At 41.3% G+C, this 42,093-nt stretch carries 42 protein-coding genes; 41 read left to right on the forward strand and 1 reads right to left on the reverse strand.

Annotated features, from left to right (window positions below; translation table 11 throughout):
- Positions 1-220 precede the first annotated feature (220 nt).
- From BABA_RS05630 to spoVT, 18 genes are all read left to right on the forward strand, one after another.
- Positions 221-988 carry a TatD family hydrolase gene (locus BABA_RS05630; RefSeq protein ID WP_007084173.1) on the forward strand — a complete coding sequence of 256 codons (768 nt, stop codon included), beginning with the start codon at positions 221-223 and terminating at the stop codon, positions 986-988.
- A 236-nt stretch (positions 989-1,224) separates the two neighbouring features.
- A complete protein-coding gene (locus BABA_RS05635; protein WP_007084174.1) occupies positions 1,225-2,406 on the forward strand; it encodes a G5 and 3D domain-containing protein in 1,182 nt (393 codons plus the stop codon).
- 210 nt (positions 2,407-2,616) lie between these two features.
- A complete protein-coding gene (gene rnmV / locus BABA_RS05640) occupies positions 2,617-3,177 on the forward strand; it encodes a ribonuclease M5 (protein ID WP_007084175.1) in 561 nt (186 codons plus the stop codon).
- Positions 3,170-4,048, forward strand: a complete 879-nt coding sequence (rsmA, locus tag BABA_RS05645) for a 16S rRNA (adenine(1518)-N(6)/adenine(1519)-N(6))-dimethyltransferase RsmA (RefSeq protein WP_007084176.1) — start codon at positions 3,170-3,172, stop codon at positions 4,046-4,048. Before rnmV ends, rsmA begins: the two co-directional genes overlap by 8 nt.
- Positions 4,049-4,280: 232 nt before the next feature.
- A complete protein-coding gene (gene yabG / locus BABA_RS05650) occupies positions 4,281-5,165 on the forward strand; it encodes a sporulation peptidase YabG (RefSeq protein WP_040345416.1) in 885 nt (294 codons plus the stop codon).
- Positions 5,166-5,367: 202 nt separating this feature from the next.
- Positions 5,368-5,631 (forward strand): biofilm formation stimulator Veg, encoded by a 264-nt coding sequence (veg, locus tag BABA_RS05655; protein WP_007084178.1) that lies wholly within the window; start codon positions 5,368-5,370, stop codon positions 5,629-5,631.
- A 127-nt stretch (positions 5,632-5,758) separates the two neighbouring features.
- The gene (locus tag BABA_RS05660; protein ID WP_007084179.1) at positions 5,759-5,944 is read left to right on the forward strand and encodes a small, acid-soluble spore protein, alpha/beta type; all 186 of its coding nucleotides are present in this window, start codon (positions 5,759-5,761) and stop codon (positions 5,942-5,944) included.
- A 225-nt stretch (positions 5,945-6,169) separates the two neighbouring features.
- On the forward strand, positions 6,170-7,039 hold the full coding sequence (gene ispE, locus BABA_RS05665; protein WP_007084180.1) for a 4-(cytidine 5'-diphospho)-2-C-methyl-D-erythritol kinase: 870 nt from the start codon (positions 6,170-6,172) through the stop codon (positions 7,037-7,039).
- 55 nt (positions 7,040-7,094) lie between these two features.
- Entirely contained in the window at positions 7,095-7,928 is an 834-nt protein-coding gene (purR, locus tag BABA_RS05670) for a pur operon repressor (RefSeq protein ID WP_007084181.1), read from the forward strand.
- The gene (gene ridA, locus BABA_RS05675; RefSeq protein ID WP_007084182.1) at positions 7,925-8,299 is read left to right on the forward strand and encodes a 2-iminobutanoate/2-iminopropanoate deaminase; all 375 of its coding nucleotides are present in this window, start codon (positions 7,925-7,927) and stop codon (positions 8,297-8,299) included. Before purR ends, ridA begins: the two co-directional genes overlap by 4 nt.
- Before the next feature lie 178 nt (positions 8,300-8,477).
- Complete coding sequence (spoVG, locus tag BABA_RS05680) at positions 8,478-8,768, forward strand: septation regulator SpoVG (protein ID WP_007084183.1); 291 nt, start codon at positions 8,478-8,480, stop codon at positions 8,766-8,768.
- Between the two features lie 227 nt (positions 8,769-8,995).
- Entirely contained in the window at positions 8,996-10,369 is a 1,374-nt protein-coding gene (gene glmU / locus BABA_RS05685; protein WP_007084184.1) for a bifunctional UDP-N-acetylglucosamine diphosphorylase/glucosamine-1-phosphate N-acetyltransferase GlmU, read from the forward strand.
- A gap of 22 nt (positions 10,370-10,391) precedes the next feature.
- Entirely contained in the window at positions 10,392-11,348 is a 957-nt protein-coding gene (locus tag BABA_RS05690) for a ribose-phosphate diphosphokinase (protein ID WP_007084185.1), read from the forward strand.
- A gap of 69 nt (positions 11,349-11,417) precedes the next feature.
- Entirely contained in the window at positions 11,418-12,053 is a 636-nt protein-coding gene (locus BABA_RS05695; RefSeq protein WP_007084186.1) for a 50S ribosomal protein L25/general stress protein Ctc, read from the forward strand.
- Positions 12,054-12,186: 133 nt separating this feature from the next.
- A complete protein-coding gene (gene pth, locus BABA_RS05700) occupies positions 12,187-12,747 on the forward strand; it encodes an aminoacyl-tRNA hydrolase (protein ID WP_007084187.1) in 561 nt (186 codons plus the stop codon).
- Positions 12,748-12,895: 148 nt separating this feature from the next.
- Entirely contained in the window at positions 12,896-13,126 is a 231-nt protein-coding gene (locus BABA_RS05705) for an anti-sigma-F factor Fin (protein ID WP_007084188.1), read from the forward strand.
- A gap of 89 nt (positions 13,127-13,215) precedes the next feature.
- A complete protein-coding gene (gene mfd, locus BABA_RS05710) occupies positions 13,216-16,752 on the forward strand; it encodes a transcription-repair coupling factor (protein ID WP_007084189.1) in 3,537 nt (1,178 codons plus the stop codon).
- Positions 16,753-17,012: 260 nt separating this feature from the next.
- Entirely contained in the window at positions 17,013-17,549 is a 537-nt protein-coding gene (gene spoVT / locus BABA_RS05715) for a stage V sporulation protein T (protein ID WP_007084190.1), read from the forward strand.
- Positions 17,550-17,592: 43 nt separating this feature from the next.
- Here spoVT and BABA_RS05720 read toward each other — a convergent pair whose 3' ends face one another.
- Positions 17,593-18,750, reverse strand: coding sequence for a pyridoxal-phosphate-dependent aminotransferase family protein (locus BABA_RS05720; protein ID WP_007084191.1), 1,158 nt, complete (start codon positions 18,748-18,750; stop codon positions 17,593-17,595).
- Positions 18,751-18,903: 153 nt separating this feature from the next.
- Here BABA_RS05720 and BABA_RS05725 point away from each other — a divergent pair, with 153 nt between their 5' ends.
- The 23 genes from BABA_RS05725 to lysS all read left to right on the forward strand — a co-directional run bounded on the left by BABA_RS05725 (position 18,904) and on the right by lysS (position 41,769).
- Positions 18,904-20,517 carry a putative polysaccharide biosynthesis protein gene (locus BABA_RS05725; RefSeq protein WP_007084192.1) on the forward strand — a complete coding sequence of 538 codons (1,614 nt, stop codon included), beginning with the start codon at positions 18,904-18,906 and terminating at the stop codon, positions 20,515-20,517.
- 4 nt (positions 20,518-20,521) lie between these two features.
- Positions 20,522-21,997 (forward strand): bifunctional methyltransferase/pyrophosphohydrolase YabN, encoded by a 1,476-nt coding sequence (gene yabN, locus BABA_RS05730; RefSeq protein WP_007084193.1) that lies wholly within the window; start codon positions 20,522-20,524, stop codon positions 21,995-21,997.
- 19 nt (positions 21,998-22,016) lie between these two features.
- Positions 22,017-22,283 (forward strand): RNA-binding S4 domain-containing protein, encoded by a 267-nt coding sequence (locus BABA_RS05735; RefSeq protein ID WP_007084194.1) that lies wholly within the window; start codon positions 22,017-22,019, stop codon positions 22,281-22,283.
- Between the two features lie 133 nt (positions 22,284-22,416).
- Positions 22,417-22,659, forward strand: a complete 243-nt coding sequence (gene yabP / locus BABA_RS05740; RefSeq protein WP_207627661.1) for a sporulation protein YabP — start codon at positions 22,417-22,419, stop codon at positions 22,657-22,659.
- Positions 22,656-23,288, forward strand: a complete 633-nt coding sequence (gene yabQ / locus BABA_RS05745) for a spore cortex biosynthesis protein YabQ (RefSeq protein ID WP_007084196.1) — start codon at positions 22,656-22,658, stop codon at positions 23,286-23,288. The genes yabP and yabQ overlap by 4 nt, the downstream gene beginning before the upstream one ends.
- A gap of 13 nt (positions 23,289-23,301) precedes the next feature.
- The gene (locus tag BABA_RS05750; protein WP_007084197.1) at positions 23,302-23,685 is read left to right on the forward strand and encodes an FtsB family cell division protein; all 384 of its coding nucleotides are present in this window, start codon (positions 23,302-23,304) and stop codon (positions 23,683-23,685) included.
- A gap of 96 nt (positions 23,686-23,781) precedes the next feature.
- Positions 23,782-24,219 (forward strand): S1 domain-containing RNA-binding protein, encoded by a 438-nt coding sequence (locus BABA_RS05755; RefSeq protein WP_007084198.1) that lies wholly within the window; start codon positions 23,782-23,784, stop codon positions 24,217-24,219.
- 254 nt (positions 24,220-24,473) lie between these two features.
- A complete protein-coding gene (gene spoIIE / locus BABA_RS05760) occupies positions 24,474-26,942 on the forward strand; it encodes a stage II sporulation protein E (protein ID WP_007084199.1) in 2,469 nt (822 codons plus the stop codon).
- 138 nt (positions 26,943-27,080) lie between these two features.
- Entirely contained in the window at positions 27,081-27,818 is a 738-nt protein-coding gene (locus tag BABA_RS05765; protein WP_007084200.1) for a vWA domain-containing protein, read from the forward strand.
- Entirely contained in the window at positions 27,787-28,800 is a 1,014-nt protein-coding gene (locus BABA_RS05770; protein WP_007084201.1) for a protein kinase domain-containing protein, read from the forward strand. Before BABA_RS05765 ends, BABA_RS05770 begins: the two co-directional genes overlap by 32 nt.
- 193 nt (positions 28,801-28,993) lie before the next feature.
- Positions 28,994-30,376, forward strand: coding sequence for a tRNA lysidine(34) synthetase TilS (tilS, locus tag BABA_RS05775; protein ID WP_007084202.1), 1,383 nt, complete (start codon positions 28,994-28,996; stop codon positions 30,374-30,376).
- A gap of 29 nt (positions 30,377-30,405) precedes the next feature.
- Positions 30,406-30,951, forward strand: coding sequence for a hypoxanthine phosphoribosyltransferase (hpt, locus tag BABA_RS05780; protein WP_235749596.1), 546 nt, complete (start codon positions 30,406-30,408; stop codon positions 30,949-30,951).
- A 128-nt stretch (positions 30,952-31,079) separates the two neighbouring features.
- The gene (gene ftsH, locus BABA_RS05785) at positions 31,080-33,041 is read left to right on the forward strand and encodes an ATP-dependent zinc metalloprotease FtsH (protein ID WP_007084204.1); all 1,962 of its coding nucleotides are present in this window, start codon (positions 31,080-31,082) and stop codon (positions 33,039-33,041) included.
- A 107-nt stretch (positions 33,042-33,148) separates the two neighbouring features.
- A complete protein-coding gene (locus BABA_RS05790; RefSeq protein WP_007084205.1) occupies positions 33,149-33,916 on the forward strand; it encodes a type III pantothenate kinase in 768 nt (255 codons plus the stop codon).
- A gap of 71 nt (positions 33,917-33,987) precedes the next feature.
- The gene (gene hslO, locus BABA_RS05795) at positions 33,988-34,866 is read left to right on the forward strand and encodes an Hsp33 family molecular chaperone HslO (RefSeq protein ID WP_040345420.1); all 879 of its coding nucleotides are present in this window, start codon (positions 33,988-33,990) and stop codon (positions 34,864-34,866) included.
- Between the two features lie 22 nt (positions 34,867-34,888).
- The gene (locus BABA_RS05800; protein ID WP_007084207.1) at positions 34,889-35,779 is read left to right on the forward strand and encodes a peptidyl-prolyl cis-trans isomerase; all 891 of its coding nucleotides are present in this window, start codon (positions 34,889-34,891) and stop codon (positions 35,777-35,779) included.
- Between the two features lie 142 nt (positions 35,780-35,921).
- Positions 35,922-36,851 (forward strand): cysteine synthase A, encoded by a 930-nt coding sequence (cysK, locus tag BABA_RS05805; RefSeq protein ID WP_007084208.1) that lies wholly within the window; start codon positions 35,922-35,924, stop codon positions 36,849-36,851.
- A gap of 108 nt (positions 36,852-36,959) precedes the next feature.
- Complete coding sequence (folP, locus tag BABA_RS05810; RefSeq protein ID WP_007084209.1) at positions 36,960-37,802, forward strand: dihydropteroate synthase; 843 nt, start codon at positions 36,960-36,962, stop codon at positions 37,800-37,802.
- Positions 37,795-38,154 (forward strand): dihydroneopterin aldolase, encoded by a 360-nt coding sequence (gene folB, locus BABA_RS05815; RefSeq protein ID WP_007084210.1) that lies wholly within the window; start codon positions 37,795-37,797, stop codon positions 38,152-38,154. The genes folP and folB overlap by 8 nt, the downstream gene beginning before the upstream one ends.
- 2 nt (positions 38,155-38,156) lie before the next feature.
- Entirely contained in the window at positions 38,157-38,684 is a 528-nt protein-coding gene (gene folK, locus BABA_RS05820) for a 2-amino-4-hydroxy-6-hydroxymethyldihydropteridine diphosphokinase (RefSeq protein ID WP_007084211.1), read from the forward strand.
- On the forward strand, positions 38,636-38,842 hold the full coding sequence (locus BABA_RS05825) for a helix-turn-helix domain-containing protein (RefSeq protein ID WP_007084212.1): 207 nt from the start codon (positions 38,636-38,638) through the stop codon (positions 38,840-38,842). The genes folK and BABA_RS05825 overlap by 49 nt, the downstream gene beginning before the upstream one ends.
- A 92-nt stretch (positions 38,843-38,934) precedes the next feature.
- On the forward strand, positions 38,935-39,936 hold the full coding sequence (dusB, locus tag BABA_RS05830) for a tRNA dihydrouridine synthase DusB (RefSeq protein ID WP_007084213.1): 1,002 nt from the start codon (positions 38,935-38,937) through the stop codon (positions 39,934-39,936).
- A gap of 348 nt (positions 39,937-40,284) precedes the next feature.
- Positions 40,285-41,769: a lysine--tRNA ligase gene (gene lysS / locus BABA_RS05835; protein ID WP_007084214.1), complete on the forward strand. Its 1,485-nt coding sequence runs from the start codon at positions 40,285-40,287 to the stop codon at positions 41,767-41,769.
- Positions 41,770-42,093: the final 324 nt, after the last annotated feature.

Consider the following 42,093-nt stretch of genomic DNA (forward strand, 5'->3'; position numbering starts at 1 on the left):
AACACGAAGAGCCGAAGGCGCATTCGTGCTTGACTTATCGTATGGCGGAGAGCGAAGGACACTAGCCGCTAGGGCGCTAAAGCTAGACCAATCATAAAAAGGGAATGTTCCACGTGAAACAATTTTCGTGGAAATTCCCTTTTTTTCATGTTTTTTGACATTGGAAAGTGGTCCGTGCACAATTTAAAGAAAAAAATAGAAATGAGGGTTTGAAAATCTTATGCTATTCGACACACATGTCCATTTAAACGCTGAACAATATAACGAAGATTTAGAAGAGGTCATTTTAAGGGCGCAAAATGAAGGTGTCACCAATATGGTTGTCGTCGGATTTGATCGCCCCACCATTCAAAGGGCGATGGAGCTTACAGAAAGATATGAGTTTATTTATGCCTGCGTTGGCTGGCATCCTGTTGATGCTATTGACATGACCGATGAGGATTTAGTGTGGATTGAGGAACTGGCTTCACACCCAAAGGTAGTGGCCATCGGTGAAATGGGTCTGGATTATCATTGGGACAAGTCTCCAAAAGAGATCCAAAAAGAGGTTTTTCGTAAACAAATCAGACTAGCAAAAAAAGTGAAGCTTCCAATTGTCATTCACAACCGTGAAGCAACAGCCGATATCGTGGAAATATTAGCGGAAGAGAGGGCAGAGGAGGTAGGAGGCATTATGCATTGCTTTAGCGGCAGCCCTGAAGTAGCAAGGAAATGCGTGGAAATGAATTTTTATATTTCCCTTGGCGGCCCCGTTACTTTCAAAAATGCAAGGAAGCCAAAGGAAGTGGCAGCAGAAATCCCATTAGATAAACTGTTAATTGAAACGGATTGCCCGTATTTAGCTCCACACCCCTACCGTGGAAAACGAAATGAACCCGGATATGTAAAGTTGGTTGCTGAGGAAATTGCCGAAATTAAAGGATTGACATTTGCAGAAGTTGCAGAGGCGACGACACGAAATGCTAAAAAATGTTTCGCCATAAACTGATAAAGGATTTTGTCGAAGATACAAGAAGCTTGTCCAAATGTTTTCAGATAACAAAAAGTTCTACACGTCTCCTTTTCAACATAGGATAACCGTGTCGATAAGTTTTTCTTTGCAAAGTTTCCAGGTTTGTGCATAATTAGAAATACCTTTACAGGGTATGCAAGGATTGACAGCCGGCAGCATGGTACTATAATCTCTCTCTAGAAAAGGAGGCGTTTTTCATCGTATTCAAACACATGAAAAACCTGGTTTCCGAATCTTTGAGTGGAAGGGCATTGATCATTGCTTTTGCTAGTTTCGTAGTTTTGCTAACAACTCTAGGCGTTCTTTTTTTTGAAGGTTCAAAGAACACGGTAGCAATGACACTTAATGGCAAGCCACAGGTCATAAAAACGCATGCAGATACCATCAAGGAACTATTAGATGATCTGGATGTGCCCGTTCGCTCACAAGATCACTTGTCTCCAAAAGCAGACACGAAGGTGAAGGATCACCTTAAAGTTGTTTGGAAGCAGGCAAACAAGGTTCACATTGTCAAGGACAACGAGAAAAAAACGATCTGGACTACAGCCGGAACAGTGGCTGAGCTTTTAAAAGAGCAGAAAATTGTATTGAAGGAACAGGATGAAATTTCACCAAGGCCACAAACGGCAATCAAAAATAAGATGAAGATTGAAATAGACCCTGCAATTCATCTTACATATGTGGACGGAGGCAAGGAGCAACAAGTTTGGACCACTTCGGCTACGGTCGCTGACTTTTTAACACAACAGGGCATCACACTAAATGAATTAGACCGAGTTGAACCGTCATTAACAGAAACCATCCCAGAGAATGGTGTTGTTAACGTCATTCGCGTAGAAAAAGTCACCGATGTAGTGGAAGAACCAGTTCAATTTGCCGTGGTAACAAAAAAGGATGAAAGTTTAGAAAAAGGGAAAGAGAAAATCGTCACGCCCGGCAAGCATGGCAGGATATCTAAACAATATGAGGTCGTGCTTGAAAATGGCAAGGAAGTTTCAAGAAAACTGACCAATGAACAGAGGCTTACAGCGAAACAGGATCAAGTAGTTGCTGTCGGAACGAAGGAATTAACTATGCAGGTTTCACGTGGTGCAGAAGAAACAGGAACTGAATTTTACGTCACGGCAACCGCTTATACAGCATATTGCAACGGCTGTTCCGGCCGTACAGCTACAGGCCTTGATCTCCGCGCAAATCCGAATATGAAAGTCATTGCTGTTGACCCAAGAGTGATTCCACTTGGAACCAAAGTGTATGTGGAAGGCTATGGCTATGCTGTTGCTGCCGACACAGGCGGAGCGATTAAAGGGTACATCATTGATTTATTGATGCCATCCAATGCGGAAGCATACCGATGGGGGCGGAAGAAGGTAAAGATAAAGATCTTGCAGTAAGTCATGTAAGTGCAGAGGGATACTTCCTCTGCATTTTGCTTTTTCAAAGATTTTCTTTATACTTACTATCGATACATCATTTAATATTTTTTATCTTTCTTACTTTCATTGTATGAATTCATTTAATAATATAGACGATGGACATTACAAAAATGTTTCAATTATTTTTCATTTTTTATTAATAATATTACGGAGGAATTTTGTTTCAATATGAAAATAAAAGAGATAATCGTCGTAGAGGGGAAAGACGATACGACAGCGATAAAACGATCAGTTGACGCAGATACGATTGAAACGAACGGCTCTGCAGTAAATCAGACAACCATTGAAAGAGTAAGGCGTGCCCAAGAAACACGAGGCGTCATTATTTTTACCGATCCCGATTTTCCGGGTGAAAAGATCAGGAAAACCATTGCAGCGGCTGTCCCTGGCTGTAAGCACGCTTTTTTAACAAAAGAAGCAGCGATTGCAAAGAGCGGCAAGGGCCTTGGCGTAGAACATGCCAGCCCCGAGGCGATTAGAGAAGCCCTGAAGGATGCTCAGATCATGCATGAAACCATTTCAGAGGAAATCACACAGGAGGATTTACTCACAGCCGGTCTCATCGGCGGTGTGGGGGCAAAAGAGCGAAGAATCGCCCTGGGGCAATTTTTGAAAATTGGCTATACGAATGGAAAACAATTACATAAGCGTTTAATGATGTTTCAAATTAGTAAACAGGAATTTGCAGAAGCACTAGGCGTTGTACGACAGGAGGAACACAATGAATAAGGATATCGCTACCCCTTTGAGAACAAGGGCCATTCTCGAAAAATATGGGTTTTCTTTTAAGAAAAGCCTTGGTCAAAACTTCTTAATTGATACGAATATATTAAAAAAAATCGTCAGCTTTGCTAATCTTCATGAGAATTCCGGGGCAATTGAAATTGGCCCGGGGATTGGCGCCCTGACCGAGCAGCTTGCCCGCTCTAGTAAAAAGGTTGTAGCTTTTGAAATTGACCAAAGATTATTACCAATTTTGCAGGATACGCTGTCACCATATGAAAATGTGGAAATTATTCATAAGGATGTATTAGAGGCGGATGTGCAAACGGTAATGGAGGAAGAATTTAAGGACATAGACGATATCATGGTTGTGGCGAATCTCCCTTATTATGTGACAACCCCCATCATCATGAAGCTGCTTGAGGATCATCTGCCAATTCGCGGGATTGTTTGTATGCTGCAAAAAGAGGTGGCTGACCGGATTTCAGCCAAGCCTGGAACAAAGGACTATGGCTCGCTTTCGATTGCGATTCAATATTACACAGAAGCTGAAACCGTAATGATTGTTCCAAAAACCGTTTTTGTCCCGCAGCCGAATGTCGATTCAGCTGTTATTAGATTGACCAAACGGGAGAAGCCGGCTGTATCTGTAAAAGATGAAGCATTCTTTTTCCAAGTGACAAGATCCTCCTTTGCCCAAAGAAGAAAAACTTTACTCAATAACTTAACAAGTCAGCTTCCTGACGGAAAACAAAAGAAAGAGGAAATCCTCGCTGCCTTAGATGCAAGTGGAGTCGAACCTTCCAGAAGAGGCGAGACCCTTTCCTTAGAAGAGTTTGGCCGGTTAGCTGATGAACTATATCCCCATTTCCATTAGACCTTTTAAAGGGTCTTTTTTTTGTCTAGCTCCAGGCGCCATCGGCTCGAGGTCACAAGCCAATCCGTCCAAAAGGTTAAAGAACAACCTTTCGGCCGGCTCGTCTTGTGCTTGTCGCCGATATACGGGCGCCTTCCGCTTTTCTATTCACGTGGACATCACTGTTTGCATAGCCTATGAAAGAAACCCTAAACGAAAGGCCTCATTTGCTGGTCTTATTGGAGTGACGGCAGTGGATATAAAAATAAATGATATTGTCGGAAGAAAATCATATAATTGTGATCTTCTCTTTCGCGTAATGGATTTGCGTCAAATCAATGACAAGAAATTCGCCATCCTTTATGGTGAGGATTTTCGTCTTGTTGCCGATGCACCTTACACTGATTTGGTGGTAGTGAACCAACATGAAAGGGTAAAACTAAGCCAAGAGTATAGAACACTTGAAGAACAGTCGTTGCGGCTTTTTACACAGGATGTTGAGCTGTTAAAGTCCAGGCAGGAATACGCAGCGACTGGCGGATATGTAAAACCGAGCAATTATTTTCAAATTCCCGGAAGGGTACTCCATTTAGATGGTGACCCAACCTATTTGAAAAAGTGTATGACGTTATATGAGAAAATTGGGATACCAGTTTTAGGGATTCATTGCAATGAAAAGGAGATGCCTGATAAAATTGCTGGACTGATTGATCATTATCGTCCGGATATTCTTGTTATCACCGGGCATGATGCCTATTCAAAGGCAAAGGGGAAGATGACGGATATTAATGCCTATCGTCATTCAAAGCATTTCGTTCTAACTGTTAGGGAGGCACGAAAGAAAATTCCTCATCTGGATCAACTGGTCATCTTTGCAGGTGCCTGCCAATCCCATTTTGAATCACTCATCCATGCAGGGGCAAACTTTGCCAGTTCCCCTTCAAGGATCAATATTCATGCTCTCGACCCCGTCTATATTGTCGCAAAAATAAGCTTCACCCCGTTTATGGAAAGAATTAACGTTTGGGATGTATTAAGAAATACATTAACAGGGGAAAAGGGACTTGGGGGTATTGAAACAAAAGGTGTGTTACGAACCGGAATGCCTTACAAACCAGTACAAGATGTAGAAGAATAAGCCTGCGCATTTCGGTCGGCTTATTTTTTTTGAAATGATACATATTCCGCCATTAACAAGGTAAGGCTAAGAAATGTTGAAAATTAGAAGAAAAAGTAGAATAAAAAATATTGACAAAGTTTTTGTCGGACTGATATAATTTATATTTTTGTTTGACAATACTATGTCAGTGTGTTACACTTTACACAGTGAGGTGGATTGAATGCCGAAAACCTTAGCCGATATCAAAAAGGCTCTTGACACAAATTTAGGGAAAAGATTGCTGCTAAAAGCAAACGGGGGACGCAGGAAAACAATTGAACGTTCCGGTGTTTTAGCTGAAACTTACCCATCTGTTTTTGTTATTGAATTAGATCAAGATGAAAACTCATTCGAGCGTGTTTCATACAGCTATGCGGATGTGCTAACAGAAACAGTACAAATTACTTTCTACGATGATGCAGCAGGACATGTAGCTTTAAGCTAGTATATAAGCAATGTATGGCAGTAAACCAAGGTTTACTGCTTTTTGCTGTTTACAGAATTATTTTGTTTCATGAAAATCCTAGATTACCCCATACTAAGAATACTGTGGTACGAAAGGGGTTGTTTAGATGGGCAGAAGAAGAGGGATTATGTCCGAAGGCTTTAAAGAGGAACTTGCAAAAGAACTTGGTTTTTATGATGTCGTTCAAAAAGAGGGATGGGGCGGCATTAAGGCAAGGGATGCTGGGAACATGGTGAAACGTGCCGTTGAGCTTGCGCAAGAACAGCTGATCCATCGGGGGCCGAAATCTTAACTCTATAAACAAATCTTAACCACAGCAAGGCTGGTGCTGGGAACAAAAAGTTCCTTGTACCGGCCTTTTTTTCTTATCTCGTGGCTGTTTTCTATAAAAAAATCATGTTAAAATATTTTATTTGACAGGATTTATCATATCTCACGTCTTACATTTATCATTTTGTGGTAAAATAGGACAAAATGTGGATTTCGGATTGGATTATACAGAAGTAGGTGGACGAAAGTGAAGCTGTTAGTCAAAGCACCGGCTAAAATAAACTTAGCATTAGATGTGTTACATAAACGCTCCGATGGTTATCATGAGGTTGAAATGATTATGACCACCATTGATTTAGCTGATCGAGTGGAGCTAACTTTATTAAATCAAGATAAAATACATATTCTTTCCCATAATCGATACGTTCCAGATGACCAGCGTAACCTTGCCTTTCAAGCGGCACAGCTGCTTAAGGATCGATTTAATGTGAAAAAAGGTGTGCTAATCTCAATTGAAAAAACCATCCCCGTGGCTGCCGGATTAGCCGGGGGCAGCAGTGATGCAGCTGCAACCTTAAGAGGCCTGAATAAACTTTGGGGTCTTGGTTTAACCCTCGATGAATTAGCCGAGCTAGGGAGTGAAATTGGCTCTGATGTTTCCTTTTGTGTTTATGGAGGAACGGCTTTAGCAACGGGAAGAGGAGAGCTGATCACAGAGCTGCCTGCGCCGCCCACCTGCTGGGTGATCCTTGCAAAGCCCTTCATAGGTGTATCAACAGCGGAGGTTTATCGAAGGCTTGATGTCAATCAAACGAATCACCCTGATATAGGCGGCATGATTGAGGCTATTCACAATCATGACTATTCATTGGTATGCAGCAACGTAGGGAACGTTCTTGAGGATGTAACCTTACATCTGCACCCAGAGGTTGCTCAAATAAAAGAACAAATGAGGCGTTTTGGCGCAGATGCTGTTTTAATGAGCGGCAGCGGCCCAACTGTATTTGGTATTGTCCAGCATGATTCAAGAATGCATCGCATCTATAACGGGCTAAGAGGATTCTGTGATCAGGTATTTGCTGTACGCATGCTTGGAGAACGACACTCGCTTGATTAAAGACGTACAATAATGATATTCTTATATTAGAATATTCGGCTTCTGGGGGTTAATTATGAAATTTCGCCGCAGTGAACGTTTAATTGATATGACAAATTATTTACTTGATCATCCGCGTCAGCTTGTGCCGCTCACCTTTTTTGCTGAGCGATATTCGTCTGCAAAGTCGTCCATTAGTGAGGATTTGGCAATTGTAAAAGAAACCTTTGAACAAAGAGGAATCGGAACGCTGCAAACAGTACCAGGAGCTGCCGGTGGAGTTAAATTTTTCGTTAAGGTAAGCCGCGAAGAAGTGGAGCCATTTATAAATGAATTATGTAATTTAATTGGAGATTCTGAACGACTATTACCAGGTGGTTATTTATACTTAACGGATATTTTGGGAGATCCGCAGGTTGTGCAAAAGGCAGGCCGTATTATCGCTTCTGCCTATGCCGACGCGAAAATTGATGTGGTCATGACTGTGGCGACTAAAGGGATCCCCCTTGCCTATGCGGTCGCAAGTCAGTTAAATGCCCCTGTCGTGATTGTCCGTAGAGATAGTAAGGTAACTGAAGGGCCAACTGTAAGCATTAATTATGTTTCCGGGTCTGCAAAAAGAATCCAAATGATGGTGCTTTCAAAAAGAAGCATGAAGCAGGATTCAAGAGTCCTCATTGTCGATGACTTTATGAAGGCTGGCGGAACTGTCATGGGAATGATCAGCATGCTGGAGGAATTTAATTCCCATTTAGTGGGCATTGCTGTTTTAGTGGAGTCGGAAAAGATTCAAGAACGGTTAGTGGATGAATATTTATCACTCGTCCAATTAACTAATGTCGATGAAAAAGAAAAGAAGATTAGCGTACATGAGGGAAACTATTTTAAATATATGGAGGGGTTAACATGAAAGTAGTTCAAACCAATCAAGCACCAGCGGCCATTGGGCCTTATTCACAAGGAATTGTTGTAAACAATTTGTTTTATAGCTCCGGACAAATTCCCCTAACTGCTGAAGGAATGATGATAACAGGTGATGTAAAAGAGCAAACCCATCAAGTCTTTCGTAATTTACATGCTGTGTTAAGTGAGGCGGGTGCATCGCTTGAAACGGTTGTAAAGGCAACCGTCTTTATTAAAAATATGGATGAATTTGCTGCAGTAAATGAAGTGTATGGTGAGTATTTCTCTACACATAAACCAGCCCGTTCATGTGTAGAGGTTGCCCGTCTGCCAAAGGATGCTCTAGTTGAAATCGAAGTAATTGCGCTCGTGAAGTAATCGAGCGTTTTTTTTGTCTCACCTATGGCAAATTTTGCATGTAAATCCCCAATTTTTACAAATGTTCACCATTTTGCCCTAATTTTTCAAAAATATTTTAAAATTCAAGCAGGAATATTGAATTAATTGTTGAATTTAATAATTTAGCTTTTTATATAACAAAAAAGGGTGTGAGCACATGGAAGTAACTGACGTAAGATTACGCCGGGTTAACACGGACGGTCGAATGAGAGCGATTGCATCAATCACATTGGACAATGAATTCGTTGTTCATGATATTCGTGTTATTGACGGAAACAACGGTTTATTTGTAGCTATGCCAAGTAAACGTACTCCAGATGGAGAATTTCGTGACATTGCGCATCCAATCAATTCAGGAACACGCGGTAAAATCCAAGAAGCTGTATTGGCGGAGTACCACCGTTTAGGCGAAATGGAAGTAGAATTTGAAGAAGCCGGAGCTTCCTAAGGATTTACACAACTAGGGCCTTTCTTCTGAGTAAGGCTCTTTTTATTGTCCATCTCCGGTAAAATATAGCCGAATCTAGGTTATATATCCCTCCGTACTCCCTTCAACCGTTCTCTCCAATAAACTTAATATTACAAAATTAGACTCTTCCAGTTCATTCCTTGAAAAGCGAGCCCATTTACGTTAATATTTTTAATGGATAAAAAGGTAAAATTGGAGGACTGTCCATGTCTAATCGTTATGCTGTGATTTTAGCTGCGGGGCAAGGAACGCGGATGAAATCAAAGCTGTATAAAGTATTACATTCAGTATGCGGTAAACCGATGGTACAACATGTAGTTGATCAAATAAACGAATTAAATATTCAAGAAATGGTGACGATTGTCGGTCATGGGGCTGAAATGGTACAGGCGCAATTAGGTGACAGCAGTCACTATGCATTACAGGATCAGCAGTTGGGTACAGCCCATGCAGTAATGCAGGCACAAGCCTTGCTTGAAGGCAAAGAGGGTATAACGATTGTTGTTTGCGGTGATACTCCATTAATTCAAGCAGAAACAATGGAGTCTCTTTTTAACCACCATGAGCAGGCAGCCGCAAAAGCGACAATCCTCACAGCAAGAATCGAGGACCCAACGGGATACGGCCGAATCATTCGCAATGAAAATGGCCTCGTTGAGAAAATCGTTGAGCACAAGGATGCCACAGAAGCGGAACGGGGTATAAATGAAATCAATACAGGTACCTATTGTTTTGATAACCGTGCCTTATTTGAAGCGTTACGGCAGGTCTCAAATGACAATGTTCAAGGCGAATACTATTTACCAGATGTTATTGAAATCCTGAAAAACCAGGGTGAAGTGGTCACAGCCTTCCAAACAGATGAATTCGAGGAAACTCTGGGCGTAAACGATCGTGTTGCCTTAGCAGAAGCAGAGCGAATTATGCGCAAACGGACGAATGAAGCCCATATGCGGAACGGGGTTACCATTATTGATCCTGCTAACACATATATAGAAACAGCTGTTGAAATCGGCCAGGATACTATTATCTATCCCGGGACTGTTATAAAAGGGAAGACGGTTATTGGGACGGAATGTCTCATTGGCCCAAACTCAGAAATTGATGCGTGTGAAATTGGCAATGAAACCGTTATTCGTCAATCGGCGGCACATAACAGCTCAATTGGTTCCCATGTCAATATTGGTCCGTTTGCTCATATTCGTCCCGATTCCAATATTAGCGACGATGTGAAAATCGGAAACTTTGTCGAAATCAAGAAGGCTGTTTTTGGAAAAGGAAGCAAGGCATCGCACCTTAGCTATATCGGGGATGCCGAGGTGGGCAGTGACGTAAATATCGGCTGCGGTTCGATTACAGTGAATTACGATGGAAAGAATAAATTTTTAACAAAAATTGAGGATGGGGTTTTTATTGGCTGTAACTCTAACCTTGTTGCCCCTGTCACAATTGGTAAAGGTGCCTATGTGGCAGCTGGATCTACCATCACAAAGAATGTTCCAGGTGATGCGTTGTCAATTGCACGAGCACAGCAGGTGAATAAAGAAAACTACGTTCAAAAGCTTAATCTTAAGAAATAGCAATGATAATGGGAGGCCCATCATGTCAAATCAATATTTAGATCCAAATTTAAAGGTATTTAGTTTAAATTCAAATCTGCCCCTTGCACAAGAAATCGCTAAGGTTATTGGTGTGGAACTCGGAAAATGTTCAGTCTCAAAGTTTAGTGATGGAGAAATCCAAATCAATATTGAAGAAAGTATCCGCGGCTGTGATGTCTATGTTATTCAATCAACAAGCTTACCTGTAAATGATAATATTATGGAATTATTAATCATGATTGATGCTTTAAAGCGAGCTTCGGCAAAGACAATTAATATTGTTATGCCATACTATGGCTATGCACGTCAGGATCGTAAAGCGCGGGCTCGCGAGCCGATTACAGCCAAATTAGTGGCAAACCTGTTAGAGACTGCAGGCGCAACCCGCGTGATTTGTTTAGATTTACATGCGCCGCAAATCCAAGGATTCTTTGATATCCCAATTGATCACCTTATGGGTGTGCCAATTTTATCAGAGTACTTTAAAAACAAGGAATTGAATGGTGACATTGTCATTGTGTCCCCAGACCATGGGGGGGTAACAAGGGCGAGAAAAATGGCTGAGCGTTTAAAAGCACCTATTGCTATTATCGATAAACGCCGACCAAGACCGAATGTGGCTGAAGTGATGAATATTGTTGGTAATATCGAGGGGAAAGTAGCGATCTTAATTGATGACATTATTGATACAGCAGGAACCATTACTCTCGCTGCCAATGCTTTAGTAGAGAATGGTGCTGCTGAAGTGTATGCTTGTTGTACACATCCCGTATTATCCGGCCCAGCGATTGAACGTATTGAAAACTCGAAAATAAAAGAATTAGTGGTGACCAACTCGATTGCTCTTCCAGAAGAGAAAAAGCGAGGAAAAATTGTCAACCTATCTGTCGCTCCACTACTTGGCGAAGCAATCATTCGTGTCCATGAAGAACAATCTGTTAGTACTTTATTTGATTAAAAAAATGTTTAGTCCTTCCTATTTTGGGGTATTTTAAATAGATACTAAAGTAGGAAGGTGACTAAACATATGAGTACTGTTTTACAAGCAAAGGAACGGAAGGAACTCACGTATTCTGCCTTAAGGAAAATCAGAGAAAACGGCGGTATTCCGGCCATTATCTACGGAGCGAAAGTTGAAAGTAAACCAGTGTCTGTTAGTGCAGCGGATTTAACAAAAACTATCCGGTCAGCAGGCAGGAATGGAGTCATTTCCCTTGATGTCGATGGCAGCAAGCATGATGTGGTGCTGACCGATTATCAAGAGGATGCATTTAAAAAGGCAATTCTCCATGTTGATTTTCTAGCCGTGGATAAATCCTCAAAAATCAATGTCGATGTCAGACTTGTTCTTGTTGGAGAAGCGGCTGGAGTAAAAGACGGAGGTGTCTTGCAGCAGCCGGTTCACCAATTATCGATTACGTCTACTCCTGACAATATTCCACCGCAAATTGAAGTGGATATATCCAATCTGCAGGTAGGAGAAACGGTGTTGGCTGGTGATATTCCATCAGCCGGTGGCTTTACGATCAACCATGAGGATGATGAAGTGATCGCCTCCATCCTGCCGCCAAGGCAAGAAGAGGAAATTAATGCTGGTGAACAGCAGGACGGCGGACATCCAGATAAAGAAGAAGGCAGAGAAACAACCCCCGTAGAAGGGTGAATAGGGTAAAAGACGTAACCTTTAAATGGTTACGTCTTTTAACGCATTTTGAAATGAATTAAGATATAATGGGAGAATGGCGATGTTTCGAAAAATTTTTAACAGGTTTGCTGAACCGAAAGAGGTGGAACCCATGAAATGTATTGTTGGTTTAGGTAACCCTGGGAAGCAATATGAGCAGACAAGACATAATATTGGCTTTGAAGTCATTGATACCTTATCAAATCAATTTTCCATCCCGCTAAATCAGTCGAAATTTAAAGGTTTGTATGGGATTGGTCATTATAAAGGGGAAAAGGTATTACTATTAAAACCGTTAACGTATATGAATTTATCAGGGGAATCGATTAGAGCGGTCATGGATTACTATCAAATAGAGTTAGAGGATTTAGTAGTCATTTATGATGATCTTGATCTGCCAGTCGGGAAAACACGGCTTCGTCAAAAAGGGAGCCCTGGCGGCCACAATGGGATTAAGTCAACTGTTGCCCATCTTGGCACACAAGAGTTTAACCGTATTCGGATCGGCATTGACCGGCCGCAAGCAGGAATGAGTGTACCTGACTACGTTCTTGGGCGCTTTCGTCCTGATGAAAAGCCGTTGACAGAAGAAGCAGTGAAAAGAAGTGCAGATGCCTGTTCGTCCTGGCTTGAGAAGCCATTTTTGCAAGTCATGAATGAATATAATCAGTAATTGTTCATGATACAAGTCTTTCTTTCATACAATAAAGCAAAACTGTGAAAGGTAGAATGTAGGCCCTTGTAAGCGATTAATCTAAATGAATAAGTTCCTCCTATCAGGTTAATACTATGAAGGAATCGTAGATTAGGGAGGAACCCGTGTGACCATTCATTACCATTGTCGTCATTGTGGTACAAAACTTGGTTCTATTGATAAAGCATCGGTACACTCAGAAACCCTTGGTCTCCATAGATTAACGGATCAAGAAAGACAGGAAATGGTTGCTTATGACGCCTCCGGTGATATTCATATAACAGCCATATGCGAGGACTGCCAAGAAGCTTTGGAGCGGAATCCAGATTACCACCAATACGATTTCCTTATTCACTAACCAGCTTTGGAAGCCCTCCAAAGCGTTTTTCTATTTATTATTTCTATATATAAATGCTATTAATATGAAATTAGAAGGGAGGAGAAGCCTTGAACAGTTTAAAGACATTGTTTCTTCAGCAGGAAGATGTTCACTCGATGATTGCTGGCATTGAGGGAGGATTAAAGGAACAGCTTGCGGCAGGTCTTTCGGGCTCGTCAAGAACGGTACTAACCGCTTGTATTTACGAACAGATGAAGCGGCCAATCATACTTGTTACCCATAATCTATTACAAGCACAAAAACTCTATGATGATATTGTCAATCTATTAAGTGAAAGGGAAGTATTTCTTTTTCCAGCCAATGAGGTAATTGCTGCAGAGCTAAGCATTGCAAGTCCGGAATTAAAAGCGCAAAGAATAGAGGCATTAAATCATTGGAGCAGGTCAAATCAAGGAATCTTAATTGTCCCGATTGCCGGCCTAAAGAAAATCATTCCTCCGAAGTCCCTATGGAACCACTATCAGCTGAAGCTAGCAGTAGGCGAAGACATCCAAATTGATAAATTGTTTAATACCTTTGTCAAAATGGGTTATGTCCGGGTTGAAATGGTCACAACACCAGGAGAATTCAGTGTAAGAGGCGGGATCATCGATATTTATCCGCTTACGGAAGCAGATCCGCTAAGATTAGAGTTATTTGACACGGAAATCGACTCAATCCGTTATTTCTCTCTTGAAGATCAGCGCTCTAAAGGAAAGATTAAAGAAGTTTTGATTGGGCCGGCTACGGAAATCCTGCTGGAAGAGGAGGATTTTAACCGGATCACTATTAAGCTTGAACAAGGATTAGCGCATAGTTTAAAGAAATTAAAAGATGATAAAGCAAAAATGCAACTAAGTCAGAATATCAGTCACGACCTTGAACAATTAAAAAATGGCCAAAAGCCCGACCAGGTCTATAAATACTTATCACTTGCCTACGACCGCCCTGCTAGTTTACTAGACTATCTTCCACGTAACGGTCTTGTGTTTATTGATGAAATCAGCAGAGTCCAAGAGATGAATGATTCCCTTGTGAAAGAGGAAGCAGAGTGGTATACAGGGTTACTTGGTGAGGGACAGATGATCCATGATTTACATATTTCCCATGACTTACAGTTGTTGTTACAGAAAAAGGAATTCCCTATCCTTTATATGTCCTTATTTTTACGGCATGTAGCCAATACAAACCCGCAAAATATCATTAATATTTCCTGCAAGCAGATGCAAAACTTCCACGGGCAAATGCATCTATTAAAAGCAGAAATTGACAGGTGGAAAAAGGGAAATTATTCGGTTGTCTTTTTAGGGCAGGATGAAGAACGGGTTAAAAAGTTAGAGCGTGTGCTTGAGGACTATGAAATTGATGCCGTCATCGTAAAGGCAGACCAGCAGCTTTTACCTGGCAGAGTTCAGATTATGAAAGGAAACCTGCAAGCAGGTTTTGAGCTTTCTATTCAGAAAATTGCCATCATCACCGAAGAAGAATTATTTAATAAACGGGTGAAGAAATCTAAAAGCCGGCAAAAACTATCCAATGCCGAACGGATTAAGAGTTACTCCGAACTTAAAATTGGCGATTATGTTGTACACGTCAATCACGGGATTGGGAAATATTTAGGGATTGAAACGCTTGTCATTAACGGGGTTCATAAGGATTACCTGCACATCCGTTACCAGGGAACAGATAAGCTGTATGTACCAGTGGAACAGATCGATCTTGTCCAGAAATATGTTGGTTCAGAAGGGAAAGAGCCTAAGGTATATAAGCTGGGCGGCACTGATTGGAAGAAGGTCAAGAAAAAGGTTGAATCCTCCGTCCAGGATATTGCAGATGATTTAATTAAATTATATGCAGAGCGTGAAGCGGCAGTAGGCTATGGGTTTTCACCGGATGGTGATATGCAGCGGGAATTTGAAACATCCTTTGCCTACCAAGAAACAGAAGACCAGCTCCGCTCCATCGTGGAAATTAAAAAGGATATGGAAAGATTGCGCCCAATGGATCGTCTCTTGTGTGGTGATGTCGGTTATGGCAAAACAGAGGTTGCGATTCGTGCCGCCTTTAAGGCGATTGCTGATGGGAAGCAAGTAGCCTTTCTTGTGCCAACGACGATTTTAGCACAGCAGCATTTTGAAACATTAAGGGAACGCTTTCAGGACTATCCGATTAATATTGGGTTGTTAAGCCGTTTCCGCTCGAAAAAGCAGCAGACGGAAACAATGAAGGGTTTAAAAGCGGGGACAGTCGACATTGTGGTCGGTACCCACCGCCTGCTTTCAAAGGATATCGTCTATCGTGATTTAGGGCTGTTAATTATTGATGAAGAGCAACGATTTGGGGTTACCCATAAAGAAAAGATTAAGAAGTTAAAAACGAATGTTGATGTATTAACCTTGACGGCAACACCAATCCCGAGGACACTCCATATGTCCATGCTTGGTGTTCGGGATTTATCGGTTATTGAAACACCGCCGGAGAATCGGTTTCCGGTGCAAACCTATGTCATGGAGTATAATGGCTCGTTAGTAAGGGAAGCAATTGAACGGGAGCTTGCCCGTGACGGACAAGTTTACTTTTTATATAACAGGGTTGAAGATATTGAACGAAAAGCTGAGGAAATATCGATGCTAGTCCCTGATGCACGGGTTACCTGTGCCCATGGGCAGATGACGGAAAATGAATTAGAATCCGTCATGATTAGTTTCCTAGCAGGGGAGTTTGATGTTCTTGTCAGCACGACTATTATTGAAACCGGTGTTGATATCCCGAATGTAAATACCTTGATTGTCTTTGATGCCGATCGCATGGGGCTTTCTCAGCTTTATCAGCTCCGCGGCCGTGTCGGAAGGTCCAACCGTGTCGCCTATGCGTATTTTACCTATCGTAAGGATAAAGTACTAACAGAGGTGGCGGAAAAACGCCTTCAAGCCATTAAAGAGTTTACGGAGTTAGGCTCAGGTTTTAAAATTGCGATGCGTGATTTATCGATTCGCGGGGCCGGAAATTTATTGGGTGCCCAGCAGCATGGTTTCATTGACTCTGTCGGATTTGACCTATATTCTCAAATGCTCAAAGAGGCAATAGAGGCGAGAAGGGGCGAACTTGGTGCAGAGGTAAAGAAATCAGTTGAAATTGACTTGGAAATTGATGCGTATATCCCGGATACGTATATTAAGGATGGCCATCAAAAGATTGAGATGTATAAACGGTTTAGGGCGATTGAATCCCTTGAGGACATGGAAGAACTCCAGGAAGAGATGCATGACCGCTTTGGAGAATATCCTGCTGAGGTAGACTACCTGTTCCAAATTGCCGAAATAAAAGTCCATTCCCTCATTAATGGTGTAGAACAGATTAAACAGGCTAAGCAGGAGGTAACTGTTTTAGTAAATGAGCAGGTTACCAACACGATTGATGGAGCGAAAATATTCCATATTGGCGGCAAGTTTGACCGCAATGTAAATCCGGGGATGGAAGGTTCTAAATTAAAAATTGTCATCAGGATAAAAGACTATGACACCATACAATGGCTGCACATTGTCAACGAGATGGTTAAGGGAATTCCTTTAGCCAAACGGGGGCAGGAAAACCCTGTTAAGTAATAAAAAATAATGCAATTGTGAATAGAACTTTCCAGTTGAAAGATACTAAGTTCAAAGTTGGTGATGACTGGAAAAGCTGAAGCGCCTTGATCGGGGGCGACAGGCATAAGACGAGCCGGCGAGAAGGCTGATTTTAGCCTTCTTGACGGATTGGCTTATGACCCGAACCCCTAGGCGCTGAAGCTAGACAGTTACATAATTCAAAAGCTTTGCCAATCACCAAGTTGAAAAATCATCAGATGAAAGTGAGGCAACATTGGATGAAAGCAACTGGAATAGTTCGTCGAATCGATGATTTGGGTCGTGTCGTTATTCCCAAAGAAATACGCAGAACTCTGCGTATTCGCGAAGGGGACCCGTTAGAGATTTTTGTAGATCGTGATGGGGAAGTCATTTTAAAGAAGTATTCACCAATCAGCGAATTAAGCGATTTTGCCAAAGAATATGCAGAAGCCCTATTTGATAGCCTCGGTAACCCTGTTTTAATCTGTGATAGAGATACTTATATTGCTCTCGCTGGCGGTTCTAAAAAAGATTACTTAAATAAGAATATCAGTGATTTAGTGGAAAAAACGATGGAAGAACGGAACTCGGTACTCCATACGCAGCAAGGCGATATTGCACTGGCTGATGGCAATGATGAAACCGTGTCTTCCTATACCATTGGGCCAATTATCGCGAATGGTGACCCTATCGGTGCTGTTATTATTTTTTCCAGAGAAGGTACACTTGGAGAAGTGGAACAAAAGGCGGTTGAAACAGCTGCCGGGTTCTTGGCAAGACAAATGGAATCATAATTTAAACATGAAAAAAGACAGCGGAGGCTGTCTTTTTTACATGCTATTTCCGGTGGGCAGCTAGGAATACGTTCTGGGCAGCTTTCACTCCTGCACCTGGATCAAAAGAATAGGAGAAGTCCTGCAGGCCTGCTTCCATTAGTGATACAGCTTCAAGGATGTCACTTGGGAAACAGTAGCCCATATGGCCAAAACGGAAAACCTTTCCTTGCAGATGACCAAGACCGCCGGCAAAATCAAGGTGGTATTTCTGCTTTAAATGGCCAATAAATGAAGAAAGATCTATTCCTTCAGGAGTACGTATAGCCGTAATCGTCGGTGAGGCCACCTCATCGCTCGTCAACAACCCGATAGAGAGAGCCTTCATTGCTGCACGAACCATATTTTTCATGAGGTCATGTCTTGCCACTGTTTGCGAAAAGCCGCCTTCCGCATCAATTAAATCACATACAGCGGAAAGCCCGTAAATGAGTGAAACAGCGGGAGTGTTAGGTGTCATTCCTTTTGATGCCCACTCACGATAGCTTAGTAAATTCAAGTAATACGAAGGTGTTTTATTTTCTTCAATCACTTTCCATGCCTTGTCACTAATGCTTAAAAGGGCAAGTCCAGGAGGAAGCATCATTGCTTTTTGTGACCCTGTTACTAAAATATCAATTCCCCATTGATCCATTTCCGCAGGTGCACCGCCAATACAGCTGACTCCATCAACAATAAATAGCGCATCTGAACATGTATGTACGACATGTGCTAATTTATCGATAGGGTTTAAAACCCCTGTTGACGTTTCGTTATAGGTTGCAAAGACCGCCTTTATGTTTGATAAAGGTTTTAGAAACTCGGTAAGATCCTCCTCTCTGCATGCCTCGCCCCAAGCCTTTTCAAGCTTATGTACATGAAAACCATATTTCTCACAAATAGAGACAAAATAATCGCCAAAGGCGCCAACGGTGATGACCACGACTTCTTCACCTGGCGAAACTGTATTAACAGCGGCGGCTTCCAATGCAGCCGTACCCCCTGATGGCAGCAGCAAAATATCTTGTATTGTACCGAAAATAGGTTTTACACGATTTGTTGTTTCCCGATATAAACGGACGAATTCCTCACTGCGATGACTGATCATATCCTGATTCATTGCTTGCAGCACTTTCTTAGGGATAGGAGTAGGTCCGGGGTGCCTTAAAATATTTGGATACATACATTTCCCTCCAATAAAATTTTTATTATTTTCGTTAAACTACTTAAATTATAGCCCAATTTCAAGGGTAAAAGGAAAAGTTTTCCGAGCAATTACCACAATGTGCTATAATTACCTTCTTAGTTTAATTAGTAGGTGAAATAATTGAATTCCATGAATCAATCAAAGTCCCTGTTTAAAGGGGCATTTATTTTAACGATTGCGGCTATTTTGACGAAAATTTTAAGTGCCTTTTACAGGATACCTTTTCAAAATATTGTCGGTGATATTGGCTTTTACATTTATCAACAAGTGTACCCGTTTTATGGGATGGCCATTGTTTTGGCGACAACCGGATTTCCTGTTGTCATCTCCAAACTATATGCAGAACAAAAGGAAAAAGGCGATAGAGCCAAATCCCGCCTTCTTCTACTGGTATCCTTTGTTTTTTTACAGGTGTTTGGCATTATTTGTTTTTCCATTCTCTTTTTTGGAGCTAAAGGAATAGCAAACTGGATGAATGACCCCGATCTCGCTATTCTTTTAAGGGTTGTTTCCATTGTGTTTCTAACCTTCCCGTTTGTTTCTACTTTAAGAGGGTATTATCAAGGGATTGGGAATATGGTTCCTACGGCCCTATCACAGGTTGGGGAACAAATGATTCGCGTGCTAACCATTCTGTTCCTATCGTATCTTTTTATGCAAAAAGGCTATTCTCTCTATTTAGTCGGCGGCGGCGCCATGTTTGGTTCGATTACTGGCAGTATTTTTGCGGCAATCATATTGTTTATGTTTTTATCGATTCGTAAAGAATGGAAAGGAATCAAGCCACAGCAGGGAATGTTTCAACATTACCGAACGGAAGTCAAGGAGATTGTAAAGGCTTTGATTTTCCAAGGACTGATGATTTGTTTAAGCGGGATGCTGATGATTTTTATTCAATTAGCAGATTCATTAACGCTCTATCCTTTACTTGTTGCCAATGGCATGGGGGTGGAAATGGCGAAAAGTGTGAAGGGGATTTTTGATCGCGGCCAGCCATTGATTCAGTTGGGAACGGTTGCTGCCACCTCCATGGCGTTAACACTTGTGCCGCTCATTAGCCGGGCGCGCTTGGCGGAAAGATCGGATGAACTGCATGATAAGATTCAATTGGCACTTAAAGTTAGTATGGTCATCGGGTTGGGTGCCTCCGCTGGTTTATGGGCCATTATCGAACAAACGAATACCATGTTATTTGAAAACGAATTAGGGTCATCGGTTCTAGGCGTGCTAGGCTTTGTTATTCTTTTTACGTCGATCATCTCTACGGTGATTGCCATCATGCAGGGAATGAGCAGCCTGATATTCCCAGCTTTTGCGGTGGTAGTCTCTTTTCCTCTGAAATATGGATTAAATACCGTGTTCATTCCGATGTATGGAACCATGGGTGCCGCAATTTCCTCCCTGCTTTCATTAGGATTGATCCTGGGCCTGTTGTTCCTTAAATTTAGAAAAATGACGGCGCAACCGCTTTATAGATGGCGTTTTGTCGGAATTGTTCTGATGGCAGCCGTTTTGCTTGTTTTGTTTTTAAAAGGCTATTTATATGTGACAGACTATTGTGTGGACTTGCTCGTATTGAATCGTTTGGGGGCGGCTGTGCAAGCTTTAAGTGCTGTGGTATTTGGCGGTCTGCTCTTTTTATTGGTGATTATTCGCGGAAACGTGTTTCGTGAGGAAGAATTGGCCTTTTTCCCGCTTGGAAGTAAATTAATACATCTATTAGCACGAAAGGATAGGAGTTAATCAAATGGACAAAAGAATTGAAATACTTGGCTTAGGGGCAGGAGACTTAGAGCAGCTGCCAGTTGGTGTTTATAAAAAATTGCTTCGTGCCGGCGTAGGCTTATTTTTAAGAACAAAAGAGCATCCGGTAGTGGCAGATTTAGAAAAGGAAGGGCTGACGTATACATCCTTTGATGCTGTTTACGAAAAACATGAACAGTTTGATTTGGTTTATGAGGAAATTGCACGGACACTGTTGCAAAAGGCAGAAAGTGGGCCAATTGTTTATGCCGTTCCGGGGCATCCGCTTGTGGCCGAGCGTACGGTTCAGCTACTGTTGGAGTATGCACCAAAAGAAGCGGTTGAAATTATCATCGGCGGCGGGCAAAGCTTTATTGACCCTATATTTGCTGCGTTAAGAATAGATCCAATTGAGGGTTTCCAACTGCTGGATGGGACGGCACTCCTGTCAAGCCAACTGCAAATCGAGCAGCATATTTTTATTAGCCAGGTGTATGATCAATTTGTGGCTTCCAATGTAAAATTAACCTTAATGGAGAAATTACCTGATGATTATGAAGTATATATTGTTACGGCTGCTGGAAGCAGTCAAGAAGTAATCGAAAAGGTGCCATTGTATGAGTTGGATCGAAATGTCTCGATTAACAATCTAACTTCCGTTTATATCCCGCCGGTGAAGGAAGAACAAATCTTATTGAAGAACTTCTCTAAACTTAGGGAAATCATTGCCGTCTTAAGAGGGCCGAATGGCTGTCCCTGGGATAGGGAACAAACACATGAATCATTAAAGAAATATTTAATAGAAGAAACCTATGAGGTGATTGAGGCAATTAATCATGACGATATTGATCATCTTATAGAAGAGTTAGGCGATGTGCTGCTGCAGGTGATGCTCCATGCACAAATTGGCGAGGATGATGGCTATTTTTCTATTGATGACATAATTGAAGTACTGTCTGAGAAGATGATACGCCGGCATCCACATGTCTTCGGCACTGGAAAAGCAGCCAATGCGGAAGAAGTCGTTCAAAACTGGCAGGAAATTAAGCAGCAGGAAAAGGGCAGAGCGGAAGCACCTTCTTCCTTGCTTGAGGGCGTCTCAAAAGCACAGCCCAATTTACTGCGGGCGTATGAGCTGCAAAAGTTAGCGGCAAAGGTTGGCTTTGATTGGCAGGAAATTACCCCTGCTTTGGCGAAAGTGAAAGAAGAGCTCGATGAATTTGTGGCGGAATTAGACGGTACGGAGGCAGGTCTAGTACTTGCTAAAAAGGAATTTGGCGATTTGCTATTTGCTTTTGTCAATGTCGCCAGATTTTTAAAAATCCATCCGGAGGAAGCTTTATTTGAAACAAACGAAAAGTTTATCCGCAGGTTTCAATACGTGGAGGAAGGCGTAGAAAGAAGCGGCAGATCGTTTGAAGAGCATACGCTTGAGGAGCTTGACCACTATTGGGACGAGGCAAAGCGTAAAGGATTATAAAATAGGAGGATTGGCAATTATGCGTCTAGATAAGTTTTTAAAAGTATCAAGATTAATTAAAAGAAGAACTTTGGCGAAAGAAGTATCCGACCAAGGCAGAATCGAAATTAACGGGAAAGAGGCAAAAGCCAGCACAACTGTTAAAGTCGGCGATGAATTAACCATTCGTCTTGGAAATCGCAAGGTGACGGCTAGAATTGACCGGATTCAGGAAACATCACGCAAGGATGAAGCAGCGGAGATGTATACCATTTTAAAAGAAGAGAGACTTGGCTCAAACGACTAAAACTGTTCTACTTTTACCGTCCTTCACATACCTTTTAACAAAGGGTTGTACAAATGATTGTGGGGGATGTAGAGTGAACCAATATTATGATAACCAGCCGACGAAGAGTAGTGTGCCGGATCATGATGTCATTATGAGAGGAAGAAAGCTTCTCGATATTACCGGTGTGAAACAGGTAGAAAGCTTCGATAATGAAGAATTCTTATTGGAAACGTCAATGGGCTTTTTGGCGATAAAGGGACAAAACTTGACAATGAAGAACCTTGATGTTGAAAAGGGGATTGTCTCCATTAAAGGAAAGATATTCGACTTAGTCTACTTAGATGAGCAGCATGGGGAGAAAGCTAAAGGATTCTTTAGCAAGTTATTCCGATGACCCTTTCGACGCAATTTTTAACAATGCTTTCGATGATCGGCATGGGGTCGTTATTTGGCGCCATGTTTGATACGTACCAGCGGTTTTTAAAACGCCCGAAACAACGAGCTTGGATTGTCTTTATTAATGATGTCTTATTTTGGATCATTCAGGCTTTGATCATTTTTTATACATTATTCTTAGTGAATAATGGGGAGCTGAGATTTTACATCTTCATTGCCCTTGTTTGCGGGTTTGCCGCCTATCAGAGCTTGTTTAAAGGGATTTATCTGCGTTTATTAGAAGCAGTGATTCAAACCGTCATCTCTATCGTTACATTTTTGAAAAAGACCTTCCAGCTCCTGATTTATAAACCCGTCGTGGGTCTTATTCAGCTTGTGATCACGATTATTCTTGTACTTGGCAGGGGACTATTAACCCTTGTCAAATTTGTTTTTAAGATTATATTATTGATACTAAAGATTGTTTACGTTCCATTAAAAACAATGGTGATATTATTTTGGAAAATTTTGCCGAAAGGTATTAAAAATTCCGTCGAGAAGTTATATAATAGAACGGCAGGAAATTTTGAGAAAATAAGGAATTATACTAGTAAGTGGATAGATAAATGGAAAAAAAGAAAAGAGTGAGGAGGGAAGGGAAATGGGCGCAGAACGAAAAAAAAATGTGTCAAAGATCCAGACAACCTATGTCGAGCAGCAAGAATACGCAGAAATTGCCTCAGCTAGAAAGAGAAAACTATTACTAAGGCGATTATCGTTATTCTTTGTTTTTGCGGGGCTTTTATCGTATCTGATGATATCCAGCTATATTTCCCAGACCGCAATGCTCAAGGAAAAGGTTGCCCAAAAGAAGAAGTCTAATCACGAGCTTTCTGAATTAAAAAGGCAGCAAGACATATTGAAAGAGGATATTATAAAGTTAAATGATGATGATTACATTGGGAAGCTGGCAAGGAAAGAGTACTTTTTCTCGGAGAAGAATGAAGTAATCTTTAGTATTCCTGATGAAAAAGAGGAAAAATGAGCCATTGTCGCGAGTTATTGACACTGAATTTTCCCTTTTTGTATAATATATAGTAAGATTCCAGTTTTTATACTTTTAAGGAGGAACGTTCTTTTTATGTCAATTGAAGTAGGCAGCAAGTTACAAGGAAAGGTAACAGGGATAACAAATTTCGGTGCGTTTGTCGAGCTGCCAAATGGCTCAACAGGACTCGTTCATATTAGTGAGGTTGCTGATAACTATGTGAAGGATATCAATGATCACCTAAAGGTTGGCGATCAGGTTGAGGTAAAAGTCATCAATGTTGAGAAGGACGGAAAAATTGGTCTATCGATTAAAAAGGCAAAAGACAGACCAGAGCCGGAAAGAAGACAACATTCAAACTCTCATTCGCAACGTCCTCGTCAGGGCCGGCCAAACGATCGTAACAACAACAAAGGGGAAACCTTCGAGTCAAAAATGTCAAAGTTCCTAAAAGACAGTGAGGATCGTTTATCTTCCTTAAAGCGGCACACGGAATCCAAGCGCGGAGGAAGAGGGGCTAAACGGGGTTAGCTTGCTGCTATTTAATTGAATAAAGCAGGGTTCACCTAATATCGATATAGTAAAAGACAGGTCCTAAAAGCGGCCTGTCTTTTTTGTTACGGTAAAAATCATTTTCCTTGATACGACAAGCTTATATTATTTGGGTAATTTTAGTTGAATTGCGTCGAACGATTATTTTATCAATGTTCATAATTTTGACAAAGTTTTAATTCTATTAATTTTATAATAGTGGGCAACGATGAAAGAATAGGGAGAGTGATTTAGTGGAAAAGACAAACGTGAGTTTTATAGAACCGGTCGGAGAAGTCAGCCTTCATTCATCTAAATGGGATCTTGGAAGGATCCTAAGGAAAGTTCAATTTGCGCTTGAGTCCTTTTTTATCAAAAAGGGTTATCTCTTAATACTAGTCGGATTTTTGCTTGGACGAGCCTTAATTTTGGCGAAGCTGACCCCGTTTTGCCTTCCTTTTTTTGCTTCTGTTTATTTAATTAAAAGGGATCGGGCACCGCTTGCACTGATCGGACTGATTGTGGGGGCAGCAACGGTTTCATTATTCAATGCCGCCTCGACCTTCATCATCACCATTGCCTTTTTGGTTGTTTTTCGTATCGGTCAAAAATGGTTGACAAATGAAATGCGATCACTGCCCTTTTTTGTCGGTATTATTCTTGGGGTGGGGAAATTCGCCGAGGCCTTCATCCTAACCAAGCAATTAACACTATACGATGTCATGATGGTGGGTGTCCAGGCAAGTCTCGCGTTTATCCTAACACTTATTTTTTTACAAAGTATTCCATTACTAACCTTGAATAAACGCAGACAATTGTTAAAAACGGAAGAAATCGTTTGCCTCATCATTATGCTTGCTTCGATTTTGTCTGGAACAATTGGCTGGAAGGTTTATGATATGTCGATTGAACATATCATGTCGAGATATTTAGTTTTGGTTTTTTCATTTATTGCTGGGGCAACAGTTGGCTCCACCGTCGGCGTTGTGACTGGCTTAATTTTTAGCCTTGCAAGTGTATCAAGCTTCTATCATATGAGCCTTTTGGCCTTTTCAGGTGTACTCGGAGGCTTGTTGAAAGAAGGGAAAAAAATAGGTGTCTCCATCGGCCTATTTATTGCCACCCTGCTCATCGGTATGTATGGTGAGGGTGGCGGCTCCATACTAAAGACTGTTTTGGAATCCAGTGCCGCAGTTCTTTTATTCCTCTTAACACCACAGGCATTTACTTCAAGATTGGCAAAATATATCCCTGGGACACCGGAATACACGGCAGAACAGCAAAAGTATATGCGTAAAATGCGGGATGTGACAGCACAGCGGGTATCACAGTTTTCAGGCGTTTTCCATGCCCTTTCACAAAGCTTTTCACAAATGGAAGTCTTGTCGGAAGACGATGAAAAGGATCGGGAAATGGATTTCTTCATGAGCAATGTCACGGAAAAAACATGCCAGACATGCTTTAAAAAGGAACAATGCTGGGCAAAGAATTTTAATACAACCTATGCTTACATGGAGGAAATTATTCACGAAATGGATCAAAACGCCAGAAATGTTTCTCCGAGGCTAACAAGGGAATGGGAAAAGCATTGCTCTCGTTCCAAAAAGGTTTATGAAACCATCGGTCAGGAGTTAACTTTCTTTCAAGCCAATTTAAAATTAAAAAAACAAGTACGAGAAAGCCGCAAACTGGTTGCTGACCAATTATTAGGTGTTTCCGAGGTAATGGAAAATTTCGCGAAGGAAATCCAACGGGAAAGGGAAAATCATCATAGACAGGAAGAACAAATCATGGAGGCGATTCAGGAGTTTGGAATCCACATTGAACAGGTCGAAATCTACAGCCTTGAACAAGGGAATATTGATATTGAGATGGCAGTCCCTTTTTGTAACGGCCATGGTGAGTGCGAGAAACTTATCGCTCCCATGCTCTCGGATATACTAGGAGAAACAATCATTGTTAACAAGGAGGAATGTGCGACAATCCCTAGTGGATTTTGTCATGTCACCTTTAGATCATCGAAAGCGTTTACAGTCGAAACAGGGGTAGCCCACGCTGCTAAGGATGGCGGTTTAATATCGGGAGACAGCTATTCCACTATTGAGCTAGGGCTCGGCAAGTACGCGATTGCCATTAGTGATGGCATGGGTAATGGGGAGAGAGCCCATTATGAAAGTAACGAAACACTATCTCTATTACAAAAAATCCTACAATCAGGAATCGAGGAGAAGACAGCGATTAAATCCATTAATTCCATTCTGTCGCTACGGACAACAGATGAAATTTTTTCAACATTGGATTTGGCGATGATTGATTTAAAAAATGCCTCTGCAAAATTCTTGAAGATTGGCTCGACACCGAGCTTTATCAAAAGGGGAAATAAGGTCATTAAAATTCAGGCGAGTAATTTGCCGATAGGCATACTGCAGGAATTTGAAGTCGATGTCGTCAGCGAACAATTAAAAGCGGGAGATTTATTAATTATGATGAGTGACGGCGTGTTCGAGGGACCCAAACATGTAGAAAATTATGATTTATGGATGAAACGAAAGGTACAGGAATTAGAGACAGATGATCCACAGGCAGTAGCGGATTTAATTATGGAGGATGTGATCAGGTCAAGATCCGGATTAATTGATGATGATATGACCGTAACGGTGGCAAGAATAAAACATAATACACCAAAGTGGGCGTCCATTCCCGTTTACAAAAAACAGGCCTGAGTCTAAATTCTTAACTCAGCGCGAAAATTCCCTTGGTAGTCTAATTGATTATTTTACTCTATAGACGCCATAAATATGTATAAATCAACATAATCCCGTCGAAAATGGTACAAATACGTTTCGTGGAGGGAGAAGGTTATGTATACAGGTAAGATTCGGCAAATATTATTGATTACCGATGGCTGCTCAAACCAAGGGGACGATCCAATTGCCATGGCGGCACTCGCGAAAGAACAAGGAATTACCGTGAATGTAATTGGTGTTATTGAAAAAGATGTGATTGATGAAAAGGGAATGACTGAAATCGATGGCATTGCGATGTCAGGCGGTGGAGTCAGCCAGATTGTTTATGCAGAGGCCCTTTCACAAACCGTGCAAATGGTCACCCGTAAAGCGATGAACCAAACCATTCAAGGTGTGGTGAACTCCCAATTACAGCAAATATTAGGACGTTCACAAACAATGGAGGATCTGCCGCCTGATAAGCGTGGCGAGGTCATGGAGGTTGTTGATGAATTAGGAGAAACTGTCGAATTAGAAGTGTTGATTCTTGTCGATACAAGTGCAAGCATGAAACATAAGCTTCCAACGGTAAAAGAGGCGCTTCTCGACCTGTCTCTAAGTCTGAACGCTCGAACGGGTGATAATCAATTTTCTGTTTATGTATTTCCCGGGAAAAAGAATGATGTCGAAAGATTGCTGGACTGGACTCCGAAGCTACAAGTTTTGACAAGTATATTTTCTCAGCTATCAACGGGAGGAATTACACCGACAGGCCCGGCATTACGGACAGCGCTATCAGCCTTCAATCAAAAACAATCATTAAGGAGTCTGCTTTCACGTGATGATGAATCATACTTTGAAGAATCAATGTAAGGTAAGTCCGGGAACCATCATTTCAGGGAAATGGCATTTACAAAACTATTCCATTATAAAAGAATTAGGATATGGTGCAAATGGGGTGGTCTATCTTGCAAAACACAAAAACACTCGAGTCGCATTAAAAATGAGTGATAACGGTATGTCCATTACATCTGAGGTAAATGTGTTAAAATCCTTTGCAAAGGTCCAGGGTCCCGGAGCCCTCGGGCCTTCTTTACTTGATGTCGATGATTGGGTATCTGATCAAGGCAGGGTATCCTTTTATGTCATGGAATATATCCAAGGTCCGGATTTTCTCTCCTTTTTACAAGAGAAAGGGAAATCCTGGACAAGTGTGTTGTTTTTGCAGCTGCTTAATGATTTGGTGCAGCTTCATGAAAATGGCTGGGTATTTGGTGATTTAAAGCCGGAAAATCTAATTGTAACCGGACCGCCCCCTAAGATTAGATGTATAGATGTGGGTGGCACGACCATTCAAGGGAGGGCAATCAAGGAATTCACGGAGTTTTATGACCGGGGCTATTGGGGGTTAGGTTCAAGAAAGGCAGAACCCTCCTATGATTTATTTGCCGTAGCAATGATTATGATCAACACAGCATATCCTAAACGATTTAGTAAAACAAGTGGTGGCATATCTCAGCTACAAGAATCAGTAAAGCAAAAAACGGAACTATTGAAATTTGAAAAGGTAATCCTAAAAGCACTGCAAGGACATTATAGCCATGCTAAGCAAATGCGGGCTGACTTATTTGACAGTCTAGTGGAGAAAAAGGCGGCTCCTCCTCCGTTACGAACATTTGCTACAGCCAACAATGCTGCGACACAAACACAAAGAAAAAATACGTCAGGCGGTCAGTCTCCTTCTAGGCGTGCCTATCGAAGAAAAAGAAAGAAAAGTGGATGGCTGGAATTTCTGTTTATTGCCGTAGTACTAGGAATTTTATATGCTTGGTATACATTTAATAATTTACCTTAATAATTGAAACTAATTCACGTGTTATTCGTAAATAAGAAGATATATTCATTAGTGAAGTTGATGAGGGATAAACTGGAAAAATTTCTCCTTAATTTGCAATACCTATATTTTGATAGTTTATTCTTAAAAGTGGTAAGCTAAGGGTATTCATACCTGAAAAGGTAAAAAATTTGCATTAGAAAGAGTGCATCATATGTTGGAACAAAAGGTTGAAGCCTTTCTTAATCGCCACTCATTCAAACTTGAAAACAAAAAAATGATTGTGGGTGTGTCAGGGGGGCCGGATTCTTTAGCATTGCTTCACTACTTATTGAAGGAAAAAGACAAAAAGAACCTAACCATTGTTGTCGCACATGTGGATCATATGTTCCGCGGAGAGGAATCCTACCAAGATGCCATGTTTGTAAAAAGCTATTGTGAACAGCATCAGGTTCCATTTGAAATGGTGCGAATTGATGTGACGAAAATCATGAAGGCAACTGGAAAGAGTTCACAAGTTGCGGCAAGAGAAGTAAGATATGACTTTTATTTTAAAATGATGAAGAAATATGAATGTCCCTATTTAGTTCTAGGTCATCATGGGGATGATCAGATGGAGACTATGCTCATGCGGCTGACGAGAGGCAGCAGCGGTAAGGCAAGAGCAGGAATCCCATTTTCCCGTCCTTTTCATCATGGTACTATTTTCCGTCCCTTTTTATGTGTTACGAAGGCTGAGCTCCAGCTTTATTGTAAAGAGCACCAACTCACACCAAGGGTAGACCCAAGTAACGAGAAAGGCATTTATAGCAGGAATCGTTTTCGTAAACAAGTTCTTCCTTTTTTAAAAGAGGAAAACAGCCATGTCCATGAACAATTCCAACGTTTCAGTGAAGAATTGCAAAGTGATGAAGTATTTCTAGAGGACTTAACAATCAAAAGTCTAGATACAGTTGTATCAAAAAAAGACGAGGACAATATTACTATTGACATTAAAGGGTTTCTTGAAATGCCTTTACCTTTACAAAGAAGAGGGATTCAACTAATATTAAACTATCTTTACAAAGAAAAACCAGCTTCTCTTTCTGCCATACATATCGATCAAGTATTTTACTTAATGCAGCATCATGAACCTTCAGCAAAACTGAATTTCCCAAATGGATTGAAGGTTATTCGCTCCTATTTACAGTTATCCTTCCAATTTAAGCAAGCGGAAGCTGAACCATATGCTTTTGTACTAAATGAGCCAGGGATGATTATACTGCCAAATGGTCGAAGTTTTAGAATAGACATTGTAGAAAGTGAAATACCTTTTGCAAAGGAGAATACAGCCCTTTTTAATACTGAACGTATTAAGTGGCCCATTCTCATTCGTACAAGGGAAAAAGGCGATCGAATGACATTAAAGGGAACACAAGGAACTAAAAAGTTAAAGGATATTTTTATTGATCAAAAGATTCCGGTACAGGATCGAGATAGTTGGCCTGTCGTTACGGATAAAGAAGGTTTTATTATTTGGCTTCCAAATTTAAAAAAATCTTCTATAGAAGGTTTAGATTACACAGCAAAGCAATATATACAACTCACATATCATTAGTAATGATCTTCTAGGAGGAACAATTTATGATGAATCAGGATATTGAAAAGGTGTTAGTTTCAGAAGAGGAAATTCAAGAAAAAATAAAGGTGCTAGCGGCTGGGTTAACTGAAGAGTATAAAGATCGTTTCCCACTGGCCATCGGGGTTTTAAAAGGGGCCATGCCTTTTATGGCTGATTTATTAAAACGGATGGACTGTTATCTTGAAATGGACTTTATGGATGTTTCCAGCTACGGTACCGGTTTAGTTTCTACTGGAGAAGTGAAAATTTTAAAGGATTTAGATACTTCTGTGGAGGGAAGGGACATATTAATAATTGAAGACATTATTGATAGTGGGTTAACACTTAGTTACTTAGTTGATTTATTCCGTTATCGAAAAGCCAAGTCAATCAAGATTGTCACTTTACTTGATAAACCAACTGGAAGAAAGAGTGCAATCAAAGCGGATTATGTAGGATTTATTGTTCCGGATGAGTTTGTTGTCGGTTACGGTCTGGATTATATTGAAAAATATCGCAACCTTCCATATATTGGCGTGTTAAAACCAGAAGTTTATAGCAATAATCTATAATTATATTCCTACCTGAGAAGGTTTTCGTTTAGGTTTTCAAACCTTACTAATGAGAGCATTTTCTTGAATTAGTAAGTTTTTCTATGATACTATTTATTATAGTTTTTACCCGCGGGAGGAGGTAAGAGATGAATCGGATTTTCCGTAATACCATCTTTTATTTATTGATATTTTTAGTCATTATAGGCGTGGTTAGTTTCTTTAATGGAAGCAATGAGCCTACAGATCATATTTCATATGATAAGTTTGTGACCCAATTAGAAAATGGTGGGGTCAAATCATTTTCGATGCAGCCTGAACGAGGGGTATATGAGGTTCGCGGTGAGCTTGAAGCAAAAAGTAAAAAGTTCATCACCTATATTCCAAACTCAGAGAAGATTCTTGACCGTATTGATAAGGCAGCCGATACAAAAGTTGAGGTAATGCCAGCAAAAGAAACCAGCGGATGGGTAACCTTCTTTACTTCAATCATTCCGTTCGTGATTATCTTTATCTTATTTTTCTTCTTATTAAACCAAGCTCAAGGCGGCGGCAGCCGTGTGATGAACTTTGGTAAATCGAAGGCAAAGCTTTATAACGATGATAAGAAAAAGGTTCGTTTTAGAGATGTAGCTGGGGCTGATGAGGAAAAGGCAGAATTAGTTGAGGTCGTTGAATTTTTAAAAGACCCGCGCAAGTTTGCTGAACTTGGGGCTCGCATTCCTAAAGGCGTCCTCTTAGTCGGACCTCCAGGGACTGGTAAAACATTGTTAGCACGAGCAACTGCCGGTGAAGCGGGCGTACCGTTCTTCTCCATCAGTGGTTCAGATTTTGTTGAAATGTTTGTCGGTGTGGGTGCCTCCCGTGTTCGTGATTTATTTGAAAATGCTAAGAAAAATGCTCCATGTATCATTTTTATCGATGAAATTGATGCGGTTGGACGCCAGCGTGGCGCCGGACTCGGCGGAGGACACGATGAGCGCGAACAAACCTTGAATCAATTGCTCGTTGAAATGGATGGTTTCGGTGCAAATGAAGGAATTATCATTATTGCTGCTACAAACCGTGCCGATATTCTCGATCCTGCGTTATTACGTCCAGGACGTTTTGATCGCCAAATTACGGTTGACCGTCCAGATGTGATTGGACGTGAGGCAGTACTAAAAGTTCATGCCCGAAATAAACCATTAGATGAGACTGTAAACTTGAAAAATATTGCCATGCGTACACCAGGTTTTTCTGGTGCCGATTTAGAGAATTTATTAAATGAGGCAGCACTAGTTGCAGCCCGCAGCAGTAAGAAGAAAATCGATATGGAAGATATCGATGAAGCGACAGACCGCGTTATTGCTGGTCCTGCAAAGAAGAGCAGGGTGATCTCCGAAAAAGAACGCAGAATTGTTGCTTTCCATGAGGGTGGCCATACAGTAATTGGCTTAGTCCTTGATGAAGCGGACATGGTTCACAAAGTTACCATCGTTCCTCGTGGTCAAGCTGGTGGTTATGCCGTGATGCTTCCTAGAGAAGACCGTTACTTTATGACAAAACCGGAATTGCTTGATAAAATTGTTGGTTTATTAGGCGGCCGTGTCGCGGAAGAAATCGTATTTGGCGAAGTAAGTACGGGTGCCCATAATGACTTCCAACGTGCTACAGGCATTGCGCGTAAAATGGTAACAGAATACGGGATGAGTGATAAGCTTGGGCCATTACAGTTCGGTCAGCCGCAAGGCGGTCAGGTTTTCTTGGGTCGCGACCTGCATAATGAGCAAAATTACTCTGATGCAATTGCGTATGAAATTGACCTGGAAATTCAAACCATTATTAAGGAATGTTACGAAAGAGCTAGAAAAATTCTTACAGAAAATCGCGATAAGTTAAATCTAATTGCGACTACACTTCTTGAGGTTGAAACACTCGTTGCGGAACAAATCAAATATTTGGTTGAACACGGTCATATGCCAGATCCATCTGTTCACTTAGACGCTGTGAAAATCGGGCCAAAAAGACCAGATGATGTGAAGGTAAACATCAACACCAAAAAGGATGAAGGCGAGAAAAAGGAAGAATCTTTCTTAGATAAACCTTCGGATGAAATCGATTATAAATAATTTACCTAGGGTGCTTCCTGTGAAGCACTCTTTTTTTTCAACAAATACTATTTATGTTATGATGTTGAGAAGTAAAAAAAGAATAATTGATAAAGCGAGTGATAGATTTGATTTTCGTATTTGATGTAGGAAATACAAATGTTGTCTTAGGTGTTTATCAGGGTGATGAACTTAAATACCATTGGCGTATTGAAACAAATCGGAACCGCACGGAAGATGAATTTGGCATGAATATCAAAGCATTATTTGATCATTCTGGATTATCTTTTTCAGATATTGATGGGATTATCATTTCGTCGGTAGTTCCGCCCATCATGTTTGCTTTGGAGAGAATGTGCCAAAAGTACTTTCACGTTAAGCCGCTTGTTGTTGGGCCAGGGATAAAAACAGGGCTTAATATTAAATATGAAAACCCAAGAGAGGTTGGCGCTGACCGGATTGTTAATGCTGTTGCGGCTATCCATGAGTATGGAAGTCCGTTAATTATTGTTGATTTTGGAACAGCAACTACTTATTGTTATGTGAATGAAGAGCGTCAATATATGGGCGGAGCAATTGCTCCCGGGGTGGGGATCTCCACAGAGGCGCTTTACTCGCGGGCAGCAAAATTGCCACGGATTGAAATTGCCCGTCCTGAAGGGGTAATCGGTAAAAACACCGTTGCTGCAATGCAAGCAGGAATTGTCTACGGATATGTTGGACAAGTTGAGGGCATTGTCAAACGTATGACAGAGCAAAGCGAGAAGAAACCAACCGTGATTGCGACAGGCGGACTGGCACCATTAATTGCTAAAGAATCAACGGTTATCGATGTTGTTGATCCATATTTAACATTAAAGGGTCTGCAGCTTATCTATAACCGAAATATGGGATAATATATAAGAAAAGCGGAAGCGCCTGGGCGCTGTAGCTGGACAATTTGAGACAGCTAGAAGGGAGTTTGGCAATGAAGGATTATCTAGTTAAGGCGCTTGCCTATGATGGAAATGTACGAGCATATGCTGTTCGTACAACTGAGACAGTTAGCGAGGCGCAGCGGCGCCATCAAACATGGCGGACTGCTTCTGCGGCGCTTGGCCGCACGATGACCGCAGGGCTAATGATGGGTGCGATGCTAAAGGGTGAGGATAAACTAACGATTAAAATAAACGGCGGCGGCCCAATTGGCCCAATTGTGGTTGATAGTAATGCAAAAGGCGAGGTTCGCGGCTATGTGACTAATCCAGAGGTTGACTTTGAATCAACAGAAAATGGCAAGCTTGATGTCCGCCGCGCAGTCGGTACAGATGGGATGCTGGCTGTTGTTAAGGACATTGGTTTGCGTGACTTCTTTACCGGTCAGGTTCCACTTGTCTCTGGTGAATTAGGTGAAGACTTTACCTATTATTTTGCTACGTCTGAGCAGGTACCTTCCTCCGTTGGTGTGGGCGTTTTAGTGAATCCTGATGATACGATTTTGGCTGCAGGCGGGTTTATTTTTCAATTAATGCCTGGAACCCCGGAACCGGTAATTGAGAAACTTGAAGAACGGTTAAAAACGATTGAGCCAATCTCTATTCTAATTGAACGAGGTCTGACGCCAGAGCAAATTTTAGAAGAATTGTTTGGCAAAGAACAAGTAAAGGTTTTAGAAACAATGCCTGTAAGCTTCCAATGCAATTGTTCGAAAGAACGCTTTGCGAATGCTATTACTGGGTTAGGTACTGCCGAAATTACCGCTATGATTGAAGAAGATGGACAGGCCGAGGCTCACTGCCATTTTTGTAATGAAAAGTATCTTTTTTCTCGGGAAGAACTAGAGGGGCTTAAGAAAGAAGCTAAATAATTGTTATCGTGAGGGGAAAAGCTTGGGAAAGAAGCAGCTTTGGATGGTTATTGCCGGCCTCATTATGATTAATTGCTTAACAGTTGCCTTTTTCCTCACTAGGGCAAACGAGGTCGGCGGTGCGGCAATCAATGATGAGACAGTGGCAACCGTGGGGAAAAAGTCAATTTCAAGACAAGAATGGTTGAATGAACTAGAAACAAGATATGGAAAAGACGTTTTAAAGGAAATGATTGATCACAAGGTCGTAGAGGAAATGGCGGCGAGATACAAAATAAAAGTGTCTGACCAAGATGTTGAGCGGGAATTTAGCATGCTGCAGTCCACCTATAATTCTTTCAGTTCTAAAAACATTCAAAGTGAAAAAAAGTGGAAAGAACAAATTCGAAAAACACTCCTATTAGAAGAACTGTTAACAAAGGACGTAAAAGTATCGGAGAAAGAATTGAAAGGCTATTATGACAAAAATAAAAATCTTTTTAATGTTCCAGATGCCTATCATTTATCACATATAATCGTGAAAACCAAGAAAGAGGCGGAAAAGGCAGCAAAAGAACTGGCAAATGGATCAAATTTTTCCGCATTAGCAATGGAACGATCCATCGAGGAATTTTCAGCAAATGAAGGCGGAGACATCGGCTATATTAGTGTAAACGATGAGCAGTTTCCCAGGGTCTACATTGAAACGGCTAAAAAGCTAAAAAAAGGTGCGTACAGTAAACCGGTTAAGGTTAAGGCAGGGTATGCCCTATTAAAGCTTGAGGGCAAAATGAACGGGAAGAATTATACGTATTCTGATGTGAAAGAGCAAATCCGCAGGCAAATTGCCCTTGAGCAGATGAAATCCCCAGCTTCTGCAGCACCCTTCTGGGATGAGGCAAAGGTTGAATGGTTTTACGGCCGTAATAAATAGGCAAACAAAAACACAGGCTAACACCTGTGTTTTCGTTTAGATTAAATTTTGAAAAAACTCTGTGTAAAACAATTGACAAAACAAGTATAAAACTGTTAAATTCTATATATCCAATAAAAATACTCGGAATAGGGGTGCCAATATGGTTCGTGTAGCAAATTCAGTTTCCGAATTAGTCGGCCAAACACCAATTGTGAAGTTAAACAGATTAGTTGATCAAAACAGTGCAGAAGTTTATTTAAAACTTGAATATTTTAACCCTGGCAGCAGTGTGAAGGATCGTATCGCTTTAGCGATGATCGAAGCGGCAGAGGAAAAAGGACTAATTAAGCCAGGTGTTGATACGATAATTGAGCCGACAAGCGGTAATACAGGTATTGGACTCGCGATGATTGCTGCAGCGAAGGGGTACAAAGCAGTCTTTGTTATGCCTGAAACGATGAGCTTGGAGAGAAGAAACCTGCTTAAAGCATATGGGGCGGAGCTTGTGCTAACACCTGGCCCTGAGGGAATGAAAGGTGCGATTGCAAAGGCGGAAGAGCTTGTCAAAGAGCATGGATATTACCTGCCACAGCAATTTGAAAACGAAGCCAACCCAGAGGTTCACAGAAGAACGACCGGCAGAGAAATTGTGGAGCAAATGGATACACTTGACGCATTTGTATCAGGGATTGGCACTGGCGGAACGATTTCCGGAGCAGGCAGTCTCTTGCGTGAAAAATTCCCTGATGTGAAGATTTATGCAGTAGAGCCAAAGGATTCAGCCATCCTTTCAGGCGGCAAGCCAGGCCCGCATAAGTTGCAAGGACTTGGTGCAGGATTTATTCCGGGTACGTTAAATACAAACATCTATGACGAAGTGATACAAATAACTACCGAAGAAGCCTTTGAAGCATCTCGCCGTGCGGCAAGAGAAGAAGGTATTCTTGGCGGGATCTCCTCAGGAGCGGCTATTTCCGCAGCCTTAAAAGTGGCGAAAGAATTAGGTAAAGGTAAAAAGGTGCTGGCGATTATTCCAGATAACGGTGAACGTTATTTAAGTACTGCGCTTTACCAATATGATGCTGAGTAAGAAAATGAGGGCATTGGCGAAAGCCGGTGTCTCATTTTTTTTTGTAAACTATTCTATTTTTCCTGTATGATAATAGAAGTGAAAAAATGAGTATAGGGGGAATATGGAATGAAAACAGCTCAAGAACAAATTCAGTGCGGCCCATATACCTTGGACTTTTCAAAAAAAACAATGATTATGGGAATTTTAAATGCCACACCGGATTCCTTCTCGGATGGCGGCAAATTTAATGGCATCGAACACGCAATTGAACGCGCGAAGGAAATGGAAGCGAATGGTGCGGATATCATTGATATCGGTGGAGAATCAACACGCCCCGGCTTTGCCGCTGTTTCTTTGGAGGAAGAGCTTGACCGGGTAATTCCGGTAATAAAGGCCATTTCCGAACATGTTCAATTACCGATTTCGATTGATACCTATAAAGCAGAGGTGGCAAAGCAGGCCATTGAAGCAGGTGCCCATATCATCAATGATGTATGGGGCGCAAAAGCGGATGCGCAAATGGGGAAAATAGCGGCTGAGTATAATGTGCCGATCATCTTAATGCATAACCGACACGACCGAAATTATCAGCTATTCCTCCGGGACGTGATCAATGATCTTTTTGAAAGCATCGCTATTGTGAAAAATGCGGGTGTAAAGGATGAGAATATTATTCTAGACCCAGGGATTGGCTTTGCAAAGGATTATCAGGAAAATCTGTTGATGATGCAAAACCTAGATAAGCTCGTCATGCTCGGCTATCCTGTCCTTTTAGCAACCTCACGGAAAAGGATGATTGGCGAAGCTTTAGATCTCCCTGTTCATGAAAGAATGGAAGGTACAGGTGCAACAATATGCTACGGTATTCAAAAGGGCTGTCAACTCATCCGGGTTCATGATGTGAAGGAAATGAGCCGGATGGCGAAAATGATGGATGCGATGATGGGAAAGGGTGTCGTAATTGGATAAAATTTATGTCAATCGGATGGAGTTTTATGGCTATCATGGTGTTTTCCCGGAAGAGACTCGGCTGGGTCAAAGATTCGCTGTTGATTTAGCTGTTTCTGTCGATTTGAAAAAAGCAGGAGAAACCGATGAACTCGAGTACTCTGTTAATTATGGCGAACTGTATCAAGTTTGCCGAGAAATTGTTGAGGGACAGCCCTATAAATTAGTGGAAGCTGTTGCGGAGAAAATTGCTGCAGCTGTTTTGAAAAAATTCCCGCTTATATCCGATGCTACAGTCAAGATGATAAAGCCAGACCCGCCGATTCCCGGCCATTACCAATCTGTTGCAGTAGAAATAACAAGGAGTAGATAAAAGTGGAAAACAGAGCGTTTATTGCCCTTGGATCAAATATCGAAAACCGTTATGATAATATCACGAGTGCGATTAAATGGTTAACAAGTCATCCAAATATTGAATTAGTAAATTATTCCTCCATCTATGAAACAGATCCCGTCGGTTATGAGGATCAGAATTTATTTTTAAATATGGTAATTGAGATTATGACGGGCTTAAATGCCATGGAGCTGCTTGAGTTTTGTCTTAAAACGGAATTAGAACTTGGAAGAAAGAGGGAAGTAAGGTGGGGCCCGAGGACGATAGACCTTGACATTCTTATCTTTAACCAAGAAAATATTGAAACAGAGAAGCTTACCGTTCCACACCCAAGAATGGTAGAGCGGTCGTTTGTCATGGTACCGCTAGCAGAAATAACCCCTGAACAGAGAATCCCAGGGGTGGATAAACCTCTTAACTTATTGTTGAATGAACTACCAGATAAAGAAGGAGTCCGAATATGGAAGCGGAAAAATGGGGAAGACGTATTCGAGCCTATCGAAAGCTAAAGGGTTACACTCAGGAAGGCTTTTCGAGGGAATTAGGTGTATCAGTATCAATTTTAGGAGAGATTGAAAGAGGTAATCGCCTGCCGGCCAAGGATTTACTTGAGAGAATCGCTCATTCCTTGAGAATAAGTATGGATGATTTAGCGCCAAAGGAATAAAGAAAAGCGGAAGCGCCCTGGAGCTGGACAATAAGAAAATGCAGGTGCCTGTTTTGATTACCCGGGTGCTTTTTTAGGAGGCAGGTAGTTGGATGTTGAAAATTGGGGATATTGAAATAAAGAATCCTGTTGTGCTGGCACCGATGGCTGGTGTCTGTAACTCTGCATTCCGCCTTACGGTAAAGGAGTTCGGCGCAGGATTAGTTTGTGCCGAAATGGTCAGCGATAAAGGAATCGTTTTAAAAAATGAAAAAACAATGAATATGCTCTATATCGATGAGCGGGAAAAACCGCTAAGCTTGCAAATCTTTGGCGGTGAAAAAGAAACGCTGGTAGAAGCGGCTAAATTCGTGGATCAAAATACTAATGCCGATATCATTGATATCAATATGGGCTGTCCAGTTCCGAAAATCACCAAATGTGATGCCGGAGCCAAATGGCTGCTCGACCCAAATAAGATTTATGAAATGGTTTCTGCAGTTGTTTCCGAGGTGGAAAAGCCGGTAACAGTAAAAATGCGGATGGGCTGGGATGAAGATCATATTTTTGCCGTAAAAAATGCCCAAGCTGTTGAACGTGCAGGTGGTAAGGCGGTTGCACTGCATGGCCGTACCCGTGTGCAAATGTATGAAGGAAAGGCAAACTGGGATATTATTCGTGAAGTAAAACAGTCTATTAACATTCCTTTAATAGGCAACGGTGATGTTCAAACGCCGCAGGATGCGAAAAGAATGCTTGATGAAACCGGTGTTGATGGGGTTATGATTGGGAGAGCAGCCTTAGGAAACCCATGGATGATTTACCGTACGGTGCAATATTTAGAAACAGGGAAGTTAATGTCAGAGCCGTCTGTTCGTGAAAAAATGGATGTCTGCATTCTTCACCTTGATCGTTTGATTGCCTTGAAAAATGAGTACATCGCAGTTCGCGAAATGCGTAAGCATGCGGCTTGGTATTTAAAAGGTGTTCGCGGTAATGCGCACGTCCGAAATGCGATTAATGAGTGTCATACAAGAGAAGATCTTGTCACAGTGTTAAATGGATTGGCAAATGAGGTGGAAGAAAGGGAACAAAACGAGGCAATTGTTGGCTAAGTTTGACTTTCCTGGGTTCGTTTTCTATAATAGCATTGTTACTAAAGGAGCTGCCAGTGGAATAACTGGCAGTTTTTATTCTATATAAATACTTTTTTGATGTCTGAACTGTCAAGTTTGTGTAAAATAATATAGTATGTAAAAAAATCGGTGAGTATTTACATAAGAAAAGCGGAAGTGCCCTGTTCAGCGGCGTATGGCCTGGAGCGCTCCAACTGAGATAAAGGAAACACGAAGAGCCGGAGGCGCATTCGTGTTTAACTTATCGTAGGGCGGAGAGCGAAGGACACTAGCCGCTAGGGCACTGGAGCTGGACAATAAAAAGAAATCAATGGAGTTGAATTAGTCATGAGTCAGGAAGAATTAAATGACCAATTTTTGGTCAGGCGTGAAAAGATGAACAGTATGCGTGAAAATGGATTAGATCCATTTGGTAAACGTTTTGACCGTTCTCACAATACAAACGAATTAATCGAAGAATATGGAGAATTAGAGAAAGAAGAGATCGAGGCTAAACATGTTTCTGTATCCCTAGCAGGACGAATTATGACTAAGCGCGGTAAAGGTAAGGCGGGATTTGCCCATATTCAAGACCTGACTGGTCAAATCCAAGTATATGTGCGTCAAGACGCCATTGGAGAGGAACAGTATAAAGTGTTTGATTCCGCCGATTTAGGAGATATTATCGGTGTTAATGGAACGCTATTTAAAACAAAAGTGGGCGAGCTGTCTGTAAAAGTTGAGCACTTTACGTTCTTAACAAAGGCTCTTCGTCCGCTGCCGGATAAATTTCACGGCTTGAAGGATGTTGAACAGCGCTACCGCCAACGTTACTTAGATTTAATCATGAGTCAGGAAAGTAAGGAGACCTTTATCTCCAGAAGCCGCATTATTCAATCCATGCGCCGTTATTTAGATAATCATGGTTATTTAGAAGTTGAAACACCGATGATGCATTCCATTGCAGGGGGTGCGTCGGCACGTCCATTTATAACGCATCATAATGCACTTGATATGGAATTATACATGCGAATTGCCATCGAACTTCATTTGAAACGTCTAATTGTCGGTGGTCTTGAAAAAGTTTATGAAATTGGCCGTGTATTTAGAAATGAGGGTGTATCTACCCGTCACAATCCTGAATTTACGATGATTGAGCTTTATGAAGCCTACGCAGATTACCGTGATATCATGAGCCTGACAGAAAACCTGATTGCCCATATCGCCCAAGAAGTGTTAGGAACAACAACCATTCAATACGGTGACTATGAAGTTGATCTGAAACCAGAGTGGAAAAGACTTCACATGGTTGATGCTATTAAAGAATATACTGGGGCTGACTTTTGGCAGGAAATGAGCGTTAAGGAAGCTCGTGAACTGGCTAAAGAACACGGAGTAGAAATTACGGAACACATGCTTTATGGGCATATCGTTAATGAATTCTTTGAGCAAAAAGTCGAGGAAAAATTGATCCAGCCTACATTTATTTATGGGCATCCAGTAGAGATTTCACCGCTTGCGAAGAAAAATGACGAGGATCCAAGATTCACCGATCGTTTTGAGTTATTTATTGTTGCTCGTGAGCATGCAAATGCGTTTACAGAGCTTAACGACCCAATTGATCAAAGAGAACGTTTTGAAGCCCAGCTGAAAGAACGTGAGCAAGGAAATGATGAAGCCCATATGATGGATGAGGACTTCGTCGAAGCATTAGAATACGGGATGCCTCCAACAGGTGGATTAGGAATTGGCATTGACCGTTTAGTTATGCTGTTAACAAATTCTCCATCCATTCGTGACGTGCTATTATTCCCGTTAATGCGTCATCGTTAATGTTTAAAAAAGTGCCGTACTTTCGGCACTTTTTTCATTTTTTCTACCATGAAGAGTTTGAATATTTTTACTTTAGATAATACGTAAAAAAAGATTAAAAAGCTATTGCACACCATCTTTAATGGTGGTATATTAATATCTGTTGCTGCGAGACAGTAACACAAAAGAAAAAAGAAGTTTAAAAAGTTGTTGACTTATGGTTAATAACTTGGTAAGATAATAAAGTCGCTTTTAGGTGACTGAGTAATTGTTCTTTGAAAACTAAACAAACAAAAACGTCAACAAACAATATTTTTATTTTCTATAAGAAACTAAGCCAACGTA

It is taken from the genome of Neobacillus bataviensis LMG 21833, assembly GCF_000307875.1.
GTDB lineage: Bacteria > Bacillota > Bacilli > Bacillales > Cytobacillaceae > Neobacillus > Neobacillus bataviensis.

Coding starts and splice junctions, on each gene's coding strand:
- purR (WP_007084181.1), top strand. CDS start 7,095: ATGAAATTTCGCCGCAGTGAACGTTTAATTGATATGACAAATTATTTA.
- rnmV (WP_007084175.1), top strand. CDS start 2,617: ATGAAAATAAAAGAGATAATCGTCGTAGAGGGGAAAGACGATACGACA.
- yabN (WP_007084193.1), top strand. CDS start 20,522: ATGGACAAAAGAATTGAAATACTTGGCTTAGGGGCAGGAGACTTAGAG.
- spoVG (WP_007084183.1), top strand. CDS start 8,478: ATGGAAGTAACTGACGTAAGATTACGCCGGGTTAACACGGACGGTCGA.
- BABA_RS05720 (WP_007084191.1), bottom strand. CDS start 18,750: ATGTATCCAAATATTTTAAGGCACCCCGGACCTACTCCTATCCCTAAG.
- lysS (WP_007084214.1), top strand. CDS start 40,285: ATGAGTCAGGAAGAATTAAATGACCAATTTTTGGTCAGGCGTGAAAAG.
- glmU (WP_007084184.1), top strand. CDS start 8,996: ATGTCTAATCGTTATGCTGTGATTTTAGCTGCGGGGCAAGGAACGCGG.
- pth (WP_007084187.1), top strand. CDS start 12,187: ATGAAATGTATTGTTGGTTTAGGTAACCCTGGGAAGCAATATGAGCAG.
- hslO (WP_040345420.1), top strand. CDS start 33,988: ATGAAGGATTATCTAGTTAAGGCGCTTGCCTATGATGGAAATGTACGA.
- yabP (WP_207627661.1), top strand. CDS start 22,417: ATGAGAGGAAGAAAGCTTCTCGATATTACCGGTGTGAAACAGGTAGAA.
- BABA_RS05725 (WP_007084192.1), top strand. CDS start 18,904: ATGAATCAATCAAAGTCCCTGTTTAAAGGGGCATTTATTTTAACGATT.
- yabQ (WP_007084196.1), top strand. CDS start 22,656: ATGACCCTTTCGACGCAATTTTTAACAATGCTTTCGATGATCGGCATG.
- veg (WP_007084178.1), top strand. CDS start 5,368: ATGCCGAAAACCTTAGCCGATATCAAAAAGGCTCTTGACACAAATTTA.
- dusB (WP_007084213.1), top strand. CDS start 38,935: ATGTTGAAAATTGGGGATATTGAAATAAAGAATCCTGTTGTGCTGGCA.
- cysK (WP_007084208.1), top strand. CDS start 35,922: ATGGTTCGTGTAGCAAATTCAGTTTCCGAATTAGTCGGCCAAACACCA.
- BABA_RS05635 (WP_007084174.1), top strand. CDS start 1,225: ATGAAAAACCTGGTTTCCGAATCTTTGAGTGGAAGGGCATTGATCATT.
- BABA_RS05630 (WP_007084173.1), top strand. CDS start 221: ATGCTATTCGACACACATGTCCATTTAAACGCTGAACAATATAACGAA.
- hpt (WP_235749596.1), top strand. CDS start 30,406: ATGAATCAGGATATTGAAAAGGTGTTAGTTTCAGAAGAGGAAATTCAA.
- BABA_RS05770 (WP_007084201.1), top strand. CDS start 27,787: ATGATGAATCATACTTTGAAGAATCAATGTAAGGTAAGTCCGGGAACC.
- BABA_RS05765 (WP_007084200.1), top strand. CDS start 27,081: ATGTATACAGGTAAGATTCGGCAAATATTATTGATTACCGATGGCTGC.
- BABA_RS05750 (WP_007084197.1), top strand. CDS start 23,302: ATGGGCGCAGAACGAAAAAAAAATGTGTCAAAGATCCAGACAACCTAT.
- spoVT (WP_007084190.1), top strand. CDS start 17,013: ATGAAAGCAACTGGAATAGTTCGTCGAATCGATGATTTGGGTCGTGTC.
- BABA_RS05825 (WP_007084212.1), top strand. CDS start 38,636: ATGGAAGCGGAAAAATGGGGAAGACGTATTCGAGCCTATCGAAAGCTA.
- BABA_RS05695 (WP_007084186.1), top strand. CDS start 11,418: ATGAGTACTGTTTTACAAGCAAAGGAACGGAAGGAACTCACGTATTCT.
- folP (WP_007084209.1), top strand. CDS start 36,960: ATGAAAACAGCTCAAGAACAAATTCAGTGCGGCCCATATACCTTGGAC.
- BABA_RS05735 (WP_007084194.1), top strand. CDS start 22,017: ATGCGTCTAGATAAGTTTTTAAAAGTATCAAGATTAATTAAAAGAAGA.
- ftsH (WP_007084204.1), top strand. CDS start 31,080: ATGAATCGGATTTTCCGTAATACCATCTTTTATTTATTGATATTTTTA.
- BABA_RS05755 (WP_007084198.1), top strand. CDS start 23,782: ATGTCAATTGAAGTAGGCAGCAAGTTACAAGGAAAGGTAACAGGGATA.
- tilS (WP_007084202.1), top strand. CDS start 28,994: ATGTTGGAACAAAAGGTTGAAGCCTTTCTTAATCGCCACTCATTCAAA.
- ridA (WP_007084182.1), top strand. CDS start 7,925: ATGAAAGTAGTTCAAACCAATCAAGCACCAGCGGCCATTGGGCCTTAT.
- BABA_RS05660 (WP_007084179.1), top strand. CDS start 5,759: ATGGGCAGAAGAAGAGGGATTATGTCCGAAGGCTTTAAAGAGGAACTT.
- BABA_RS05690 (WP_007084185.1), top strand. CDS start 10,392: ATGTCAAATCAATATTTAGATCCAAATTTAAAGGTATTTAGTTTAAAT.
- rsmA (WP_007084176.1), top strand. CDS start 3,170: ATGAATAAGGATATCGCTACCCCTTTGAGAACAAGGGCCATTCTCGAA.